The following is a 57,671-nucleotide window of genomic DNA, read 5'->3' as shown; positions in this document are numbered from 1 at the left end:
CCGACAGATGGGCCTGGGCCACCAGGGCCGCGACCAGGCCCGCCGTGGCCAGCAGGAGGAGGGCCGCCGTCCAGGGGCGGCGGGCCCAGGCGGCCACGGCCGCCAGGACGAGGACGGCGGCCATCTCGCAGCCGATGAAGTCGCCGTCCCGCCGGTGCAGGCGGCGGATCGCCTCCTGCCCGGCCGGGCCGTCGTACGACCGGGCCCAGCCCTCCATGCCGGAGTCGAAGAGCCGGGCGACGAGCGCCCCGGCGACGATCAGCAGCAGGAGGAGGCCCAGGGCCACATCGGCCCCGGTGCCGGTGCGCGCGGGCCGCCGCAGGCGCCCGGGGCGGGAGGGGGTCTCGTCCATCCGGCGATTCTGCCAAGCCGCCCGGCCGGATTCCTGAGTACCCGTACTCATCTCCGGGCGCGGGCGGGATCATGGCCGGATCCGCCGGGCGGGGCTGCCGCGACGGGCATCGTTTCCCTACGCTCAACCGTCATGCGTATACCCGCCCCCGCACTGAGGCGCGTGCGCCTCATCGCCGTCATCGCCCTGTTCCTCGGCCTGCTGGGCTTCGGCCACCCGGCCTCCGCCGCCGAGCCCCCGCCGTCGTTCACCCTGAGCGTGGACCACCCCGTCGTGACTCCCGGCCAGGTCGGCACGCTGACCGTGACCTTCACCAATCACCAGTCCAGTGACGTGCAGTTCCTCTACGTGACGACCTACGCCTCCGAACAGACCTCACCGACCCCGGCCGGCTCGCGTCCGGAATTCGTCTCCTGCACCGGTGACGCCAGCGCGTGCGGGTTCGAGCAGACCCTGTCGTACTTCAACATGACCGCACCCGTCGTGCCCATCGCCCCTAACGAGAGCCGCAGCGTGCGGCTCGCCTACCGGTTCACCCCCGAGTCCGACTGCCACAGCCCCTCCGTCGTCGCCTTCGGCGTCCTCTACTTCTACTACGAGTACGCGCAGGGCACGCAGACCTACGAGGGCAGGCAGTGGATCGAGGCGGGCGGCAGCCCGACCATCGCCATGACCTGCCCGGCCGCCGCGTAGCACGGACGCGCCCCCGGGGCCGGACCCGAGTCGGGTCCGGCCCCGGGGGCGGGGACGGGGACGGGGTCAGGGCCGGATCGCGGACCAGGTCGCGGGCAGCGGGTCGAACCAGCCGATGACGCGGCCGCCGGGATCGTGAACCGACCGGGCGTTCGCGACGGGCGCGACGTACAGGTCGTCGACCCGGCGGGCCAGGGCGGCGATGGCGACCTGGAGCTGCATCCGGGCGAGGGCGGCGCCCGGGCAGTGGTGGGTTCCCATGCCGAAGCCGAGGTGGGCGTTCTCGCCGCGCCCGATGTCGAAGCTGTCCGGGTCGGTGAACGCGCGCTCGTCCCGGTTGGCCGCGCAGAGCGCTCCCACCGCGACCTCGCCGCGGCGGATCAGCGTGCCGCCGACCTCGACGTCCTCGGAGGCGTAGCGGGGGAAGGTCGAGGTGCTGTGGAACGGCGTGAAGCGGATCAGTTCCTCGACGGCGGAGGGTACGAGGTCCGGCCGGTGGCGCAGCCGCTCCAGCTCGGAGCGGTGGTGCATCAGCGCGCGTACGAAATTGGACAGCATCAGAACGGTGTTCTGGAGCCCGGGCAGGAGCAACCGCAGTGCGGCTATGACCAGTTGGCGGTCGGAGAGCCGCTCCTCGCCCTCGCCGCGGGCCCGGATCATGGCGCTCAGCAGGTCGTCGGCGCTCCGCCCGGCCGGGTCGCGGGCGGCGATCAGCTCCGCCAGCCGGCGGGCGAGGGCGCGCCGGTCCTCCTGGTCCGCCCCGGACGGGGGCGACGCGGTGGTGGCCGCTCCCAGCAGCCTGGCCCGCACCCCGGGGCGCTCCCCGGCGGGTATGTCGAGCAGTTCACAAAGGACTTCGGCGGCAAGGGGTTTGACGAATCCGGCCATCAGATCGGTGGTCGCCCGGGCCCCGGGTGGCCCGCCACGGTCGAGCCGGCCCAGCCCGTCCAGCAGCTCGTCGGCGATCTTCTCGGTCGCCCCGCGCAGCCGCTCGACCTGCCGGGGCTTGAGGCCGCCCCTGGTCACCCTGGTCACCTGCGCGGAGGTCGGCGCCGGCTCCCGCCCGGGTGCTGCCGCCGTGTTCGCGCCGGTGGCGGCGACCGGGCAGCGCGCGGCCGCGTCGGCGGCCGGACCGGCTCCGTCGGGCGGGGTGGCCGGGTCGGCCGGCGGGGTCAGCCCGAAGCGGCTGTCGGTCAGGATCCGGCGGACGTCGGCGTACCGGGAGCAGAGCCACGCCGAACCGAGGTCCCTGACCTCGACCCGGCCGAGCCCCTCGGTGTCCCGCAGGCCGGCGTAGCGGTGATCGAGGTCGAGGAGGTGGGGCTCCCCGAAGGGGTAGCGAAGCACCTCCGGTGCGGATTCGGGGTGAGTCACCGTTCGTTCCTTCCTGCGACGCGACGGGCTCGGGCGGCCTGCGTGAGGCGTGCGTGAGGTGTGCGGACCGCGGGCGTTCAGGAGCGCGGCGCGACCTGCCAGCCGAAGCCGTCGTCGTCGCCCGAGGCCCCGCGGCTCCCGGCGGCCGGGGCGACGGCGGTCGCCACGAGGCGGGCGGGCGACCGCCGCATGTCCGAACCGGCCTTGGTGCCAGCGAAGTTGCTCATGGTCCTGCCTCCGGGGGGTGCGGCGTGGGTGTCGGAAACCTGTATACAGGGGCTTTCCGGGCTGGTCAGCAGATTGCACCGGCCTCGGGCCGACATGGCAGGGACAGTCCGCCCGGGCGCCGGGAGGCCGGTTCGGGCCAGGCCTTCGGGGGTGCAGGAAGTGACCACTACCGCCCGCTCCGACCCGGGCCACAGCATGGGACCAGTCAGCAGCCCGCTGACGACCACCAGCCGAAGGAGACTGCGATGTCCGCGTTCGAGGAGCTTGAGGAACTGGTCAACACGATGGCTGCCGCCGAGCCGGCCGAGGTCGACGAGGACGGCCTCGGCGACGTGGCGTGGAAGGTCTCGTACTCGACCTTCTACAACAACTAGCAGTGCCGGCAGGGGCACTCGCCGCACCGCGCCGGAGGACCTCCTCCGGCCGGGCGACGGGTGCCCCTGCCTCGTCCGCCGCACCGTACCCCTACCGTCCGTGCGCGATGTGCGCCTGCGGATCCGCCCGGCGGGTCCCCGTCGATCCGAGGAGCTCGACCATGAACTTCGTCATTCCGGACGAGAAGGTCCAGCAGGGCGTCAAGGTCCTGCTGGACGACTACGTCCTCGTCAACAGCACCGACACCTTCGTCATCACCTACACCCCGGACAGCCGCGACCCGGCGGCCTGGCTGGCGCTCGCGCTCCGGCACCGGGGCTTCACGGCGCCGATCGTCCCGATGCGCAAGCTGGAGGACCCGGAGTTCGCCGGGCGCCTGGAGGCGGTGCTCCCCGACCCGGAGACGCTGCCGGGCCGTCTGGTGATCCTCACCCTGGAGCGCGACACCATGTCGCACTTCAACGTCTTCGAGAACGCGCTGCGGAGGTTCGGCGGCGACCGCACGATGATCCTGCGGATCATCAGCGCCTCCACCGCGTTCTTCACCAAGTCCCTCAACCTGGCGCCGGCGCAGCTGACCCGGTTCAACGCGACGCTGCTGGAGCGGGTGAAGCCGGCCCGCAAGGTGCGGGTCACCAGCCGGGGCGGCACCGACCTGACGATCGAGCTGGACGCGGACAAGTACCACTGGATCAGCAACCGGGGCGTCTGGCGGCCCGGCGGCTTCACCATCCTGCCGGCCGGCGAGGTCGCGACGTACCCGGTCACGGTCGACGGCGTGCTGGTCGCGGACGGCGCGTTCAACGCCAACATCATCACCCCGCTGAACGCCAGCCTGGCGGCCAACCCGGTCCGGGTGGAGATCGAGAACGGCCAGGCCGTCTCCCTCACCTGCGCCGACCCGGAGCTCGACGCGATGTTCCAGCTCTGCCTGAACAGCCCCTACGGCCGCAACGTCGGGGAGTTCGGCCTGGGCACCAACCGGGGCATCGACGAGTTCATCACCGCCAATTCGCACATCAACGAGCGGCGTTGCGGTGTCCACCTGGGCTTCGGCCAGCACAACCAGCGGGTCAGCAAGGTCCCGTACATCGCGGACGTCCACCTCGACCTGATCACCGCCGGCGCGCTGGTCTGGGTCGACGACGACCCGGAGCCGATCGACCTGGAGACCTTCACCGCGACCGACGCGGAGCACCCGGCGGACGCCCTGGACGAGGACATCACCGGCGACTGCTGCGGCCTGGGCTACGGCCAGCTCGAAGGCCTGGCCGCGTGCGTCGTCCCCGGCAGCCCGGTGCGGGTCCAGCGATGACGGCGGCGAACGGCACCGCCACGGTCGCCCCCGCGCCCGCCGCCGGAGCGTGCGCCGAGGTCTCCGCCCAGGTCTCCGCCGAGGTCTCCGCCGAGGACTTCGCCCGGCGCGGCTACGTGATCCTGCGCGGGGTCCTGGACGCCCCGGAGGTCGAGCGCGCCCGGGCCCTGTGCTCCGGCTACCTCACGGGCACCGGCTCGCAGGAGATGCTCACCAGCGACTTCCTCGCCGACGACTTCCTGGCCGGCATCGTGCTGCGCGAGCGCGTGGTGCGCGCCGCCAAGGAACTGCTGGGCGAGGACCACCCCGTGCTGTACCCGAACTGCACGGCGCGCAAGAACGTGTACGTCCCCTGGCACGTCGACGCGACCTTCGTCGGACCGACCGCCTCGTACGTCTGGGAGCCCGGGTTCGCCCACGTCCAGTGCGGGCTGTACCTCCAGGACAACGACCCGGTCGGCGGCGGCGGCATCGACGTGGTGCGCGCCTCGCACCTGATGTCCTTCGACGGATACGGCACCACCGAACCGGAGTTCGACATCCCGGCGCGGACGGTGGGCGAGTCGGATCTCCGCGAACGCGTCGATACCCGAGCGGGCGACGTCGTGATGTGGAACGCTCGTCTGATGCACACCAGCACCACCGTCCTGCGGGACCCGGGCCGGGAGAAGTTCGGGGTCTTCTTCAGCTACGCCCGGCCCCATGTGCGCGACAACCACCGCTTCCTGAGCCAGATCGCCGTGGACTCGATGCGGACGATGAACGGCGTCTCCCGGCTGATCCCCCGGCTGGCCGAGATCGCCCGGATGCGCTATCCGGAGAGCTTCCCGGCCTGGTTCGCCCAGGGAGCCTCCGACGCGGGCGTCCGCATCCCCACGCTCTGAGAGGACCGGCGTGAAAGGACGAGCGACGTGACGACGACGGCACTGGCCGGCGGGGGTGAGCAGACCGCGGACCCGCCGGTCTTCCCCGACCGGCCGTTCCGGGCCCTGTGGGCCGCGACCGGTCTCTCCCAGGTCGGTTCGGCGGTCAGCAACGTCACCATCCCGATGTGCGCGGCGGTCACGCTGGGCGCCTCGGCCCTGGAGATGACGTCGCTGGCGGTGGTCGAGGTGCTGCCGTCGCTGCTGATCAGGCTCCCGGCGGCGGCGTGGTCCGACGGGCTGCGCCGTCCGCGCGCGCCGATGATGGCGGCCTGCAACCTGGTGCAGGCCGCCATCATGGGGTCCGTACCGCTGCTCTGGTGGCTCGGGGTGCTGCACATCGTGCTGCTGCTGGCGCTGACCGCGGTGGCCTCGGCGGCGCTCGGGGTGTACTCCGCGCTGTCCAGTCCGCTGCTGGTGCAGATCGTCCCGAAGGCGAACCTGGTGGAGGCCAACGGGAAGATCTCGGCGACCCGCAGCGTCGCGGACATCAGCGGGCCCGCGCTCGGCGGCGCCCTGCTCGCCCGGGTCGCGGCGCCGTACGTGGTGCTGGTCGACGCGCTCTCCTTCCTGGCCTCCGCGGCCCTGCTCACCCGGGTCCGGCCCGCGAGCGCCGACGCCGGGCCGGCCGACGCGGTGGCCGGTGGGCCCGCGGGCGCAGCCGGTCCCACCGGAACCGCCGAAGGCGCCGTGCCGGCCGAGCCCGTGAAGACCGCGGAGACCGCGAGGACGTCCACGACCTGGAAGCAGCGGCTCGGCGCCGCCGCCAACGTCCGCCTCGCCCTCGCGATGGGCCGGCAGTCCGGGGTCCGGGCGGTGGTCACGGTGTCCTTCGTCAACGGGGTCACCCAGCCGGTGCTCGTGCTCTTCCTCGTGCACGCGGTGCACATGGGGCCGTCGCTGATCGGCTCGCTGCTGGCACTCGGCGCGGTCGGCGGGGTGACCGGCGGCATGCTCGTCGGCCGCGCGCAGAAGCGGTTCGGGTCGGGCCGCACGCTCGCCCTGGGCACCGCCGTCAGCCTGCTCTCGCTGGCCCTGCTGCCGTTCGCCGCCTCCGGGCCGAGCGCGATGGCCGGGCTGGTGCTGCTGGAACTCGCGGGCAGCTTCGGGGGGACGCTGCTGATCGCCAGTGTCTTCGGCAGCCTGCAGGCCGCGGCGCCGAAGGACCGGATCGCCCAGGTGATGGCGATGGCCTTCGTCCTGCTGCAGGCCGCCAGCCTGATCGGGGTGCCGGTCGGCGGCGCCCTGGCCGTCGCCTTCGGGACGCGGTGGGCGATGATCGCCGCGTTCGCGGTGATGGCCGCCGCACTGGGCCCCCAACTCGTCCGCTGGGCCCTGACCCGGTGGGCCCCGGATCCGCCCATCATCCTCTGACGGTCCTTCGGGAGCCGGCCCCCGCCCGGGGGCCGGCTCCGGGGGCCGGGCCCTGAACTCCGGCCCCCGGTACCGGTCCGGCCGCCCACCCACCCACCGCGGTTCCGGTTCCTCGGAGCCGCGGTGACCGCGCGGCGGCACCGGCCCGGGACCGGCTCGCAACGACGTACGTGAAGGGGTCGGCGTGAGAACGCGACGCGTGAGGTCTGACCAGCCGGCCGGAAGGGGTCCGGGGCGCGACGGCGCCCGAGCCCCCCGGACCGGACCGCACGCCCCGGCCGGGAGCGGGTCCACCCATGTACTTGACCAAGACCACGGTTGACACCCCGGGCGCCGCGCCGCAGTCCGCGCGCGAGCTGCACCGGCACCTGCTGTGCAGCAGGGCCGGCACCGACTGCCTCCAGCACGCGCGGATCGACGTCCATGAGGGCTTCGTGGTGTTCAACCTCTATGTGCAGGCCCGCGACCTGCTGGACGCGGCGCGGGTGGCCGAGCAGCTCTGCTGCCGGACCATGGCCGGCGCCGGAACCTGCCCGAGCTGGGCCGTCCGCTCCACCGAGGTGGGGCCCTGAGGCCGCCGGGGACCGCGTTACTCCAGGTCGTCCGGGGTGATCCAGGCCCGCGAGACGGCCTGGGCGCCGGCCTGGAACCTGCTGCGCGCACCGAGCCTGGTGTGCAGGTCCGAGGCGACCCGGCGGGCCGTGCGGACCGAGACACCCAGCTGCCGGGCGATCGCCTCGTCGGTCAGCCCCGCGGCCAGCAGCCTGAGCACCTGGCGCTCCTGGCCGGAGAGCCCGACGTCGTCGCGCCGGCGCGCGGCGCCGAGCACGGTCGCGGACCGCCAGACCGAGTTGAACAGCGCGGTGAGGGCCGTGATGATCCCGACGCTGGAGATCACGACCGCCGCGGTGCCCTGCTCGTCGGCCGTGTCGAGCGGCACCACGGCCACCCGCCGGTCGACGATGAGCATCCGCAGGGGCAGCGACGCGGTGGTGCGCACCTCGCTGCCGAGCCCGCTGAGCCACTGGGCGTACTCCAGCGTCGGCCGGTGGTTGCGGACACTGTCCTGGTAGACCGTGCGCAACCGCACCCCGCGGTCGATCGCCTCGGCGTCCAGCGCCCGGCTGGCGTTGATGTTCTCCTCCGACTGGGCGCCGCCCGGCATGAAGGAGCTGGCCTCCCACTCGCAGCCGCGCGCGAGTTCGCTCAGCCGGTCCCGGATCGCCTCGATGCCGGACAGCCGCTCGATGCCCGGCTCCGTCTCGGCCGGGCGGCTCTCCGCGCGCTCGGCCAGCAGGGTGGACAGCGCGGCCGTCCCCTCCTCGATCTGCTGGTGCCGGCGGGCCATCTCGGCCTGCTGACGGGCCACCAGCGCCGAGAGTCCGATCTCCGGCCGGACGGCTCTTGGCCCGGGCCGGCCCGGGAACACCTGGAGCAGCGAGATGCCGGTGAGCTCGTCGAGCGCGACCCGGATCTGGGCGTGGTCCACGTCGAGCCGGCGGGCGAGGACGTCGAGGCTCTCGTCCGGGTGCTGGAGCATCGCGAGGTACACGGACTCGGCGAGGCTGCTCAGCCCAAGCCCTTCGAACATTGACCACTCCCTCCAGGGCTCGTCCGACCGTCCCGCCGGGACGCGGGTCGACCGTCCCGGCGAGGCGCGAATTCCGGACATGCCCTGACTCGGTCCGGCGGCTGACGTCGGCGCACAACCCCTGCTCTCGACGTGCACGCACTGAGTCCGGCAATTGACTTTCACAGACTGGCACTTGACGTGGCCACCCACAAGTGAGCCTGCGAGGGCAGGCCGACGGCGGCGGCGCCGGCGGCCGGTGCGCCCCCCGCCGCGCCCGCCCCGGGGCGGCCCGGCCCGGCGGCCCGTCCGGCATCGTCGCGGGTCAGCGGCGCTCCGGGGCCGGTCCTCGGCCGGGCCCGGGCCGGGCCGGTGGCGGGGCCGAACGCCCGGTGGCAGGTTCCGGCCGGGCCGCGGCGCACCGGCACGGGCCCCGGCGCACTCACCCCGGTAGCAGCGCACGGCCACGCGCCCGGCGCCCTTTCGCACCACCGTCGGCCGCCATTCCCGGCCGGCGGTGGTCACCACCGCGTTTCCGGTCTCCGCGCGGATTCCGGCCTCCGCGCGGGTGCGGGCCCCGCGTGCTTCCGGCCCCGCGCGCTTCGGTCCCCCGCCCGACCGCCGGCCGGTACGGCTACCGGGGCGCGGCGCCGCGCCGGGCCACCAGGTGGAACAGCCGGGCGAACCCGCGGTAGGGATCGCGCAGTCCGGCCTGCCACTCCAGCTCGCAGAGGTCCACGAACTCCTCCGGTGACGGCTCGTCACGGCGGTGGTCGGAGAAGACCCGCACGCCGAACCACTCCACCGTCGGAGCGCCGAGCCCGGCCAGCCGCCGGCCGAGGTCCTGCGGGGTGTCCGGCCGGGTCGGCAGGTACTGCCCGCCCCGCTCGCCGGACTCCAGCAGGGTCGCCAGCGCGCCCCGCCAGTCGCCCTGGAGCCCGTCGCGCATCGCCTGGGAGTCGCGGTTCACGGTGAGCAGCGAGAGCAGGCCGCCGGGCGCGGCCAGCCGGACCAGCGCGTCCAGCATCGGGCCCGGGTCGGTGAGGTAGAGCAGGACGCTGTGGCAGCAGACCAGGTCGAAGCCCGTCCCGACCAGGTCGGGCGCCGCTTCGCCCAGCCCCTGGACCAGGGTCACCCGCCGGCCGACCTCGGGGGGCTCCGCGGCGACCAGGTCGGCGGCGGCCCGCAGCAGGGTCTCGTCGTTGTCCACCACGGTCACCTCGTGCCCGGCCCGCGCCAGGAGGACCGCCTGCCGGCCGAAGCCGCCGCCGATGTCGACCACCCGGCAGGGGCGCTGCGGCAGGTGCCGGGCCAGCGCGCGGGTGACCAGGTCGAACCGGACCTCGCCGCGGATGCTCCGGGCGTGGTCGAGGTAGGCGTCGGCCCGCGCCTGCGCGGAGTCCGTCCAGAGGTTCCGCTCCGGCCAGGCGGCGGGTTTCGTCATCGGGGGTCGGTCCCTTCCTGGATGCCGTCGTGGTGCGGGCGCCGCGGGACCTCGGCCGGCCGGTCCCGGAGAGGCGCCGCGCAGCCAGTGTGCTGCTCCCGACGGGCCGTTGTCCCGGGCCGGCCGGTGGCCGAAACCTGCACCGGCATGAACCGGCCCGTTCCGCCCGGTCCGGCCGCTTCCGCCCGGCCGGAAACCGCCCCGGGCGCCGGTTCCGGGCGGCAGCAACCGACCACTTGCGCGCCGGGCGCCGGACCCCGACCGCGCCCCGCGGGCCCCGACCGCGCCCCCGCCGGCCCCGGCCGCCCTCAGGACTGCCGCGCCGCCAGCGCGCAGAGCTCGGACCGGTTCGGCAGCCCGGTCTTGGCGATCAGGCTGGCGACGTGCTTCTCGACGGTGCGCGGCGAGATGTAGAGCCGGGCGGCGATGTCCTTGTTGCTGAGCCGGTCGGCCAGCAGCTGGAAGATCTCGTACTCACGGACCGTCATGCCCTTGAGCCGCAGCTGCGCCGGGATCCGGTTGCTGCCGGTGCGGTGCTGGCGGACGGGCGCGCCGATGGCCCGGAGCAGCGTCCGGCAGGCGCCGACGACGGCGGTGGCGGAGGTCTCCCGGAAGTGGTGCTCGGCCTCCCGGAGCCATCCCTCCGGGTCGCCCCAGCCCAGGGCGTGCGCCTCCTCGGCGATCAGCCGCTGTCCGAGGTGGCGGGCGGTGGGGTAGGGCGCACCGACCTCCTGGGCGAGCTGGGCGGCCCGGCCGGCCGCCTCGGGATCGCCCTCGCGGCCGAGCAGCACGGCGTCGGCGAGCAGGACGAAGTGCCGGTTCCACCGCATCCGGCCGGCCGAGCTGGCGGCCACCCGGTCGAGGCGGCCGCGGTCGAGGCGGCCGTCCAGCAGGTCGAGCAGCAGGCCGAGGCCGTGCCGGCCGCCGAGGTGGAAGGTGCTCGGGTTCTCGGCCTCCAGGGCCTGGAGGCCGGCCATGTCCCGGGCGGCCCGGTCCCGGTCCTCCTCCAGGAGGGCGCAGAACACCCGGGCCAGTCCGAGGGCGAGCGGCTCCTCGGGCGAGCCGCTGCCGCCCCAGCGGCCGAACTCGGTGAGCGACTCCTCCATGGCGGTCCGGTCGCCCTGATGGGCCGCCAGGACGGAGCGGGTCATCAGCAGGTAGCGGGCGACCGGGGTCAGCCGCAGCCGGGCCGCCATGGTCAGCGCCTCGTCGCCCAGCACCCGGGCCTCGGCGAACCGGCCGCAGAGCACGTCGTGCAGGGCGAGGATGCCGTCGAGGGTGTAGACGACGGTGACGGCGCCCAGGCGGCGGGCCTCGGTCCGGGCCTCGTCCAGGGTGGCGGTGCCGCCGTCGGCCAGCCAGCGGCTGCCGCCGAGCCGGGTGAGCGCGTACATCCGCTGGAGCGGCAGGCTGTGCCGCTCGGCGGTGTTCATGGCCCGTTCCAGGTAGGTGACCGCCTCGGCCGGGTCGCGCTCGCGGGCGACGACGCCCAGCAGCTCCCAGGCCTGGCAGGCGACCAGCGGCTGGTCGTGCTTCTCGGCGGTGTCGATCGCGGCGCGGGCCAGCCGTTCGGCCCGCTGGGTGCGGTCCTGGCCGGGGGTGTCGAGGCACAGGTAGGCCTCCACCACGTCGGTCAGCGCGGTGTGCGCCTCGTCCGGGTCCGGTCCGAGCAGGGCGCGGGCCCGCTCGATCTGGTTGTTGCCGTCGGCCCAGCGGCCCGCCATGTAGGCCACCTGTGCCAGCCGGGTGTGCAGGGCCGCCAGCCGGGGCGCGCCCAGACCGGCGCCGACCAGCTCCCGCAGGCTGCTCGCGAGGCTGAGCGCGCGGGTCAGCTCGCCGGTCTCGGCGAGGGCGGGCAGCAGGGCCTCCAGGGCCTCGGCGCGGGCGGCCGAGTCGGTGCCCCCGGCCAGCAGGGTCTCGGCCCGGTCGAGCAGGGTGACCGCGGAGCCGACCGTGCCGTTGGCGAGGGCGCGGCGGCCGGCCTCGGTGAACAGCCGGCCGGCCCGGACGGGGTCGCCGGCGTCGGCGCGCAGGGTCGCGGCCAGCGGGCACCAGTCGCCCTGGAGGTCGGGGTGGAGGGCCTCGATCGCGTCGGCGGCCTGGTGGGACAGGGCGGCCCGGGCGGTCGGGGTGAGCTGGGCGAGCAGTGCCTCGGCGGTCAGCGGGTGCTGGAAGGCGTACCAGTCGGGGGCGGGCTCGTCGGCCGCGACCAGCCGGGCGGTGACACCGGCGTGCAGGTGGCTGAGCAGGCTGCGGTCGTCGGCGCCGGTCATCAGCTGGAGCACCGACAGGGGGAAGCGCCGGCCGAGCACGGCGGCGGCGGAGAGCAGGGTCTGCCCCTGCGGGCCGAGTTCGTCGATGCGGTGGATGGCGCCTTCGAGGAGCGCCCTCGGCACGTTGCGGCGCAGGTTCCCGGCCACCCGCCAGGCGGTGTTCTCGCGGACCAGCGCGCCACCGGTGACGGCGCCCTGGAGGAGTTCCTCGACCAGGAACGGGATGCCGGCGCTGTCCTCCCGGATCTGCGTCAGCACTTCGGCGGGCACCAGGCCCGGCTCGGTGTCCAGGCAGGAGGCGATCAGGCGGTTCACCTCGTCGTCGTCCAGCGGCGCCAGCCGGAAGACCGTTCCGCTGCGGCGGCGCCCGGCCGACTCGGCGAGCAGGAGTGCCTCGCCCGGTTCCGACCGGACGGTCGCCACCAGCATGACCGGCTGCTGTTCGAGGTTGTCGACGAGGTACTCGACGACGGCCAGCGTCTCGGTGTCGGCGTCGTGCAGGTCCTCCAGGACCAGCAGGCAGCCCTGGTCGCGGCCCGCGGAGGCGAGCAGCCGCAGGACGGCCTCGGCGAGCACCACGGTCGATCCCTGGTCCGGGGTGCCGGTGCTCCAGTCCGGGATGAGCCGGCCGAGCACCGGGCGGTAGGGGCCGAGGCTCGCTTCGTCCGGCGTCTCCCCGCCGCGTGAGAGCGGCATCAGCGCCTCGGTGAGCGGCCGGAGCGGCACCATCGGTCCGATGGTGCTGCTCCGGCCCCGCAGGACGCGGACTCCTGCGTCGACCGCCTCGCCGATCAGCTCGGCGACCAGTCGCGACTTACCGATTCCGCCCTCGCCGACCAGGAATGTGGTACAGCCGCGCGAGCGGCGGAGATCCCGCAGTGATTCGCCGAGTCCGGCGACTTCGGCATCACGGCCGATGAGATGGGCTGCCCGCACACGCATAGCCCCGGATAGTAGTCGCTCTCCCCGCGGAGCGTCGTGTTCATGTTCGGATCGGCCCTACGTGAGTGCAGGTCAGAACGGCACCGAGACAGTGGTGGTGATGGAGCCGAGGCCCACGACCACGCCGCTGCCGAGGCTCATTCCGGCCAGGGCCCGGGTCCGGGCGCAGGCCCCGTTCCGGCGGACCAGGCGGATCTCGCCGGCCGGGTCCGGGGTGGTCGCGGCCTGGTCCGTGGCCTCGCTGCGGACAGCACCGTTGTACAGGGAGCGGGACATGGGGCTTTCCTTTCCATTCGGGAAGCGGTGCGTGGTGATAAGTGGCGCTGTTCTCTGCTGTTTTGTTTTCGTTTCAGGTGGTCTTGTGCTATTCGGTCCTGTTTGTTTCTCTTCGGTTCTCTTCGGTTCTCTTCAGATGGTCGAAGGGGCCGGTGGTGGGGGGCCGGGGGCCGCGTCCAGCAGCAGGACGGAGGGCACGGTGTCGGCGAAGCCCAGCCGGAGCAGCGCGTAGCCGATCCCGGAGAGCCCGGTGAGCAGCCCCGGCGTCGGCACCTGTCCGGGGGTCCCGCAGCGGGGTCCCCAGTCGTGGAGCTGTCCGAGGACCGTTCCGGCCCGGCCGGTCAGGCTGTTGCGCGCGCCGCGGTGGCCGCGCTCGGCGAGCGCCGCCAGCGCCTCCGCGGTGCCCAGCTCTCCGTGGCAGAGGCTGAGGTCCGCCACCGGCGGCTGTCCGGTGAGCCGGTGCACGGCGTCCCGCAGCGGGCTGTCGGGCTGCTCGGCGCACAGGCCCGCGTCGGCCGCCGCCAGCACGGTGCCGGCCGTCCCGGAGCACCAGCCGCCGGTGAGCCGGTCCGCCGCCAGGGCGGTGGTCAGCCGGGCCCGGCCGGCGGCGGCGAACCGCGCGCCGCGCGGGCCGCCGGTGAACCGGGCGTGCCGGGTGAGCGCCCAGCCGATCCCGGCCTCCCCGAAGGCGAAGCCGACCCGGTCCGGCGCCGCGGCGCCGAGCGGACCGGGCGGCGGCAGGCCGAGCAGCCGCTCGGCGATCCGGTCCGCGAGCTCGGCGGCCCGCTCCAGCCCGCGCTCGCGGTGCACCGCGTGCAGGGCCGCGAGCGCCCCGGCCAGGCCCGCCGAGACGCCGGGCCGGGCCTCCTCGTCGAGCGCCGCCACGGCCAGCGCGTCCAGGGCGGCCGGCAGGCAGTCGGCGAGGCCCTCGTCGACCAGGCCGGCCAGCCGGGCGAGCGAGTAGCAGAGGCCGCCCAGGCCCTCGAAGCCGCCCGGGCCCACCGCCAGGCTCAGCTCCGGGTCGGCGGCGGCAGCGGCGACGAGGTCGGGCAGCGGGGCGACCGCCGCCCGGGCCAGACCGGTGTGGCGGGCGGAGCCGGTCAGCGCGCCGAGCTGGGCCAGGAACAGCGCCACCCCGCAGTAGCCCTGGGCCAGCCCGGCGCCCATCGGCAGCACCGTCCAGTGCTCGTCGACGGCCTCCAGGCCGATCCAGTTGACCCGCCCGTGGCCGCTCACGGAGCGGCCGGCGATCTCGTCGGCGATCCCGGAGGCGGCGGCGAGCAGCGCGGACGGCTCCGGGACGGCGGCGGGCGAGGGGCGGGTGCGCCCACCCGTCCGGTGCCGGGGGCCGGTGGCGTCCGGCCCGACGGAGGCCAGCGTGGCCGAAATGATCCATTCCTGGTCGTGGCGGTCGACGGTGTTCATGCCGTCGAGCTTCGCCCACGCGGTGGCGAGGCCGGAGGTGTCCAGGACGCCGGGCACCGGGCTCCCGTCCGAGGCGAACACCGCGGGCTCGCCGGGCCGGTGGAAGAAGACCGGGACGTCGCCGTCCCACAGGTCGGCGATCTCGTGCTCGATCAGGGCCTGCCGGGCCGGGTCGCCCTGCGATTCGGCCCAGAGCACCGCGAACAGGGCGTCGCGGTCGAGCCCGTCGCCCAGCAGCTGCGGGTGGGTCGCCTCGGCCAGCAGGGTGGCGTAGAGCATCGTCGGGCGGATCACGAGCCGGCCGACGGCCGACGCCCCGGTGGCCAGCAGCCCGGCCGGGTCGGCGAGTTCGGCCCGGTGCCGGACGACGGCGTCGTACCCGGCGCGGAACCCGGCCAGCGTCGCGGAGAGCCGGTCCGCGCTGCCGGCTCCCGGCACGACGCCGTACGGCCGGTTCTTGGCACCGGTGAACGGCGCCCCGCGGCGCACCAGGCGCATCTCGTCGGTGCCGGTCTCCTCCCAGACCATCCGGGTGTTGGGGAACTCCCCGCCCGGCGCGGCGCCGAGGGCGGAGACGTCGACCGCGCCCAGCTCACCGACCAGCAGCTGGGGCAGCAGGCAGGTGCGGTGCACCGAGGCGGCGTGCGCCGCGGCCGCCGGGTCCGGCAGGGTGGTGCTCCCCTCGCCGAGGACGGGGTGCAGCAGCGTCTCCACGTCGACGAGCACCGGCTGGTCGCCGTGCGCGAGGAGGTTCTCGCAGTGCAGGTCCACCCCTTCGAGGGTGTAGGCGAGGGCGAGCAGGGCGCCCTGGCGGCGGTGGAACCGGTCGATCTCGACCAGTGAGCGGCAGGGCCGGTGCTCGATGAACTCCAGCCAGCCGTAGCCGTCCCCGCCGACCCAGCGCGGGGTGCGCGGCGCCAGGCCCGGCACCTTGGCGTCCAGCCAGTCCGTCATGGCGTCCAGGAGCGCGTGCTGGCCGATCGGCCGGGGCTTGTAGACCGCGGTGGCGCCGGCGGCGAACCGCAGCACCGCCACCGACCGGCCCTGCTGGTGGAGGTCCCCGCGGCCCAGCTCGACGGCGGCCAGCGGGCCCTGGTCCCGGCCGTCGAACAGCCCCGCGGTCAGCGCCGGCCGGTCGGCGGCGAGCCGGGTCAGCAGCTCCGCGCCGGAGCGGGCGGTGTGACGGGACGTCCGGGCCATCAGCCGGGCGAGCACCGGGTAGCGGGTGAACAGCCGGGCCAGTCCGGCCCGGGTGCCGGTGCGGGCCGCGAAGTCGGCGAACCGGTCCGCGCCGGTGGCGCCGGCCAGGCCGCCCGCGTCCCGGGCGGCGGCGAGCTCCACGACCAGTGTCCGGGCCGCCTCGCCGGCGAGGCGCTCGGCCAGCCAGCGCGAGTACGCCGGGGCGAACACCGCCAGGTCGGCCGGCTCGGCGCCGCCCGCCAGCGCCCGCGCGGTCAGCTCGGCGGTGGCGGCCGCCACCAGCGGGCGCAGCAGCGGTGCGAACACCGTCGCCCCCTCGCCCGCTTCGAGCGGCACGCCCCCGGGGTGCTCCGGCGCCCCGGCGACGGCCCGCTCCGCGAAGACCGCCCACGACGGCTTGGCCAGCCGGCCGGCCAGGCGCTCCGGCGCCTCGGCGGCGAGTGCCGCGGCCAGCCCCGGGTCGACGCCCAGCCGGGCCAGCCTGGCGGCCTCGCAGGCCTGCTCGACCGCCGAGCGGGTGCGTGCCCCGGCCGTCGGGCCCGCCGCCGGCGCCACCGGCGGGTGCGGGGCCGACAGCCGTTCGCGCAGCGTCGCGGCCGGCGCCCACCAGGAGGGCGCCGGCCCTGAGGCCCGGGAAGCGGTGTCGGTTGTGGTCACGTCCGCAACCCTTCCAGCGGCACGACCCTCCGTACAGGGGAGCACCACCCGTAGATTTCGCCGCGGACTACCCAGACGCCGTACCCGGCGTGCCCCAGCTTTGCGCGCCCGGGTGGTCGGAGGGGTCGCGGGGGCGGGCGCCGGGTCGGTCCGGGGGGCCGCCCGCCGCACCCGGTCGCGGCGGGCGGCGCCGGGGGCGGCCGGGGGCGGGGGTGCGCGGTCGCACGGGCGCGCCGCCCCCGGTGGGCGGCAGCGGGCCGCCCCCAACCCTTCGGGCCCGCCGCCCCGTACCGGACGGACCGGGACGATTCGCCGGCGGATCCGGACGGGGCGCCCGGCGCCGTCCGCGCGACGGGGGCCGTCCGGACCGGCCCCGGCGCCCCCCGCGGCGGGGAATGCGGGTGATCGCGCCCCATGCGGCACGGCGCACCGGAAGCGAAGACTCCTCGCCGAGAGGTTCACCCCGCTGACCGAGGAGTGCACATGGGCAACCCCCTGCCGCTTTGTGTCGTGGCCCTGGACCCGGTGCTGGAAGCCGGCGCCGTCAGCGCGCTGTCCGGCAACCCGGACATCGCCCTGGTCCAGCCCGAGGAGAAGGCCGACGTCGCCGTCGTCCTGGTCGACCGGGTGGACCGTCAGGAGCTCGACCTGGTGACCGCGACGCGCACCGGACCGCACCGGCCCGCCGTCGTCGTGATCGCCGCCGACCTGTCCCCGGCCGAGGCCGCGGACGCCATCAACGCCGGGGCCCGCGGCCTGCTGCGCCGGCGCGAGGTCAACGCCGACCGGCTGGCGCGGACGGTGCTCACCGTGGCCGGCGGCGACTGCACGGTGCCGCCCGACCTGATCGACGGGCTCCTCGACCACGGCACCGACCTCGACCCGCACCCCGGCGCCCGCGGCCACGGCCCCGGCTGGGGCCTGGACGAACGGGAGCGCGCCGTCCTGCGGCTGGTGGCCGACGGCCACGAGACCGACGAGATCGCCCGGGCGCTCTGCTACTCCGCACGGACCGTCACCACCGTGGTCCGCGACATCACCCAGCGGTTCCGGCTGCGCAACCGCGCCCACGCGGTGGCCTACGCCCTGCGGGCGGGTCTGCTGTGAGCGCCCTCGCCCTCGCCACCAGGCCAGAGACCGAGCGGCGGCCCGCCACCGCCCTGCGCGTCCACCTCGGCCCGGCGGGCGGGCCGGCCCGCGAGAAGGTGGCCGCCAACCTGCGCCGGGCCGGCATCGAACTCGCGGCCGGCCACTCCGGGGCCACCGTCCGGGTGGCCGCCGGGCCGACGCCCGGCGCCGCGCTGGACGGCTGGCCGGAGCCCGACGGCCGCCCGCTGCTGCTGGTCGCCGACACCTTCACGGCCGACGGGGTCCGGCGGGCCGTCCGCGCCGGCGCGGTGGCCATGCTGCAGTCCGCCGAGGCCACCCCGGAACGCCTGCTCACCGCCGTCCGCTGCGCCCGGCACGGCGAGGGCCGGATGCCCTACGGCGTCCTGGTCGGCCTGCTCGGCCCGGCGGAGGACGGCGCGCCCGCCCCGCGCCGGCCCGCCCCCGACTCCCCGCTGACGGCCCGGCAGACCGCCGTGCTCGGCCTGGTCGCCGAGGGTCACGGGAACGCGGCCATCGCCCGCGAACTCTCCTGCTCCGAGCACACCGTGAAGAACGTCATCTACGACCTGATGGCCCGGCTCCAGGTCCGCAACCGGGCCCACGCGGTGGCCCACGCCGTCCGCACCGGGCTGATCTGACCCGGCGGCGCCCCGGCCCGCCGCGGCCGGATCCGCCGAACAGAGACATTGACGCAGCAAAAGCGGCGCCCCGCGCTGCCGCTCCTTCCCTACTCCCCCGCCGCACCCGACCGGCAAGCTCCGGTTGTGCCCCGACCACCCGGGGCGCGCGACGTTCTGACTACCCCTTGGAGGTGAGCCGGTGGACCGCGGTGACGTCCGGACGACATCGTTCTCGCAGCAACGGCTGTGGTTCCTCGACCAGCTGCGGCCCGGTACGGCGGATCATCTGCTGCCGCTGGCCCTGCGCCTGCGCGGCGGCGTCGACGCCGCCGCCCTCGCCGCCGCCCTGACCGCCGTGGTCGCCCGGCACGAGGTGCTGCGCACCCGGTACGCGGCCGCCGACGGCGAGCCGGTGGCCCGGGTGGCGCCCGCCGTCGAGGTCCCGCTGGAGACCGTCGAGGCGCCCGCCCCCGGCGAAGCCGGCATCACCGCCGTCCTCGACCTGGTGCTGCACCGGCCGATCGAGCTGACCACCGCGCCGCCGCTGCGGGCCACCCTGGCCCGGCTCGCGGCCGACGACCACCTGCTGGTCGTCGTGGTGCACCACATCGCCTTCGACTTCTCCTCCTGGAACGTCTTCACCCGCGAGCTGGCGGCCGCCTACCGCGCGGCGACCACCGGCGTCCCCGACGGCCTGCCGGACCTCCCGCTCCAGTACGCCGACTTCGCGGCCCACCAGCACGAGCGCACCACCGGACCCCGGCTCGCCCGGCAGCTCGGCTACTGGGGCTCCCGGCTGGCCGGGCTGCCGCCCCTGGAGCTGCCCACCGACCGCGCCCGGCCCGCCGAGTGGGACGGCGCCGCCGCGGTGGCCCGGTTCACCCTCCCCGCCGAGCTGGTGGCACGCGCCGACCAGCTGGCCCGGTCCCGGCGCGCCACCCGGTTCATGGTGCTGCTGGCCGCCTTCCAGGCCCAGCTGGGCCGGTACAGCGGGCAGAGCGACTTCGCCGTCGGCACCCCGGTCGCCGGCCGGGGCCAGGCCGCCGCCCGGGACCTCATCGGCCCGTTCGTCAACACCGTGGTGCTGCGCGCCGACCTGTCGGGCCGGCCGAGCTTCGGCGAGCTGGTGGACCGGGTCCGCCGCGGCTCCCTCGCCGACCTCTCGCACGCCGAGACGCCGTTCGAACGCGTCGTCACCGAGCTGGCCCCGGACCGCGACCTCAGCCGCAACCCGCTCTTCCAGGTCTCCTTCCTGACCCTCGACTCCCAGGCCGAACCGCCCGCGCTGCCCGGCCTGGACGTCGAGCTGGTGCCCACCCCCGTCGCCGGGACGCCGTTCGACCTGGCGCTGGACCTGCTCGGCCGCCCCGACGGCAGCCTGGGCCTGCGCCTGCAGTACGCCACCGCGCTGTTCGCCCCCGAGACGGCGGCCCGCCTCACGGAGGACTACGTCGGGCTGCTGCGCGAGGTGCTCGCCGCCCCGGACGAACCGCTGGCCCTCGCCACCGCCCGGCTGGCGCCGCTGCCCTCCGGCGAGCGCCGCCGCCGGCTCGCGCTCGGCCTCGGCGCCGCCCGCGAGGTGCCCTCCCCCACCGTCACCGACCTCTTCGAACGGCAGGCCCGCAGCACCCCGGACGCCATCGCCGTCCGCTCCACGGACGGCGAGCTGAGCTACGCCGGACTCGACGCCCGGGCCGACCGCCTGGCGCACCGGCTGCGCGGCCTCGGCGTCGCCCGCGGCGTCCGGGTCGGCGTCCTGCTGGAGCGCGGCACCGGCCTGCTCACCGCGCTGCTCGCCGTCCTCAAGGCGGACGGCGTCTACGTCCCGCTCGACCCGATGCACCCGGTGAAGCGGATCGGCTACCTGGTCGAGGACACCGGGGCGGCCGTGGTGGTCACCACCGGCGCGCTGGCCGGCCGGGTGGCGGACACCGCCGCGACCACCCTGCTGCTCGACGGCGACGGCCCGCAGACCGGCCCGGTGACCCGGCCGGACCGGCTCGACCGGACCACCGGCCAGGACGACCTCGCCTACGTCTTCCACACGTCCGGCTCGACCGGCATGCCCAAGGGCGTGCAGATCCCGCACCGGGCGCTGACCAACTTCCTCCGGTCGATGGCCGCCCGGCTGGAGCTGCCGCCGCACGCCACCGTCCTCGGACTGACCACCGCCTCCTTCGACCCCTCGATGCTGGAGCTCTGCCTGCCGCTGCTCACCGGCGCCCGGCTGGTGCTCGCCGACACCGAGCAGGCCCGCGACCCCGAGCGGCTGATCCGCCTGATCGGCGAGGCCCGCCCGCACGTCGTCCAGGCCACCCCCTCGATGCTGCGGATGCTGACCGACACCGGCTGGCTGCCCGCTCCCGGCCTCACCGTGCTCTCCGGCGGCGAGAAGCTGCACACCGAGCTGGCGGCGACGCTCGCCGCCGGCGGCGCCCCGGTGTGGGACCTCTACGGGCCGACCGAGGCCACCATCTGGACCAGCGTGGCCCGCCACGGCGCCGACGGACAGGTGCTGACCTGGGCCGCGGTGGACAACACCAGCGTCCGGGTGCTCGACGACCGGCTGGAGCCGGTGGCCGAGGGCGGCACCGGGCAGGTCTGCATCGGCGGCGACGGCCTCGCCTGGGGCTACCGCGGGCGGCCCGGCCAGACCGCCGGCGCCTTCCTCCCCGACCCGCACGCCACCGTCCCCGGCGGCCGGCTCTACACCACCGGCGACCTCGGCCGGCTGCGCCCGGACGGCTCGCTGGAGATCCTCGGCCGCAGCGACCACCAGGTGAAGATCCGCGGCCACCGGATCGAACCGGGCGAGATCGAGGCCGCGCTGCTCGCCCTGGACGGCGTGCGCTCCGCCGTCGTCCACCCGACCCCGGACGGCTCCGGCGGCCGCCAGCTCACCGCCTACCTGGTCGCGGAGGACGCCGAACGGCCGCCCACCGGCGAGGAGCTGCGCGCCGCCCTGCTCGACTCGCTGCCGCACCACCTCGTCCCGGCCGCGTTCGTGCTGCTGGACGCCATCCCGACCGCGGTCAGCGGCAAGGTCGACCGGCACGCGCTGCCGGTGCCGGAGCCCCGCACGGCCGCCGCCGCCTCCGCCGCCCCGCGCACCCCGCGGGAGCGGGCCGTCGCCGCGGTCTGGGAGGAGGTCCTCGGCAGCACCGGGATCGGCGCCCACGACGACTTCTTCCGGCTCGGCGGGCACTCGCTGCTCGCCACCCGGGTGGCCGTACGGCTGCGCGCCGCCCTCGGGGTGGACGTGCCGGTGCGGGCGCTCTTCGACCACCCCACCGTCGCCGCCCTCGCCGCGGCCCTGGACGGCTACCCGCGGACGGCCGCGGACGGCCCGCTGCCCCGGCTGACCGCCCGCCCGCGCGGGGACCGCGCGACCGCGGGCCGCTGACCCCTCCTTGCCCTCCTCGCCCCAAGGAACCCCCATGACCACCGCCACCACCACCGACACCTCCGTCTTCGAGAAGCTCGAATCCGAGGTGCGGTCGTACTGCCGCACCTTCCCCGTGGTGTTCGAGCGCGCCAAGGGCGCGCTGCTGCACACCGACGACGGCCGGGCCTTCATCGACTTCTTCTGCGGCGCCGGCAGCCTCAACTACGGGCACAACGACGACGCGGTCAAGCAGCGCGTCCTGGACTACCTCGCCGCCGACGGCGTGATGCACGGCCTGGACATGCACACCGTCGCGAAGCGCGAGTTCCTCACCCGCTTCAACGAGATCGTCCTGCGGCCGCGCGGGCTCGACTTCAAGGTGCAGTTCACCGGCCCGACCGGCACCGACGCGGTGGAGGCGGCCCTCAAGCTGGCCCGCCGGGCCACCGGCCGCACCGGGCTGACCGCCTTCACCGGCGCCTACCACGGCATGTCGCGCGGCTCGCTGGAGGTCACCGGCAGCCGCCGCGCCCGCCGGGCCGGCGCGGTGACCGGCGGCGACGTCACCTTCGTGCCCTTCGAGGACGGCCCGCTCGGCCCGTTCGACTCGATCGACCTGATCGAGCGGCTCTGGGCCGACCCGTCCTCGGGCACCGAGCCGCCGGCGGCGGTGGTCGTCGAGCCGGTGCAGATGGAGGGCGGCGTCTACCCGGCGAGCCGGGAGTGGCTGCGCCGCCTGCGCGGCGTCACCGAGCAGTACGGCGTGCTGCTGATCCTCGACGAGATCCAGTCCGGCTGCGGCCGCACCGGCACCTTCTTCGGCTTCGAGGACGCCGGGATCGTGCCGGACATCGTCACCGTCTCCAAGTCGCTCAGCGGCTACGGGCTGCCGCTCTCGCTCACGCTGTTCCGCCGCGAGCTGGACCTGTGGCAGCCCGGCGAGCACACCGGCACCTTCCGCGGCAACCAGCTGGCCTTCGTCGCGGCCACCGCCGCCTGCGAGTTCTGGCAGCAGGACGCCTTCCTGACCGGACTGGAGCGGAACTCGGCCCGGCTCGACCGGTTCCGGACGGAGCTCGCCGCGCTGGACCCGGAGCTGGTGCTGCGCGGCCGGGGCATGGTGCTCGGCATCGACACCGCCCCGGCGGGCGGCGCCGACCGCGCCGAGCGCGTCCAGCGGTACGCCTTCGACCACGGCCTGATCATCGAGCGCTGCGGCCGGCACGACGAGGTCCTCAAGGTGATGCCCCCGCTGACCATCGCGCCCGAGCTGCTGGACGAGGGCCTCGGCGTCCTGCACGACGCCCTGCGCGCCAACTGACGGTCCGCCACCCGAGTCACCGCGTCACCCGAGGAGGAACCCCCGATGCCCCGACCGCCCCGCCGCCACCTGGTCTCCCTGGACGACCTCTCCGACCGCGAGCTGCGCTGGATCGCGTACCGCGGCGCCCAGTACGCCGCCGGCGAGTGCGAGAGCGCCCGGCCGCTCTCCGACGCCGTCGTCGGCGTGCTGTTCCGCAAGACCTCCACCCGCACCCGCACGGCGTTCTCCGCCGGCGCGCTGCGGCTCGGCGCCCGGCTGATCACCTACGGTCCCGACGACCTCCAGGAGAACACCGGCGAGACCACCGAGGACACCGCCGAGGTGCTCTCCCGGATGCTCGACGTGCTGGTGGCGCGCACCGCCGGCAGCACCGAGGAACTCCGCGCCTACGCCGCCCAGCAGCGGATGTCCGTCGTCAACGCGATGAGCGCCGCCGAGCACCCCACCCAGGCGCTCACCGACCTCACCACCATCCTCGGCCACTTCGGGCGGATCGAGGGACTGCGGGTGCTCTACGCCGGGGAGGGCAACAACACCGCCTCGGCGCTCGCCCTCGCGCTCGCCCGCTTCCCCGGCGCCGAGCTGCACCTGCGGACCCCGGCCGGCTACGGGCTCGACCCGGCCTACCTCGACCGCGCCCGCACCCTCGCCAAGGAGGCCGGCGCCCTGGTCGAGGAGCGGCACGACATGGCCGGCCTGCCGGAGGCCGACGTCGTCTACACCACGCGCTGGCAGACCACCGGCACGGCCAAGGCCGACCCCGACTGGCGGCGCGACTTCGAGCCGTTCCGGGTCGACTCCTCCGTGCTCGCGGCCTGCCCCGGCGCCGTCTTCATGCACGACCTGCCGGCGCACCGCGGCGACGAGGTGACCGGCGACGTGCTGGACGGCCCCGCGAGCATCGCGTTCCAGCAGGCCGAGAACAAGTACCACAGCGCCCGCGCGGTCCTGGAGTGGTGCCTCGGCGGCATCCCGGCCGAACAGGCCTGACGGCCGGTCGGCCACCGGCGGACGACCCGGCGCACGTTTCCCAGGGAGGTAGCTCAGCAATGTCCGACACCATACGAATGCCCGGCGGTGGGTGGCGCCTGTGGCCGCACTTCGCACTCCGCGGGCCGGGCTTCCCCGCCGCCGGGGTGCTCCGGCTGGCGCCGGAGGGCCTGGCCACGGCCGCCGACAAGTTCACCCCCGGCGAGGTACCGGCGAAGGCCGACTGGGAGGCCTTCGAGGAGGCCTTCACCGCGGCCGCCGTGCAGACCGCGCGGGACCTCCAGGAGATCGCCGCCTCGGGACCGTTCCGGGCCGCGGTGGCCTGGCAGAACCGGGCGGTGCTGGGCACCGGCATCAAGTCGTTCCTCGACTGGACGCCGTCCGCCGAGGGCCGCACCAGCATGCCGCGCCAGCGCGAGGAACTGGTCGCCCACTACTGGCAGCGGTTCTGCGTCAAGAACGACACCATCGGCTTCTTCGGCCCGGTCGGCTGGGGCACCTTCGACACCGACCGGCGCGGCGTCGAGGTCCACCCCGGCACCGGCCTGGTCGCCGACTCCCAGGTGTACTTCTCCAGTTGGTCGATGGACGCGCTGGCCAAGGCGATCGACCGGGACCCCCGGGTCCGCGACTGGACGCCGCCGCGCCCGGTGCCGTTCGTCCGGGCCGCCGAGGGCACCGTGCTGGTGCCCGGCCGCCCGCCGCTGCCGGTCTCCGAGGCCGCGCTCGCCGTCTTCCGGCTCTGCGACGGCCGCCGGACCCCGGCCGGGATCGCCGAACTGGCCGGCCGGGAGCTCGGCCGGCCGCTGCCCGCCGCGGAGGTCACCGCCGCGCTGGAGTGGCTGGTCGCCCGTCGGCTGGTGCTGTGGAAGCTCGACGTCCCGGCCGGCACCTACCCGGAGCGGGAACTGCGGGCCATGCTCGACCGCATCGGCGACGCCGAGGTGCGCGAACCCGCGCTGGCCCGGCTGGCGGTCCTCGAAGAGGGCCGCGACCGGGTGCAGCGGGCCGGCACCGACCCCGAGGAGCTGACCGCCGCCCTCGCCGCGCTGGAGGGCGCCTTCGCCGAGATCACGGAGGTCGCGGCGGTCCGCGAGAAGGGCGCCCGGACGGCGCCCAACCGCGCCCTGGTCTACTCCGACACCCGCCGCTCCGCCACCGCCACCGTGGGCACCGCCGTCCTGGAACAGCTCGCCCCGCTGGAGCTGTGCATGACCGCCGCCCGCTGGATGACCAACCGGTACGCGGAGGCGGTCGGCGAGCGCATCCGCACCGCCTACCGCGCCCTGCGCGAGCGCGGCGGCGGTCCGGTCGACCTCGGCTCGCTCTGGTTCGCCTGCCTGCCCGCCCCGCACCCGGAGTCGATCGCCGACATCGACCGGATCCAGGCCGACCTGCGCGAGCGCTGGCGGCGGATCATCGACGCGCCGGCCGGCGCCCGGCGGGTCCACCTCACCGCGGCGGACATCGCCGAGCAGGTCCACGAGGCGTTCCCGGAGGGCGGCCGGGGCTGGTCGCTCAGCCGGTACATCAGCCCCGACCTGATGATCATCGCCGAGGACCTCGACGCCGTCGGGCGCGGCGAGTTCGAGCTCGTGATCGGCGAGCTGCACGTCGCGATGAACACCCTCGGGCAGTCCCTCTTCGTCCACCAGCACCCGGACCGCGAGCAGCTGATCGACGAGACCAGCCGCGACTTCCCCGGCCCGCGCCTGCTCCCGATGCTGCCCAAGGAGCTGCCGCTCAAGTGGTCCGCCCGCAGCCGGCAGGCGCTCGGACGGCCGCAGGACCACTACGTCGCCCTCACCGACCACACCTCCGACCCGCACCGCCCGCGCACCGTGCGCTCCGGCGACGTCCTGGTGGAGGAGCGCGACGACCGGCTGGCCGCCGTGCTGCCCGACGGCTCCGAGTTCGAACTGCTCGACGTCTTCTGCCACGCGCTCACCAACCGCGTGATGGACCGCTTCACCCTGCGCTCGGACGGCGACCACTCGCCGCGGATCACCATCGACTCCACCGTGGTCGCCCGGGAGACCTGGCGCTTCGCCGGAGCCGCCCTGGACTTCGCGGACGAGAAGACCGAGGCCCGGCGGTTCGTCCGGGCCCGGCAGTGGCGGGACGCCCACGAGCTGCCCCGCTTCGTCTTCGTGGTCTCCCCCACCGAGCCCCGGCCGTTCTTCGTCGACTTCGACAGCCCGGTCTACGTCACCATCCTCGCCAAGGCCGCCCGCCGGCTCGCCCGCAAGGACCCGGACGCCCGCCTGACCGTCAGCGAGATGCTCCCCACGCCCGAACAGGCCTGGCTCACCGACGACCAGGGGCAGCGCTACACCTCCGAACTGCGCCTCGTCGCCGTCGACCGGACCACCGGGACGGAGGAGCCGGCATGAGCACCCCCGCCGGGGCCACCTTCGTCGACGCCATCCGGGCGCACGCCGACCGCGCACCGCAGGCCCCCGCCCTGCTGACCCCCGGCGGACCGGTCGGCTACGGCGAACTCGCCGAGCGGATCGACCGGCTGGCCGCCCACCTGGCCGCCCACGGCCTCGGGCCGGAACGGGTCTGCGCGGTGGCGCTGCCGCCCGGCGCCGACGCCGTGGTGGCGATCGCCGCGGTCGTCCGCACCGGCGGGGCGTTCCTCGCCCTGGACACCGAACTGCCCGACGAGCGGCTCGCCGCGCTCGCCGCCGGCGGCTCGGCGGCGCACCTGCTCACCACCGCGGCCCTGGCCGACCGGCTCGGCCCGCTCGTCGGCGCGCCCGCCCTGCTGCTCGACCGGCTGGCCGCCGACCCGCCGGCCGCCCCCGCGTTCCCCGCCCCGCACCCGCGTTCGCTCGCGTACGTCAGCCACACCTCCGGCTCGACCGGAGCGCCCAACCCGGTGCTGATCGAGCACCACGGCCTCGACACCTATCTGCGTGCCGTCGCCCGCGACAACCACCTCGGCCCCGGCACCGTCACCCTCCAACTCGCCCCGCCCGGCTACGACGCCTCGATCCGGGACACCTTCGCCCCGCTGACCGCCGGCGGCTGCGTCGTCCTCGTCGACCGCTCGCGCCTGCTGCGCGCCGAGGCCTTCGCCGATACCGTCGCCGAGTACGGCGTCGACACCGTCCTCAGCACCACCCCGTCCTTCCTGACCTTCCTCTCCCAGCATCCGCGCGCCGCCGAACGGCTGCGCTCCCTGCGCCTGCTCTGCTCCAGCGGCGAGTCGCTGCGCCCGTTCCTCGCCGCCGGCGGCCGCGCCCTGGTCGGCGGCCGGCTGGTCAACCAGTACGGGCCCACCGAGTGCACCATGACCTCCACCCGCTACGAGGTGCCGGCCGACCCGGACACCGCCACCGACACCGTCGGCACCCCGATCGAGGGCACCGTCGTACGGCTGCTCGACCCGCAGGGCCGCGAAGTCCCGGGCGGCCAGGTCGGCGAGGTGCACATCGGCGGCGCCGGGGTGGCCCGCGGCTACGGCGGACTGCCCGGCCTGACGGCCGACCGCTTCCCGCCCGACCCGCACGGCCCGCCCGGCACCCGGCTGTACCGGACCGGCGACCTCGCCCGGCGCGGCCCCGACGGCACCCTCGACTACCTCGGCCGCGCGGACCGCCAGCTCAAGATCCGCGGCCACCGGGTCGACCCGGCCGAGATCGAGGGCGCCCTGCTCACCCACCCCGACGTCACCGGCGCCGTGGTGACCGCCGAGACCGACGACCGGGGCCGGACCTGGCTCGACGCCCACGTCACCGGCCCGCTCGCCGCCACCCCCGACGCCCGGCTGCGCGCCCACCTCGCGCTCACCCTGCCGCCGCACATGATGCCCCGGCGCTTCACCCGGCTGGAGCGGCTGCCCGTCACGCACAGCGGCAAGACCGACCGCCGCGCCCTGCGCGCGCCCGTGCCGGAGGCCGTCGCGTGACGGCCGCCGACACCCGCCCGCTGACCGGTCTCGCCACCGACACCGGCCTGCCCGGGCCGGCCGACGTCCTGGCCGCCGCCGAGCGGATCGCCCCGCACGTGCGGCACACCCCGCTGCTGCGCCACGACACCCTGCCCGGCCTGCTCGTCAAGGCCGAACACCTGCAGCACAGCGGGTCGTTCAAGCTGCGGGGCGCGGCCAACGCGATGCTCGCGCTCGGCGCCGACGAGGTGGTGGCCGGCTCCTCCGGCAACCACGGCATCGCGGTGGCCACCCTGGGCCGGATGCTCGGCGTCCGGGTCACCGTGGTGATGGCCGCCGGCGCCGCCGAGGCCAAGGAGCGGGCGATCCGGGCGCTCGGCGGCCGGGTCCTGCGGGTGCCCGGCGGGGTCGCCGAACGCGACCGCCACGCCAGGGACCTCGCCGCCCGCACCGGCGCCGCGCTGGTGCCCTCCTCCGACCACGGACTCGTGATCGCCGGTCAGGGCACCGTCGGCCTGGAGGTGTTCCGGGACGCCCCCGACCTCGACGCGGTCTTCGTCCCGGTCGGCGGCGGCGGCCTGCTGGCCGGCGTCCTGCTGGCGGCCGCCCGGCTGCCGAGGCCGGTGCGCGTCATCGGCGTGGAGCCCGAACGGGCCCGCCGCTACGCCCGCTCGATGGCCGCCGGCGAACCGGTCGAGCTGCCGCCCAGCGACACCGTCGCGGACGGGCTGCGCGGCCAGCGGCCCGGTGAGCTGACCTTCCCGATCGTCCGGCGGCGGGTCGACGACCTGATCGGCGTCGACGACGCGGCGGTGCTGCGCGCCATGGACCTGCTGCACCGCGCCGGCATCGCCGCCGAACCCAGCGGCGCCGCCGCGCTGGCCGGCGCGCTGGGCTCCGGCGCCCTGCGGCCCGGCGCGGCGGGCCGCACCGCGGTCGTCGTCTCCGGCGGCAACTCCGCCACCGTGCTGGCCGCCGCCGCGGCGCGCTGAGCGCCCTGCGCCCCCTCTTCGTTCCCCGTACACCCCACCCCCTTCGGAAGGACCCACCATGACCACCATCGACACCGCCGAACTCGCCGGGCGGATCGCCGGCTTCTACCGCGAGACGCTCGGCGACGACAGCCTGGACACCGACAGCGACTTCTTCGAGGCCGGCGGCGACTCGCTCGCCGCCTTCCAGATCGTCGACCGCCTCCAGGAGCTGGTCGGCGCCGAGATCGCCGTCGCCCTGGTCTTCACCTACCCGTCCCCCGCGGAGCTCGCGGAGGTCGTCGTCGACGACCTGTCCCTCGCTCCCGCCTCGGCCTAGGGGGCACCGGCATGCACGAGGAATCCGTCTCCCTGAGCGGCCGGTGGCGGCTGTGGGACCAGGTCGCGGTGCGCGGCCCGGGGTTCCCGGCCGATGGGGTGCTCCGGCTGGCGCCGGAGGGCCTGGCGGCGGCCGCGGACAAGTTCGGGGCCCGGGACAAGCTCTCCGGGGCCGCCTGGCAGGCCTTCGAGGAGGAGTTCACGCAGTCCGCCGCCCGGGCGGCGGAGGACGCGCAGGGGATCGCCGCCTCCGGGCCGTTCCGCGCGGCGGTCGCCTGGCAGAACCGCGGGGTGCTGGACTCGGCGATCCGGCCGTTCCTCAACTGGTCCCCCGCGACCGAGGGCCGGACCTTCAAGCAGCGCCAGCGCGAGGAGCTGGTCGCCCACTACTGGCAGCGGTTCTGCGTCAAGAACGACACCATCGGCTTCTTCGGCCCGGTCGGCTGGGGCGCCTTCGACCCCGACCGGCCCGGCATCACCATGGACCCGGGCACCGGGCTGATCGCCTCCTCGGAGGTCTTCTGGTCCAGCTGGTCGATGGACGCGCTGGCCCGCGAGATCGGCGCCGACCCGGCGGTACGCGTCTGGACGGCGCCCCGCCGGGTGCCCTTCGTCCGGCTGGAGGAGGACGCGGTACGCGTCCCCGGCCGCCCGCCGCGCCCGGTGGAGCCGGAGACGCTGCGGGTGCTGCGGCTCTGCGACGGCACCCGCACCGCCCACGCCATCCAGCAGGAGACCGGCCCGGGGACCGACGTCCCCGCGCTCCTCGACGAGCTGGTCCGGCGGCGCTGGATCACCTGGCAGCTCGACCTCCCCGCCGACATCCGGCCGGACCGCCGGCTCCGGACCGCCCTGGAGCGGATCGGCGAACCCGCCGTGCGCGCCGAGGCGCTCGCCCGGCTCGACGAGCTGGAGCGCGCCGGCGAGGCCGTCCGGGCCGCGGCCGACGACCCCGAGCGCCTGGTGGCCGCCCTCACCGAGGTCGAGCAGACCTTCCAGCGGGTGACCGACGCGGCCGCCAAGCGCGAGAAGAGCGGCACCACGGCGCCCGGTCGCGCGGTGGTCTACCAGGACTGCCGGCGTGCGGCCCACGTGACGCTCGGCAGCCGGGTGCTGGAGGCGCTCGCCCCGCTCGAACTGCTGATGGACGGCGCCGCCTGGCTCGCCGCCGCGCTGGCCGCCCGGGTGTCGGAGCGGGTCGCCGCGGTGTACGGGAAGCTGCGCGCCGAGACCGACGCCGACCGCCCGGTGGACCTCGCCACCTTCTGGTTCGCCTGCATGCCCGTGCTGCACGGCGCGGCGGGGGCCGACGCCGCCGAGCTGCAGGCCGAGTTCGAACGCCGCTGGCAGCGGATCCTGCCGTCCACGGAGGGCGTGCGCCGGGTCAACGTCGCGGGCGCCGACCTCGCCGACCGGGTGGCGGAGGCCTTCGGGCCGGCCACCGCCGCGGGCTGGACCGCCGCCCGGTACATCAGCCCGGACATGATGATCGCGGCGGAGGACACCGCGGCGATCGACCGCGGCGAGTTCGAACTCGCCCTCGGCGAGCTGCACCTGGCCTCGAACACGCTCGGCAACGAGCTGTTCGTCAACCAGCACCCGGACCGCCGGGAGCTGTTCGACCGGACCGACCGCGACCACCCGTCGCCGCGGCTGATGCCGCTGCTGCCGAAGGAGCACAAGGCCCGGCTCTCCGCCCGGATCCGGCACGCGCTGGTCCGCCCGCAGGACTACCAGGTCGCCCTGCTCGACAACACGGCCGACCCGCACCGCGACCGGACGGCGCCGAGCGCCGACGCCGTGGTGGAGCAGCGGGACGGCCGGCTGACCGTGGTGCTGCCGGACGGCGCCGTGTTCCCGGCCGTCGAGGTCTTCTCGCACGTGCTGACCACCCTGGTGATGGACCGCTTCCGGCTGCTGCCGGAGGCCGACCACTCCCCCCGGATCACCATCGACAAGATGGTGGTGGCCCGGGAGACCTGGCGGTTCATCGGCTCCACGCTGGACTTCGCGGACGAGAAGACCGAGCCGCGCCGGTTCGTCCGGGCCCGGCACTGGCAGGACGCGAACGAGCTGCCCCGCTTCGTCTTCGTGGTCTCCCCCACCGAACCGCGGCCGTTCTTCGTCGACTTCGACAGCCCGGTCTACGTCAACATCCTCGCCAAGGCCGCCCGCCGGCTGGCCCGCAAGGACCCGGACGCCCGGCTCACCGTCACCGAGATGTTCCCCACGCCGGAGCAGGCCTGGCTCACCGACGACCAGGGCCGCCGCTACACCTCCGAACTGCGGCTGGTCGCCGTGACCGACTGACCCACCCGCACCGCTGCGACACCGACCCGGGCCGGGCTCCTGAGGAGCCCGGCCCGGGTCGTCGGCGCGTCCGTCCGGCGCGGGGCGCCGCGCGCGGCCGTCCCACGCGGGCTGTCGGGATCCGGGGCGGGGCCGGGGGCGGGCCGCCGGCGGCGGGGTGTACCCGGCCCGGCGTCCGAGGGCCGGCTCCCGGAGCGCCGGGGACGGGGCTCCCGGGACGGGGCGCCGGGGACGCGACCTCACCCCGGTGGAGCGACCGCGGCGGCGCGGCCCGCCCCGCCCCGCGCCGACGGGTGGAGGCCGTCCGGGCCCGGCCCGGGCACGGCGAAACCGCGAGGGCGGGGGCGCTGTGTGCGCCCCCGCCCTCGCGGTGGTTCCCTCCCCCGGGGTCAGCCGGTGCTCGCTCCGCCGTCGGCGAGGATCGCGGTGATCGTCTCGGCCAGGCGGCCGAGGTGGGGCGGCTTCATGACGCCGAAGTGGTCGCCGGGGATCCGGTGCAGGGCGACGTCGCCGGTGAGCTCCTGCCAGCGGGTCAGGTACTCGCCGAAGTCCTGCCCGGAGGCCACCTCGTGCTCGCCGTCGGCGAGTTCGTCGCTGGCGATCAGGTTCAGCCGCCCGGCGTAGGGGCGGTGACGGTAGGTCAGGCACATCTCCATGACCTCCCGCCACATCCGGGCGGAGGGCAGCCAGACCTCGCCGGCCCCGTGTTCCGGCAGCACGATCCCGACCTCGGGGTCGACGTCGTCCACCAGGTGTTCGAGCAGCGCCAGGGTCTCCCCGCGGAGCGCCGAGGTGTCCTGCCCGGCCGGGGCGGCGGCCAGTTCGGTCAGCTTCGCCACGCAGCTCTCGATCAGCCGGTACTCCTTCCACAGCTCGGGCCGCTCGTGGTTGTCCAGCCCCGGGTCGAGCAGGACGAAGGTGACCTCCTCGCCCTCGGCGGTGAGCCGGTGGGCCAGCTCGCTGGCGATGCCGCTGCCTCCGCACCAGCCGAACAGCCGGTACGGGCCCTGCGGGGCGGCGGCCCGCAGTTCGGCCAGGTAGCGCTCGGCCATCTGCTCGGTCGAGGGGACGGGCTGCCCGTTCTCGGCCTGGAGACCGGGCCAGGCGAAGGCCGCGACCGGCTGGTCCGGGTCGAGGTACGGCACCAGCGGGCGGTACCAGTGGGCGCTGCCTCCGCCGGGGTGCACGCAGAACAGGGGCGGCCTGCTGCCTTCCCGGCGGAGCCAGACCAGCGCCTCCACCGGCTCGCCGGCCGCCGCCGCGTCGACGGCCGCCGCCAGCCCGGCGACGGTCGGGTCCGCCACGAACGAGCGCACGGTCAGGTCGATGCCGTGCCGCTCGCGCAGCAGGGCGGTGATCCGCAGGATGGCCAGCGAGTGGCCGCCGAGTAGGTAGAAGTCGTCGTCCACCCCGACGTGTTCGAGGCCGAGCACCTCGGTCCAGACCTCGGCGACGGCCCGCTCGGTGGCGGTGCGCGGCGCCGCGGAGCCGGCGGTCGGCGCGGGCCCGGAGGGCTCCGGGAGCGCGGCGCGGTCGATCTTCCCGTGGGCGGTGAGCGGGAGTGCGGGCAGTTCCACCCAGGCGCCGGGGACGAGGTAGTCGGGCACCCGCCGCCGGAGCTGCTCGCGCAGCACGGCGACGTCCAGCGGGCCGGTCCCGGGTTCCGGGACGACGTAGCCGACCAGGCGCTTCTGGCCGTCCGGTCCGGGGTGCACGGCCGCCGCGGCCGCCCGGACCGGCGCGAGGCCGCCGATCATGGCCTCCACCTCGGCGAGTTCCACCCGGTGGCCGCGGATCTTCACCTGGTTGTCGCGGCGGCCGACGAAGGACAGCGTCCCGTCGGGGTCGCGGCGGACGATGTCCCCGGTCCGGTAGAAGCGGGCGCCGGGGAGGTCGCCGGACGGGTCCGGCACGAAGCGGTCCGCGGTGAGGTCGGGGCGGCCGAGGTAGCCGCGGGCGAGCCCGGGGCCGCCGACCAGCAGTTCACCGGCCACGCCGAACGGCACCGGGTCGAGGTGGTCGTCGACCACCAGGACGCGGGTGTCGGTGATCGGCACGCCGATCGGCACCCCGCGGTCGGCGTCGGCCCCGGTCACCCCGCGCAGCGCCGTGCTGAAGGTGGTGCACTCGGTGGGTCCGTAGCCGTTGGTGAGCGCGACGCCGTGGCCGAGGGCGGTGCGCACGTGCGCGGGCGAGAGGGCGTCGCCGCCGGCGAGCACCTGCCGCACCCCGGCCAGCGCGGCCGGCTCGGTCTCCACCATGTGCTGGAACAGGCCGGCGGTGAGCCAGAGCAGCGTCACCCGGTGCCGGCGGAGCACCTCGGCCAGTTCGGCGGCGGTGGTCGCCCCGGGCGGGCAGACCGCCAGGCGGGCACCGTTGCCCAGCGCCCCCCAGACCTCCAGGGTGGAGGCGTCGAAGGCGAGCGGCGCGTGCAGCAGCAGCACCTGGCCGGGGTCGAGGTCGGCGTAGTTGGGGTCGTGCACCAGCCGGACCACGGCCCGGTGGGTGACCTGGACGCCCTTGGGCCGGCCGGTGGAGCCGGAGGTGTAGGTGACGTAGGCCAGGTTGTCGGGGTGGGTGCCCGCCTCGACCGGGGTCTCCGGCAGGACGGCGAGGCCGGTCCAGGCCGCGTCCAGCGGGACGCAGCGCAGGTCGGCGATCCGCGCGAGGCGGTCGGTGTCCTCCGGCCGGCAGATCACCACGTCGGCGCGGACGTCGTCCAGCACGAAGCCGATCCGGGCGTCCGGGTAGGCGGGGTCGAGCGGGACGTAGTAGCCGCCGGCCTTGAGCACGCCGAGCATGGCCAGCACCGCCTCGACGCCGCGGTCCAGGCAGATCGCGACCGGCGTCTCCGGGCCGACGCCCAGCCCGCGCAGCAGGTGGGCCAGCTGGTTGCTGCCGGTGTCCACCTCCCGGTAGGTGAGGCTCCGTTCGGCGTCCTCCAGGGCGATCGCGTCCGGGTCGGAGCGCTCCGCGACCAGCTCGGGCACGCAGACCTCGGGCAGCGGGCGGGTGGCGGGGGCGGTCGCGCCCGGCCGGTCCAGGCCGGGGGCCCGGAAGGCCTGCGGGTCGGCGTCGGCGTCCTCGGCCATCGCGGTGAGCACGGCGATGAAGGTCTCCCCGATCGCCGCCAGCCGTTCCCGGCCGACCCAGCCGGGGCGGCAGGTCATCCGCAGCTCGCCGGGGAAGGTCCAGACGTCGAAGGTGAACTCGTTCGGGCTGTGGTCGGTGACGGTGCCGATGTCCGACCGGTGCTCGTCGAGCACGTGGAAGTCCAGGTAGGCGAAGACCACCTCGACCAGTGGCTCGCCGCCGCCCCACTCGCGCTGCATCGCGGGCAGCGGGTAGCGGCGGTGCGGCCACAGGGCCAGCTCCTCGGCGAACACCGAGCGCACCAGCTCGCGCCAGCTCGGCGCCCGCAGGTCCACGGCGAACGGCACCGTGTTGAGGTACATGCCGCGGACCCGGTCGCCGCCCGGCAGTTCGGGCCGGCCGTTGGTCACCGCCCCGGCGAGGAACCGGCGCTGGCCGCTGAGCAGGCCGAGCACCTTCAGGTGGGCGGTGTAGAGGACGGTCTTGAGCGAGCTCTGGGTGTCGGCGGCGAGCCGGCGCAGCTTCGGCTCCAGCGCCGCCCAGGGCAGCCGCACCTCGGTGGCGGGCAGGTGCGCCTCGGCCGGGGCGGTGTCGGCGGGCAGCCGCAGCCGGTCGTGGCCGGTGATCCGGCCGCGCCAGAACTCCCGGTCCGCCGGGGAGGCCAGGGCGCGCTTCTCCAGCTGGATGAAGTCGGCGTAGCGGACCTCCGGCGGCGCCGCGGCCGGGGCGCCGGTGCCGGCGGCCAGCTCCCGGTAGGCGGCGCGCAGTTCGCCGATGACGGAGTGGTGGCTCCAGCCGTCCAGGATGGCGTGGCACTCGACGTGGGTCAGCAGCCACTCCCGGTCGCCGACCAGGTGGGCGTGGTAGCGCAGCAGCGGGGCGCGCCCGACGTCGAACGGGGTGCGCTGGGCCTCGGCGCGGAAGCGCCGGACGGCGGCCTGCTGCTCCTCGGCCGGCAGGTGGCGCAGGTCGTCCACGCCGATCTCCAGGTGCAGGTCGTCCGCCGCGTGCACCAGCTGGAGCGGTTCGGAGTACCCGGAGAGGTCGAAGGAGGTGCGCAGGATCTCGTGCCGCTCGATCAGCAGCCGGACCGCGCCGTTCAGCGCCTCGGCGGAGAACGGGCCGTCGTCGACGATCTGGAAGGTGCTGGCGTTCTGGTAGGTGTTGCGCTCGGGGTCGGCCAGCATCTCGTAGACCATGCCGACCTGGACCTGGCCCATCGGGTAGGCGTCGGCCAGGCCCTCGGGGAGGCGCTCGCGGTCGGCCGGGTCGAGCAGCTCGAACCGGCCCACCAGGGCGGTCTCGGCCGCGCCGGCGGCCGGCCGGTCGGCCGCCAGCGGGGCCAGCTCGGCGACGGTCTGGCGGGCGAACACGTCCTGGACGGAGAGGGCGAGCCCCTGGTCGCGCAGCGCGCCGACGGCCCGGATGGCGCGCATCGAGTCGCCGCCGAGCTGGAAGAAGCCGTCGTGCACGCCGACCTTGTCGACGCCGAGGGCGGCGGCGAAGGCGTCCGCGAGGGTCTGTTCGAGGGCGCTGCGCGGGGCGACGAACGCGCCGACCAGCTCGGAGCGGGTCCGGTCGGGTGCGGGCAGCGCCTTGCGGTCGGTCTTGCCGCTGGGGGTCAGCGGCAGCGTCTCCAGCGTCGTCCAGTGCACCGGGCGCATGTGCTCCGGCAGCCGTCCGCGCAGGTGCTCGCGGGCCGCCTCGACGTCGGCCCCGGCCGGGACCAGGTAGCCGACCAGTTGGTCGTCGTGGACGGCGACGGCCGCGGCGGCGACGCCGGGGGCCTGCGCCAGGACCGCCTCGATCTCGCCGAGTTCGACCCGCTGGCCGCGGATCTTCACCTGGTGGTCGAGCCGGCCGAGGTACTCGATCTCGCCGTTCGCCCGGTAGCGGGCGAGGTCGCCGGTGCGGTAGAGCCGGCCGCCGGGTTCGGTGGCGAAGGGGTCGGGCACGAAGCGGTCTGCGGTGAGCTCCGCCCGGTTCAGGTAGCCGCGGGCCAACTGGACCCCGCCGAGCAGGAGTTCGCCCGGCACGCCGATCGGCTGCGGGCGCAGCGCGGCGTCCACGATGTAGGTGCGGGTGTTGGAGATCGGGCGGCCGATGGTGACCGGCCGGCCCGGCTCGCAGCGGATCGCGGTGACGTCGACGGCGGCCTCGGTGGGCCCGTACAGGTTGTGCAGTTCGCAGCCGATCCGCTCGTGCACGGCGGTGACCAGCTCGGCGGGCAGTGCCTCGCCGCTGCACACCATGCGGCGCAGCGAGGGCAGCGGCGGCAGCGGCTCGGCGAGGAAGGCCCGCAGCATCGACGGTACGAAGTGCAGGGTGGTGATCCGCTCGGTGCCGATCAGTTCGGCGAGGTAGGCCGGATCGCGGTGGCCGCCGGGGCGGGCCAGGACCAGGGTCGCACCGGTGATCAGCGGCCAGAAGAACTCCCAGACCGAGACGTCGAAGCTGTACGGGGTCTTCTGCAGCACCCGGTCGTCGGCGTCGAGCCCGTAGGCCTCCTGCATCCAGTGCAGCCGGTTGACGATGGCCCGGTGCTCGACCAGCACGCCCTTGGGGCGGCCGGTCGAACCCGAGGTGTAGATCAGGTAGGCCGGGTGCTCGGGCGCCGCCGCGAAGACCGGGTCGTGGCCCCAGCCGCCGGGCAGTTCGGCGGTGATGTCCACCAGGTGCGGGGCGCCGCCGGTCACCAGCGGGGTGAGCCCCGGATCGGTGACCACGGCGAGGGCGCCGGAGTCGGCCAGCATGAAGGCGAGCCGGTCCGCCGGGTAGTCGGGGTCGAGCGGCAGGTACGCGCCGCCGGCCTTGAGCACCGCGAGCAGCGCGACCACCAGGTCGGCGCCGCGGTGCAGGCAGACACCGACCACCGACTCGGGGCCGACGCCGAGCCGGCGCAGGTGGTGGGCGAGCTGGTTGGCCCGGACGTCCAGCTCGCGGTAGCTGAGCTCGGCGCCCTCGAACCGCAGGGCGGTGGCGTTCGGGGTGCGGGCGACCTGCGCCTCGAACAGCAGCGGCAGGGTGCCGGTGGGGTAGCCGCGGCCGGTGGCGTTCCAGCTGAGCAGCTGGCGCTCGCGCTCCTCCCGGGGGAGGATCTCCAGCTCGTCCAGCGGGGTGTCGGGCGCCGCGACGGCGTGCTCCAGCAGCTGGGCGAACTGGGCGGCGAACCGCTCGGCCGTCGCCCGGTCGAACAGCGCGGAGGCGTAGTTGACGCCGCCCGCGAGCGAGCCGTCCGGCTGGGCGGCCAGGCCGACGGTGAGGTCGAACTTGGCGGTGCTCTCGCCGACCGGCAGCCGCTCGACGGTCAGGCCGCCCATGGCCGCGGGCGTGGAGGCGCCGGCGGCGTCCTGCCACAGCAGCATGGAGGAGAACAGCGGTGTGCGGGCGGGGTCGCGCTCGGGCGCCAGCTCCTCGACCAGGCGCTCGAACGGCACCTCCTGGTGGCCGTACGCGTCCAGGGCGGTCTCCCGGACCTGGGACAGCAGCTCGGCGAAGGTCCGCGGGCCGGCCAGGTCGACCCGGAGCACCAGGGTGTTGAGGAAGAGGCCGACGACGTCCTGCACCTCGGCGCGGTCGCGCCCGGCGACCGGGGAGCCGACGGCGACGTCGCGCTGCCCGCTCCAGCGGCCGAGCAGGACGGCGTGGGCGGCCAGCAGGGCCATGAAGGGGGTGGCGCCGTGGTCCCGGGCCAGCGCCGTCAGCCGTCCGGCGGTCGCGGCCGGGACGACCAGCGGCACCAGGGCGCCGGCCGCGTCGCGCACCGGCGGGCGGGGCCGGTCGGTGGGCAGCTCCAGCGGCGCCAGTGCGGCCAGCCGCTCGTTCCAGTGGTCGAGGCGGCGCCGGAGCGCCCCGTCGGAGAGCCGCTCGCGCTGCCAGACGGCGTAGTCGGCGTACTGGACCGGCAGGTCCGGGGTGCGGGCCGGGCGCCCGGCGACGGCGTCGTCGTAGCGCTCGGCGAGTTCGCCGACCAGGAGGTCCTCGGACCAGCCGTCGCAGGCGATGTGGTGGACGGTCAGCAGGACGACGTGCTCCCGCGGGGCGAGCCGGGCCAGGACGGCGGACAGCACCGGGCCCTCGGCGAGGTCCACCGGACGGCGGGCGCCGGTGGCGAGGTCGGCCAGCCGGGCGCCGGCGGCGGCCCGGTCCAGGGTGCTCAGGTCCTCCTCGGTGAGCGGCACGACGCTCGGCGCGTCGACCACCTGGACGGGTTCGCCGTCGACCACCGGGTACCTGGTCCGCAGGACTTCGTGGCGGTGCTGGATCCCGTCGAGCGCGGTCCGCAGCGCGGCCCGGTCGAGGGGGCCGGTCAGCCGCAGCGAGGCCGTCACCAGGTACTCGGTGCTGCCGGGCTGGAGCCGGTCGAGGATCCAGAGGCGGCGCTGGGCGAAGGAGAGCGGCAGCGGGCCGCCGCGCGGTGCCCGGGCGATGCCCTCGGCCGGGGCGGTGCCCGCCCGGCCGGCGAGGCGCCGGCGCAGCAGCTCCTGCCGCAGCCGGGTGCGGTCCGTGGTGTCGGTCATCGGTGCCCCTCCTCGGCGAGCAGGCCCGCCACTTCCTCGTCGGTGAGCGCGGTGATCTCGGCCTCGACGGCGTCGGTCACCGCCTCGGTGAGCCGGGCCACCGTGGTGGCCTCGAACAGCAGGCGCAGCGGCAGCTCGACGGCGAACGTCTCGCGGAGCCGGGCCAGGACCCGGGTGGCCAGCAGCGAGTGGCCGCCCAGGGCGAAGAAGTCGTCCTGGACGCCGATCCGCTCGACGCCCAGCACCTCGCCCCAGATCGCGGCGACCGCCTCCTCGGCGGGGTCGCGCGGGGCCAGGTGCTCGCGGGCCCCGCCGGCCAGCGCGGCGGAGGCGTCGGGCAGTGCCTTGCGGTCGACCTTCTTGCTGGCGGTCAGCGGGAGCGCGTCGAGCGGCACCCACAGCGCGGGGATCATGTACTCGGGGAGCAGCGCCCGCAGGTGGCCGCGGAGTTCGGCCACGTCGGGCATCGGGCTGCCGGGCCGGGCCACCAGGTAGGCGGCCAGCCGGCGTTCGCCGGGGGCGGTCTCCGGGGCGGTCACCACCGCCTCCTGGAGGGCGGGGTGGCGGGCCAGCGCCGCCTCGATCTCGCCGAGTTCGATGCGCAGGCCGCGGACCTTGACCTGCTGGTCGATCCGGCCGAGGAACTCGATGGTGCCGTCCGGCCGGTGGCGGGCGAGGTCGCCGGTCCGGTAGAGGCGCCCGCCCGGCTCGCCGCCGAAGGGGTCGGGCACGAAGCGCTCGGCGGTCAGCTCCGGGCGGCGGTGGTAGCCGCGGGCCAGCCGGACGCCGCCCAGGTACAGCTCGCCGGGGACGCCGACCGGGACGGGCCGCTGGTCGGCGTCGAGGATGTGCGCGCGGGTGCCGGGGACGGGCCGCCCGAGCGGCAGGGCCGAGGCCTCGTCGCCCTCCGCCGGCACCTCGGAGACGGGGTGCAGCAGGCAGGTGACGGTGGCCTCGGTCGGGCCGTAGTTGCACAGGAAGCGGGCGGGCAGGCCGGTCTGCGCCCAGCGCCGCGCGTCCAGGCCGGTGACCACGTCGCTGCCGACGTTCATCAGCTTGAGCCCGCTCAGCAGGTGCAGGTCGGGGGACTCCAGGACGGCCCGGTAGTAGGACGGCGTGATCTCGACGACGGTGACGCCGTGCTCGGCGAGCCGGACCGGCAGCTCGGCCGGGGTCCAGAACACCGGGTCGGCGACCACGATGGTGGCGCCCGCGACCAGGGTGGCCGCGATCTGGTCCATCGCCACGTCGAAGGTGAGGGCGGAGAGCAGGACCACCCGCTCGCCGGGGGCGATGCCGTACTGGTCGGCGATCACCCGGCAGTGGTGGGCGTAGGAGCGGTGCTCGATCATGACGCCCTTGGGGCGGCCGGTCGAGCCGGAGGTGTAGATGACGTAGGCGAGGTTCTCCGGCCGGATCAGGACCGGCTCGGCCTCGGTGGCGGCGCTGTCGGTTCCGGCGGCGGTCCCGTCGTCGGTGTGGGTCCCGTCGTCGGTCCCGTCGGCGAGCACCACCCGGTGGGAGCCGGTCACCCGGTCGGCGAAGGCCCCGGTGGTGACCACGAGTTCCGGGCCGGCGTCGGCGAGCATGAACTCCAGCCGCTCGGCCGGGTGCTGCGGGTCGAACGGCACGTACGAGCCGCCGGCCTTCAGCACCGCGAGCAGCACCACGACCGCCTCGACGCCGCGCTCCAGGAGGGAGCCGACGACCGTCTCCGAGGTGACCCCGAGGGCGCGCAGCCGGGCCGCGAACCGGTCGGCCCGCGCGTCGAGTTCGGCGTAGCTCAGCCGCTGGTCGCCGAAGACCACGGCGACCGCGTCCGGGGTGCGCCGGGCCTGCCGGGCGAAGAGCTCGGGCACGCAGAGCCCGTGCTCCTCGACCGGGTCGAGCTCGGCGGCCCGCCCGCCGGCCGGGTCGGCCCAGCGGGTGAGGACGGTGTGCCGCTCCTCGTCGGTGAGCATGCCGAGGTCGCCGATCCGGGCCCCGGGGGCGGCGGTGACGCTGCCGATCAGGGTCAGGTAGTGGCCGGCCATCCGTTCGACGGTCGCCCGGTCGAAGAGCGCGGTCGCGTACTCGAACCAGCAGTACATCCGGCCGCCGCGTTCCTTGACGGTCACGGTGAGGTCGAACTTGGCGATCTCCAGGCCGGCCCGGACCGGCTCCACGGCGGCCGCGCCGAGCCGGGCGGGGACGCCGGCCAGGTGCTGGTGCTCGAACATGACCTGGAACAGCGGGTTGCGGGAGAGGTCCCGCTCCGGGCGCAGCGCGTCGACCAGGTGCTCGAACGGCACGTCCTGGTGGGCGAAGGCGTCGAGGACCGAGCCGCGGACGTGGTCCAGCAGGTCCGGGAAGGCCGGGTTGCCGGCCAGGTCGTTGCGGATCACCAGGTTGTTGGTGAAGAACCCGACGAGGTCCTCGGTCTCCTGGCGGGTCCGCCCGGCGACGGGGGTGCCGACCGCGAGGTCGTCGAGGCCGGTGTAGCGGTGCAGCATCACCTGGAAGACGGCGAGCAGCACCATGAACGGGGTCGCGCCGTGCCGGCCGGCCAGCTCGGTGACGGCCCGGCCGACCTCCGGCGCCACCTCGACGACCACGTTGGCGCCGCGCGAGTCGCGGACGGCCGAGCGGAGCCGGTCGGTGGGCAGCTCGACCGGCGTCAGGCCGCCCAGGCGGTCGCGCCAGTAGGCGAGCTGGTGGTCCAGCCGGCCGGCGTCCTGCTGCTCGCGCTGCCAGACGGCGAAGTCCGCGTACTGGACCGGCTCGGGGGCCGCCAGGACCGGCGCGTCCTCGGTGAAGGACCGGTAGGCGAGGTCGAGTTCGCGCAGGTAGACGTTGGTCGACCAGGCGTCGAACGCGATGTGGTGCAGGGTCAGGACGAGCAGGTGGTCCTCGGGGGCGGTGCGGATCAGGGTCGCCCGCAGCGGGTGGCCCTGGGCCAGGTCGAACGGGGAGCGGGCCAGCTCGTCGACCAGGGCGCGGGCCCCTGCCTCGGCGTCCGGCCCGGCCGACAGGTCGGTCAGGGTGAAGTCGACCGGCCCGGCGGGGTCGACGACCTGGACGGGGTCGCCGCCCTCGGAGCGGTACCGGGTGCGCAGCACCTCGTGCCGGGCGGAGAGCGCGTCCAGCGCGCCGCGCAGCGCCGCGGTGTCGAGCGGGCCGGTCAGCCGCAGCGCCAGCGGGACGACGTACTCGTGGCTCCCGGGCTCCAGCTGGTCGAGGAACCACATCCGCTGCTGGCCGAAGGAGAGCGGCAGCGGGCGGTCCCGGCCGACGGGGCGGACGGCGTCCGCCGCGGTGCCGGGGCCGGTGCCCGAGGCGCCGTCGATCCGGGCGGCCAGCCCGGCGACGGTCGGCGCGTGGAACAGCTCGCCGACGGTCAGCTCGATGCCGAACGCGCGCCGCAGCCGCAGCACCAGCTTGATCGCGAGCAGCGAGTAGCCGCCGAGCAGGAAGAAGTCGTCGTGCGCGCCGACCCGTTCGACGTCCAGCACCTCGGCCATCAGTGCGGCGACGGTCCGCTCGGCGTCGGTGCGCGGGGCCTCCCAGGCCCGCGCGGCCGGGCGCTCCGGCTCGGCGGCGGGCAGCCGGCGGCGGTCCACCTTGCCGTTGGGCGTGAGCGGCAGCTCGTCGAGCTCGACCACGGCGGACGGCACCATGGCCTCCGGCAGCGCGGCGGCCAGCCGGGCGCGCAGCCCGTCCGGCTCGATCCGCGCCCCGGCGGCGGCCACCACGTAGGCGGTCAACCGGGTGTCGCCGGTGCCGGACCGGTGGGCGGCCACCACGGCGGCGGCCACCGAGGGGTCGGTCGCCAGCAGCGCCTCGATCTCGCCGGGCTCGATCCGCACGCCGCCGATCTTGACCTGGTCGTCGACGCGTCCGACGTACTCCAGCGCGCCGTCCGCGCGGCGGCGCACCAGGTCGCCGGTGCGGTAGCGGCGGGCGCCGGGCACGGCGGCGAACGGGTCCGGGACGAACCGGTCGGCGGTGAGGTCGCCGCGGCCGGCGTAGCCGCGGGCCAGACCGATGCCGCCGACGCAGAGTTCGCCGACGACGCCGACCGGCACCAGACGGTCCTCGGCGTCCACCACGTAGGTGCGCACATTGGGCAGCGGCAGGCCGATCGGCACCTGCTCGCCGGGCTCGGCCGGGTCGTAGGGCCAGGCGGTGGAGTCGATCGCGCACTCGGTGGGGCCGTAGGTGTTGACCACCTCGACGTCGACGATCCGGCGCAGCCGGGCGCAGAGTTCGGCGGGCAGCGGCTCGCCCGCCGAGCAGACCACGCGCAGCGCGTCGCAGTCGGCCAGGGCCGGTTCGTCGAGCAGCAGGCGCAGCATCGAGGGCACGCCCTGGAGCACGGTGACGCGGTGCTCGGCGACGGCGCGGGCCATCACCGCCGGGTCGCGGTGGGCGTCCCGCAGGCCGGTGACCACGGTGGCGCCGCAGACCAGCGGGGAGAGGAACTCCCAGACCGCGGCGTCGAAGCCGATGGTGGTCTTCTGCAGCACCCGGTCACCGGGGCCGAGGCCGTAGCGCTCCACGGACCAGAGCACCCGGTTGCGGATCGCGGCCTCCGGGACGACGACGCCCTTGGGCCTGCCGGTGGAGCCGGAGGTGTACATCACGTACGCGGCCTCGGCGCCGGTGACGCCGGCGGGTTCGAGGTCCGCCGACGGCGCCCCCGCCGGGTCCTCGCCGCCCTCGCCGCCCTCGCGGTCGAGGACGAGCGTGTTCGGGTGCGGCGGCAGCTGGCCGAGCAGGGACTCCTCGGTGACCAGCAGGCCCACCCCGGCGTCGGCGACCAGGTGGGCCAGCCGCTCGGCCGGCTGCTCCGGGGCCAGCGGCACGTAGACGCCGCCCGCGGTCAGCACCGCGAGCAGGGTGGCGACCAGGTCGGTGCCGCGGTGCAGGGCGACGCCGACGGGGCTCTCCCGGCCGACGCCGCGCGAGCGCAGCACCCCGGCGAGCCGCCGGACCCGGTCGGCGAGAGCGGCGTAGTCGGTCCGCCGCGCGCCGGACACCACGGCGACCGCGTCCGGGGTGGCCAGTGCCTGGGCGAAGAACAGTTCGGCCAGCGACCGCCGCGGGCGCCCGGTCTCGGTGCGGTTCCAGCGGGCGAGGTCGGCCAGCTCCGCGTCGGGGACGGTCTCCAGCGTGTGGGCGGGGGCCGCCGGGCGCTCGGCGATGCCCGCCAGCAGCCGCAGCAGGCTCGCCGCCATCCGCTCGATCCGGGCCCGGTCGAAGAGCGCGGTCGGGTAGATCAGCCGGGCCGCGAACGAGCCGTCGGGGAGCTCGGACAGGTGCAGCGAGAGGTCGAACGCGGAGTGCTCGGTGGCCGCCTCGACCTTGCTCACGTCGAGCCCGGGCAGCCGCAGCGGGCGGCGCTCGGCGTTGTGCAGCGCGAAGCCGACCTGGAACACCGGGTTGCGGGAGAGGTCGCGCTCGGGGGCGAGGTCGGCGACCACCCAGCCGAACGGGACGTCCTGGTGCTCGTAGGCGTCCAGGGTGGTCTCGCGGACCCGCGCCAGCAGGTCGAGGAAGGATCCCCGGCCGGACAGGTCGGTCCGCAGCACCAGCGTGTTGAGGAACATGCCGACCAGCGGCTCCAGGGCCACCTCGTCGCGGTCCGAGACCGAGACGCCGACGGCCACGTCGCGGGCGCCGGACCAGCGGGCGAGCAGCAGCTGGAACGCGGCCAGGTGCACCATGAACGGGGTCGCGCCGCCGTCCCGGCCGAGCGCGGCCAGCCGCTGCGCGAGCTCCGCCGGGACGGTGAACGGGACGCTGTCGCCGGCCGGGTCCCACTGCGCCGGGCGGCGGCGGTCGGTGGGCAGCTCCAGCGGTTCCAGGCCGGCCAGCCGCTCCCGCCAGTAGCCGCGCCGCCGCTCGGCCCGCTCGGGGGTGGCGGCCCAGGTGTCGCGCTGCCACTGCGCGAAGTCGGCGTACTGCACCGGGACGGGCTCCAGCGGCGACGGCCGCCCGGCCGCGAAGGCCTCGCAGAGCTCGTGCAGCTCGCGCGCCAGGATGCCCCAGGACCAGCCGTCGAAGGCGATGTGGTGGACGGTCACCAGCAGGACGGCCTCGTCCTCGGCGAACCGGGCCAGGGTCAGCCGCCAGGGCGCCCGGGCGCGCAGGTCGATCGGGGCGCGCAGCTCGGCGGCGTGCAGCTCGCGCACCCTGGCCTCGCGGCCGTCCGCCGGCACCCCGGTCAGGTCGAGCACGGCGAGCGGCACGGGGCCGGGCTCGTCGACGTACTGCACCCCGGTGCCGCCCTCGGTGCCGTAGCGCGAGCGCAGCACCTCGTGCCGCGCCGCGACCTCGGTGAACGCGGCCTCCAGCACCGGCAGGTCGAGCGGGCCGCGGATCCGGAACGCCTCGCACATCAGGTACTCGGTGGAGGCGCCGGAGCGCAGCTGGTCCAGGAACCACAGCTGCTCCTGGGCGTAGGAGAGCGGGAGTCCGCTGTCACCGGTGGGCATCGGACGCCTCCAGGAGCGAGTCGGGGCTGACGGCGGCCGAGTACGGCTCGGCCATGGCCACGGCGATCCGGCGCGGGCCGGTGAACGGCTCGCGGGCGTGCGCCGACAGCATGTTGTCCACCAGCAGGACGTCGTCCCGCTGCCAGTCGAAGCGGCGCCACTCGGCGCGGTAGCAGGCGCGCAGGTGCGCGATGACCTCGTCCGGCACCGGCCGGCCGTCGCCGTAATAGGTGTTGGTCGGCAGCTGGGAGTCGTCGTACATCTCGCGCAGCGCCGAGCTCACCTCCTCGCCGAGCGTGGTCACGTGGAAGAAGGTGAGGTGGTTGAACCAGACCGTCTCGCCGGTCACCGGGTGGCGGTGCACCGCCCGGCGGCGGGCGCGGGTGCGCAGGCCGTCGGCGGTCCACTCGGTGGCGACGCCGTTGCGGGCGCAGTAGGCGTCGACCTCGGCGCGGTCGGAGGTGTTGAAGGCCTGCTGCCACGGGACGCCGAAGCCGTCCGAGAAGTTGCGCACCACCATCCAGCCGCGGGCGGCGAACTCCTCGCGGACGGCGGGGTCGATCGCCTCGTACACCCGGCGGGTGTCGGCGAGCGGGGTGGCGCCGAGCGTCTCCGGCGGCTCGACGCAGTGGAAGAACAGGGTCATCGGCCAGTCGGCCTGGTAGGAGTTCTCGTTGTGGAGGAAGATCTCCTCGTTCGGCGGGTAGTCGGTCGAGGTGTACACCTGACCCTTGATGGTGCTGCGCGGCGAGGACCGCTCGGCGTAGGCCAGGGGCGAGCCGGACACCGCCCGCACCGCCGCCTCGAACCCGTCCACCCCGCCGACGCCGAACCCGCGCAGCAGGACCGCGCCGTGTTCGAGCAGCCGGCCGCGGACGAACGGTCGGGCGGCCGAGAGGTACTCGGCCAGGGGCATGCCGGGAGTGTCGGCCGGCACCGTCAGGGGGAGGACGGAGCCCGCGCCGTTCTCCCGGGGTCGGTCCGCCGGCGCGGGCCGTATGGAGGGGTTCGCAGTCATGCGCCTCAGCGTCGTCGCCCGACGGCCGCTCCCCGGAGAGAACAACCGGCAGTCACGGCGGCAGGCTTGGCGTCGCGGTGACTGCGCCTCCTTCTCTGCAGCCGGACCGGGCCGGTGCGGCAGGCTCGCTGGCGCCGCCACCGGTCACGTGAGGTGCGTGACGCGGCAGTTCACCCGAGGGAGGCCCGTCGTGGCCGAGGAAGACACCGACGACCGCACCTACCGCGTCGTCCTCAACGACGAGGAGCAGTACTCCGTCTGGCCCGCCGACCGGGACCTCCCGCTCGGCTGGTACGCGGAGGGCACCGAGGGCACCAGGGCCGACTGCCTGACCCACATCGGCACGGTCTGGACCGACATGCGGCCGCTCAGTCTGCGCCGCCAGATGGAGCGGGCGGCCGGCTAGCGGCCGGTCCGGCCCCGCGAGGTGTGTGACAGATGACCAGCCCCGACACGCAGGCTCCGGCGGACGAGCAGACCCGTCCGCCGGACCCGCCCGATCCACCCGCTCCGGCGGACGCGGCCGATCCACCCGGCCCGGCGGACGCGGCCGGGACGGAAGCCGTGGTCCCGCTGCACCGCAACCGCGACTTCCTGCTGCTGTGGGGCGGCTCGGCCGTCTCCCTGCTCGGCTCGACCGCGACCACCATCGCCTACCCGCTGCTGGTCCTCGCCCTCACCGGCTCGCCGTTCGACGCCGGGCTCGCCGGCTTCGTCGCGCTGCTGCCCGCCCTGCTGCTCCAGCTGCCGGCCGGCGCCCTGGTGGACCGCTGGCCGCGCCGGCGGCTGATGATCTGGTGCGACGCGCTGCGCGCGCTCGGCGCGGCGGTCATCGCCGGCGCGGCGGCGCTCGACCTGCTCAGCCTCCCGCTGGTGCTGGTGGTGGGGTTCACCGAGGGCGCGCTCACCGTCTTCCACGGCCTCGCCGCGCACGCGGCCGTCCCCAACGTCGTGGCACCGGGCCAGCTTTCGCTGGCGCTGTCCCGCAACGAGGCGCGCGGGCGGGGCGCCGTGATGCTCGGCACGCCGCTCGGCGGCATCCTGTTCGGGCTCGGCCGGGCCGTGCCGTTCGTCGCCGACGCGCTGACCTACCTGGTCTCGCTGACCGGCCTGCTGTTCATCCGCAAGGAGTTCGAGGCCGAGCGGTCCGCCGGCACCGGCACCATGCGCGAGCAGGTCCGGGAGGGCCTGGGGTGGCTCTGGAAGCACCCCTTCCTGCGCACCACCACCCTGCTGGTGGCCGGCAGCAACCTGATGTTCCGGGCGCTGTTCCTGGTCGCCATCGTGCTGGCCACCGACGTCGGCGCGTCCTCGGCCGGGGTCGGCCTGATGGTCGGGGTCGCCGGCGCCGGCGGGCTCGCCGGCTCGCTGGCCGCCCCCTGGTTCGCCCGCCGCCTGGGCCTCAGCGCCCTGGTGATCGCGGCGAACTGGGCCTGGGCCGTGCTGATGGTGGTGATCGCCGTCAGCCGCGACCCGTTCACGCTCGCCGCCGCCTACGCGGCGATGTGGTTCGTCGGGCCGCTGTGGAACGTGGCGCTCGGCAGCTACCAGCTGGGCATCACCCCCGACCGGCTGCGCGGCCGGGTGCTCGCGGCGATGAGCACGCTGTCCAACGGGGCCCTGCCGATCGGCTCGCTGCTCGGCGGCCTGCTGCTCGACTCGGCCGGCGCGCGGACCGCCGCGGTGGCCCTGGCGGGCTGGATGGTGCTGCTCGCCGTCGCCGCCTCGGTCGCCCGCACGGTGCGCACCGTGCCCGGCCCGGCGAACCCGTGACCCGGCGGCGCCACCCCCGCCGCCGTACCGCTCCGCCGGCGGCCGCCGCCCCGGCCGCTCCCCCGGTCCCCGCGCTCCCCCGCGGCCACACCCCCGGCCCCGGCGGCGACGGCCGGACCACCCCTCGATCCAGTGCTGACAGGAGGAACTAGCGTGTTCCGCACCATGCTCGGGCCGCGCCCCGATCCGACGGGGCGAGGCCATCATGCCGGCACCTGACGACCGGCCGGCCGGCGTCCTCGGCACGATCGGCGGCACCCCGCTGGTCGAACTCGCCAAGCTCGCCCCGGGCCGACACTTCACCACCTACGCCAAGCTGGAGGCGTTCAACCCCGGCGGCAGCATGAAGGACCGCTCGGCGCTGGAGATGCTCCGCGAACGGATCCGCACCGGCGCGCTGGTGCCCGGCCGCTCCGTGGTCGTCGAATCCAGCTCCGGCAACCTCGGGATCGGACTCGCCCAGGTCTGCTCCTACTACGGGCTCCGGTTCATCTGCGTGGTGGACCCGCGCACCAACCGCCAGAACATCGCCATCATGCGGGCGCTCGGCGCCGAGGTGGAGGTGGTCCAGGAGACCGACCCGGTGACCGGCGAGTACCTGCCGGTCCGGATCCGCCGGATCAGCGAGCTGACCGCCCGCATCCCCGGCGCCTACTGGCCCAACCAGTACGCCAACCCGCTGAACCCCCAGGCGCACCGGCGGACGATGCGCGAGATCCTGGACGCCGTCCCCGGCGGGATCGACTACCTGTTCTGCGCGACGAGTTCCTGCGGCACCCTGCGCGGCTGCGCGGAGCAGGTCCGCGAACTGCGCCTGCCGGTGACCGTGGTCGCGGTGGACGCCAGGGGCAGCGCCATCTTCGGCGGCGTCCCGACCTCCCGGCTGATCCCCGGCCACGGCGCAGCCGTCCGGCCCGCGCTCTACCGCGACGGCCTCGCCGACGAGGTCGTCCACGTGACCGACCTCGAATGCGTGGTCGGCTGCCGCCGGCTCGCCGGCCGCGAGGCCATCCTGGCCGGCGGCTCGTCCGGCGCGCTGGTGGCGGCGATCGACCTGATGGCCGACCGCATCCCCGCCGGCTCGCGCTGCGCGGTCGTCCTGCCCGACCGCGGCGAGCGGTACCTCGACACGATCTACAACGACGAATGGGTCGCCCGCCACTTCGGCGACGTGTCCCACCTGTGGAAGGAGAAGGAGTACGCGATGAAGGTGGCACCATGCTGATCCTCGGAGCAGGGGAGGTCCGGCAGGTCCTCGACGGTGCCGAGAGCGAGGTCGTCGCGGCCGTCCGCCGCGCCTACGTCCTGCACGACCGGGGCCGCACGGCCCTGCCGCACTCGGTGTTCCTCCGCTTTCCCGACGACCCGCGCAACCGGATCATCGGACTGCCCGCCTACCTCGGCGAGGACGTCCCGGTGGCGGGCATCAAGTGGATCTCCTCCTTCCCCGGCAACACCGCCGCCGGTCGGGAGCGCGCCTCCGCCGCGGTGATCCTCAACTCCATGGCCACCGGGCACCCGGAGGCCCTGCTGGAGGGCTCGCTGATCTCGGCCCGGCGGACGGCGGCCAGCGCCGCCCTCGCCGCGTCCGTCCTCACCTCGGAGACCCCCGAGACCGGAGCCACCCTGATCGGCTGCGGCGTGATCGGCTTCGAGATCCTGAACTACCTCCGGGCCGTCCTGCCGGACCTCGGCACCGTCACCGTGTTCGACCTCGACCGGTCCCGCGCGGAGGCCTTCGCCGCCCGCTGCGAGGCCCGCTGGCCCGGGCTCAAGACGGCCGTCGCCGAGACGGCCGAGGACGCGATGGCCGCCCACCGGCTGGTCTGCCTGGCCACCACCGCCGGGACCCCGCACCTGACCACCGAGGCCTGCCGGCCGGGCACCCTGGTGCTGCACGTGTCCCTGCGCGACCTGACCGCCGAGAGCATCCTGGGCGCGGTCAACGTGGTCGACGACGCCGACCACGTCTGCCGGGAGCGGACGTCCCTGCACCTGGCCGAGGAGCTGGTCGGCAACCGGGACTTCATCTCCACCTCGCTCGGCGCCGTGCTCCGCGCCGACGAGCCCTACCGGCGCACCGAGGACGGCGTCACCGTCTTCTCGCCGTTCGGGCTCGGCGCGCTCGACCTCGCCCTGGCGGGCCTGGTCCACCGGCAGGCGCGCGAGCGCGGGCTGGGCACCCGGGTGGCGGGATTCCTGCCGGAGGGCGCCGGAGCCGCCGCCGGGTGACGCCACCGGCGCCGCCGGGGCCCCGGGACCGCCGCTCGGCCGGCGGCGGCCCGGGGCCCGGCGGTGGGGCGGGGCCCGGCGGTGGGGCGGGGGCCCGGGGGCGGGGCGGGGCCCGGCGGTGGGGCGGGGGCCCGGGGGCGGGGCGGGGCCCGGCGGTGGGACGCGCCGCGGGACACCCGGGGGGTGCGCCCCACCGACCGGAAACCGGGTCGTCGCAGGTCAGAGCCGTGGGCCGGTACGATGATCCCTCACCTATCGGGGGGTCAGATGAGCCAGCCGGACGTTCCGGCCCTGGGACCGCTGCTGCGCGCGCACCGCCACGCCGCCGGGCTGACCCTGGAGGAACTGGCGGAGGGTTCGGGCGTCAGCGCCCGCGCCATCGGCGACATGGAGCGCGGCCACAGCCGCGGCCCCCAGGCCCGCACCGTCCAGGCCCTCGCCACCGCCCTGGGGCTCGCCCCGGCCGCCAGCGGGACGCTGCTGGGCGCGGCCCGCGCCGGCCGGCGACGGCACCCGGCCGCCGAGGCCACCGGGCTCTGCGACCTGCCGCCCGCGGTACCCGACTTCACCGGCCGCGAGACCGAGACCGACTGGCTCGCCCGGACCGCCGGCGCCCCGGCCGCTCCACCCGTCTCGATCGTCTCCGGCGCGCCCGGACTGGGCAAGACCGCACTCGTCGTGCACGCCGGGGCGCGGCTGGCCGACCGGTTCGCCGACGGCTGCTTCTTCGTCGACCTGCGCGGCCTGGACGCCGAACCGGTCACCCCGCACGACGCCCTGGGCCGCCTGCTGCGGGCGCTGGGCGTCCGCGAACGCGACCTGCCGGGCGAGACCGACGAGCGCCGCGGGCTCTACCGCCGGCTGATGCGGGAGCGGGAGGCCCTCGTCGTCCTGGACAACGCCGCCCACGAGGCCCAGGTCCGCGCGCTGCTGCCCGGCCCGGGCGCGGGCCGGCTCTGGGTGACCAGCCGCCGCACGCTCGCCGGGATCGAACACGCCCGGCGGCTCCTCCTGGCGCCGCTGCCCGTCGGCGCCGCCACCGCGCTGCTCGGCGCGATCCTCGCCCAGGCCGAGGACGAGCCGGCGGGCGGGTCCGCCCCGGCAGCGCTGGCGCGGATCGCGGAGCTGTGCGGGCACCTCCCGCTGGCGCTGCGCATCGCCGGGAACCGGCTGCTCAGCCGGCCCGCCTGGAGCGCGGACGGCCTCGCCGAACGGCTCGGGGACGAGGACCTCCGGCTGCGCCGCCTGACCGCCGGGGACCTGCGCATCCGCTCGGCGTTCCGGCTCTCCTACGAGCAGCTGGCCGAGCCGGTGCGGCGCCTCTTCCGCCGGCTCGCGCTCGTCCCGGGAGCGGACTTCGACACCGGCGCCGGCGCCGCCCTCACCGGTCTGCGGCCGGACGCGGTCGAGGAGATGCTCGACGAACTCCTCGACCTCGGCCTGCTCGGGCACACCGCCGGCGACCGGCTGCTCTTCCACGACCTGCTGCGGCTGTACGCGCGCGAGCGGCTCCACGAGGAGGAGACCCCGCGGGACGTCGCCGCCGCCGAGGCGGCGCTGTACCGCTGGCTGCTCGACGCGGCGGCGGAGGCCGGGCAGTGGTTCCAGCCCGGACCGCCGCCGGCCGGCCGCGCGGCGGCACCCGTCGGCTTCGGCTCGGCGCGGGCCGCGCAGGCCTGGCTGGAGGCCGAGAGCGCCAACTGGCTGACCGCCCTGCGCGCCGCGGCCGCGGCCGGCCGGCACACCGACGTCGTCCGGACCGCGGAGTCCATGCACTGGTTCTCCGACCGCTGGACCAACTGGGGCCACTGGCCCACCGTCTTCGGACTGTCCCGCACGGCGGCGCACGCCCTGGGCGACGACGTCCTCGCGGCCACCCACGCCAACTACCTGGCCTGGGCGGTGCACTACTGCTCGCACCAGCCCCGCGAATCGTCCGCCATCGCGGAACAGGCGGCCGAACTCGCCCGCCGCGGCGGGGACGTCACCCAGGAGGCGTGGGCGCACTTCTACGCGGCGGCGGCCGCCAACCGGCTGGGCGAGCCCGCCGACGCCGTCCCCCGGGCCCGGCGGTCGGCCGAACTCTTCGCGACGGCGGGCGACCGCGAGGGCCGCCCCCAGGCCCTGCTGGCCCTGGCCTCGGCCCAGGCCGGCACCGGCGGCCACGCGGACGCGGTGGCCACCACCGACACCATCCTCGCCCTGCTCGCCGACCCGGCCACCGCACCCGCCGCGCACATCGGCGACTTCACCCGGACCAACGCCCTGTCCCAGCGGGGCGGCGCCCTGCTCGCCCTCGGCCGCGCCCAGGAGGCCGAGCGCACCTACGCCGAAGCCCGCACCGTGGGCGCCCGCGTCGCCGTCCCCCTCCTCCAGGCCATCGCCGCCCTCGGCCAGGCCCAGGCCCTGGCCACCCTCGGCCACCACGACCGCGCCCTCACCGCCGCCCGCGAAGCCAGAACCTTCGCCGAATCCGCCGCCGACCCCACCCGCCTCACCGAAGCCACCCGACTGGAAGCCACCCTGACGGCGCTGAAGGAGTGACCCTGGCGCGGCGCCGACGGAGCCGGACTCGTTCCTGCCCGAGCGTCTCGGGGCGACCCCCAGGTGTCCGGCACGGCGGAGCTGCCCTCTGCTACCGGCTCGGGGCCTCGTGCGCGGTCCGCAGTGGTCGATCGGAACGCCACCCGGCGAACGAGCCGTCGCGGGAACGTACGCCCTCAAGGTCGCCTTCGAACAGCACTGCGGCCTCCGGCCTGCGTGCCGGAGGATCGGCCAGATAGCTGTTGCCGTGATCCCAGGTCCGAAGCTCGCCCGGGAGCGCTTCGTACCAGGCCAGGCCACGGACATCGCAGTTCCTGCACAGGAGCCCCCGCACACACCGCGCTCGGCCTCCAGCGGACCGGCCGGATCATCACCAGCGCCGCGCTGCTGCTGGTGGTCGTGGTCTGCGGGTTCCTGACCTCCTCCGTCGCGTTGCTGCAGATGATCGGGTTCGGCCTGGTCATCGCCGTCCTGGTGGACGCGACGCTGGTCCGGGCCGTGCTCGTACCGGCGAGCATGAAGCTGCTGGGCCACTGGGCCTGGTGGGCGCCACGACCGCTGCGGAACCTCCGGCCTCGCCTCGGCCTCGCCCACCGGGAAGGGGCGCCGGGGAGCCGCTCACTCCGCCACCCCTCCGGACGCGTTGATCCCGTCCGGCCCCCGGTCGACCGGGCTCAGCCCGGGAGAGCCGGGTGGGTGGCGGGGTCGTGGGCGGTGGACTGCCAGGCGCGGGGGGTGAGGCCGTAGGTGGTGCGGAAGACGCGGCTGAAGTGGCTGGTGCTGACGAAGCCCCAGCGGCCGGCGACGGCGGCCACGGTGGCGGGGCGGGCCGACGGGCGGGCCAGGTCGCGGCGGCACATCTCCAGGCGGCGCCGCTGGATCCAACGGCCCACGGTGACGCCCTCGTACTGGAAGAGCTTGTGCAGGTAGCGCACCGAGAAGTGGTGGGCGGCCGCGATCCCCTCCGGGGAGAGCCCGGGGTCGGGGAGCCGGCGCAGGATGTACTCCTTCGTCCGGGCGATCGTGGCCAGGACCTCCTCGGGCACCGGTCCGGCCGCCCGCCGGCGGTGCTCGTGGGCGAGGACGGTGAGCAGGTCCAGTGCCGTACCGGCGAGCCGGGCGGCCACCTGCGGCTCCGGTGCGACCCCGGGGCGGGCCAGCCGGTCCAGGTAGGCGGCCACCAGCGCGGCCGTCCCGGTGTCCGAGTGGAAGGCCGTGCCGGACAGCTCCCGCAGGTCCTCCTCGGCCACTCCGGCCGCTGCCCGGGGCCAGTGGAAGGCCGTGCCGGAGAAGGCCTCCGACACCTCCAGGACGACCGGGCGGCCGGTCCGGGCGACGGCGAACTCGCCCGGCCGCAGGGGCACCCCGTGACCGTCCAGGAGCAGCGCGGCCGTGCCGTGCCGCGGCAGCACCAGGGTGATGTGGTCGCCGCGGCCGCACAGCACCACGCTGCGGCCGTGCGCGGCCGGCCACGGACCGGCGACGATCGAGGAGACCCGCAGCGGGCCGAGCCGGTGGCCGGCGATGCTCGCGGCGAAGGGGATGTGGCCGGACGGGGCGTGGCCGGACGGGACGAGGACGGGGACGGGGGCGAGGACGGGCATCGGTACTCCTGCGACGGCCGCCGGGGTGGTCCCGGGCGGCCGGGTGCTGGCACGGGGTGAGGGAAGGGCGCGGGCGACGCGGCCCGCCCTCCCATCCCAGCCGGTCGGACAGCGGGTGACCAGGAAGAACAGCAGGAGGAACTGCGCGGTCGCCGGTGCCGCACGAGCCCCCGTCCTGCCCCGCACCGGCACCGGCTGCCAGCGGCGGCCGGCCTACCAGGAGTGGCGGTGCAGGGCGAGGTGGAGGGTGTCCACGGCCTGGATGAGGGCGGAGCGGGCCGAATCGGTGCGGCAGTGCGAGTCGAGCAGGACGAAGCCGTGCACCACGCCCTGGTAGCGGGTGGCCACCACCGGTACCCCGGCCCGGCGCAGCCGGGCCGCGTAGGCCTCGCCCTCGTCCCGCAGCACGTCGGCCTCGGCGGTGATCACCAGCGCCGGTGGGAGCCCGGCGAGTTCCTCCAGTCCGGCGCGCAGCGGGGCCGCCAGGGGCTGCGCCCGGCCGGCCGGGTCGGGCAGGTAGGCGTCCCAGAACCGGCGCATGTCCGCCCGGTGGAGGAAGTACCCGTCGGCGAAGGCACGGTAGGAGGGGGTGTCGAAGTCCGCGTCGGTCACCGGGCAGATCAGCACCTGGTGGAGCAGCTCGGGGCCGCCGCGCCGGCGCAGGAGCAGGGTGAGCGCCGCGACCAGGTTGGCGCCCGCGGAGTCGCCGGCGGCGGCGATCCGGCTCCCGTCCAGCCCGATCTCGTGGCCGTGCGCGGCGATCCAGCGGGCGACGGCGTAGCACTGCTCGACGGCGACCGGGAACCGCTCGGCGGGCGGGCGCCCGTAGTCGACGAGGACCACGGCGGCGTCCGCGCCCACGGCGAACTCCCGCAGCAGGTGGCGGTAGCTGTCGGCGTCGCCCAGCACCCAGCCGAGGCCGTGCAGGAAGAGGACCACCGGGGTCGGCCGGGCGGCGTCGACCGGGCGGATCACCTGGATCCGGACGTGACCGGCCGGTGTCGGCAGCGCAAGCCGGGTGGCGACGGTGTCCCGGTGGCCGTCCGACGGGTGGGGCCCGGCCAGGAAGGCGAGGTCGAGGGGCTCCGGCGCGCTCCCGCCGGGCGGCGCCGCCGTCCGAACGCGGCGGGCGTGGGCGCGGGCGGCCAGGAAGTCCTGGAGGCCGTCGTCCAGGATCGGGCCCGGGGCCTCGGGGGTGGTGCTCTCGGACACTGGTGTGCTGCTCCTGGCGTAGCGGCCGGGTCGGACCGGCTTCCGCGGGTGGGCGTGGCCCCGCCCGGGTGGTCGTGGGCTCGCCCGGCGCCGCGGCGTGCGGCGTGCCGGCGCCGCGGGTCCGGGCACGGCGGCGAGCCGGGGGTACTGCCACCGTGCCCGGAGAGCGTGCCGGCCGGGGCCCGGGGCGCCCGGCCGGCACGTCGTCACCTTAGGGACCGGCCGGGCCCGGGACCGTACCCGGAGCGCATCGGAAGCCGCCGCTCCGTGCACGGCGGTCGGGCGGTCCCGCGCGCCGCCGCGTGCACGGCGGTCGGCCGGTCCCGCGCGCCGCTCCGTGCACGGCGGTCAGCCGGCCGTGCGCGCCTCTTCCGTACATCGCGCCCGCCACTCGCGCGGGGACGTCCCGTACGCGGCCCGGAAGGCCCGGCTGAAGTGCGCGGGGTTGACGAACCCCCAGCGCTGGGCGACCGCCGAGACGGTCGGCGCGCTGCGGCTGCGCCGGCCGAGCTCCCGGGCGCACTCCTCCAGCCGGCGCCGCTGGATCAGCCGGCCCACCGTCACGCCTTCGTTCTCGAAGAGCCGGTGCAGGTAGCGCACCGAGATGCGGTGGGCGTCGGCGATGCCCTGCGGGGTCAGCCCCGGATCGCCGAGGTGGCGGTCGATGTGGGCGCGGACCAGCCGGACGAGGTGGCCGCCGGCCTCGTCGGGGCCGGCGGCCGGGCGCCCCGCCAGCTCGCCGACCAGGGTGAGGAACAGGTCGGCGACACTGCCCGCCAGGAGGTCCCCGACGGCGGACGGGTAGCTGGGCGCGGCGTCGGCGAGGGTGTCGAGGAAGGGCAGCAGGACCGCGCCGAGGCTCTCCCGCGAGGTGACGGCCCGCCCGGTCACCCGGCGGATGTCGGCCTCCGGCACACCGAGCAGCCGGTGCGGCAGGTGGAACACGTGGGAGCGGAAGCGCTGCGGGTAGTCGACCGAGTAGGGGCGCGCGGTGTCGTACAGCACGAGGTCGCCGGGCGCGACCTCGGCCCGGCGACCGTCCTGGGTCAGCACGGCGTGGCCGGACACCTGGACGCCCACCGCCACCTGCGCCTCCGCCCCGGCCGAGCGCGCGATCAGGCCCGGCGTCCGGGACAGCCGGGTGGCGTCCGCCTCCAGCGTGGACACCCGCAGGCTGCCCAGCCGGTGCGACTCCAGCCGGCCGTCGAACGGGCCGTCGGCGAGCGGCACCACCTCCACCGGCGCCAGCGCGGACGAGACCGCCCGGCCCCAGTGCCCCGCCTTCTCCCCGTCCGGCACCGCGGCGGTTGTGACCCGCAGGTTCACCTGGCTGCCCCTCTCTGTCGGCGTTCACGGCCGAAGCCCCGCACGTCCAGCCTGCGGCAGGGAGCGGATGAGTGCCTAGGTCGTCTGACTGTCGTTCTGACGAGCCGGGGCGGCCGGGCGCGCTGGGGCACGGCTCCCCCGGGTCGGCGACCCTCCCGGCGGGGTCGGCCGTCCGTTCCGTCCGCGCCGGGGCGCGGCACCCGGCGGGCCTGGGTCGTCGGGCGGCGACCCGTCGCCGGGCAGGGTCAAGGCTAACCGGCCGTCAGCCGTGCTCGCGCCCGCCCGGCAACGCCCGCACGCCCCGGACCTGCGCCGATGCGCAGGTCCGGGGCGTGCGGGGGCCGCGGGGGTGGTGGGTGGCCGCCGGGGCGGGCCACCCCACCGGATCAGGCGTCGGATCAGGCGTCGGATCAGACACCCCATGTCGTTAGAGGTCAAGCGGCATGGAGTTGGGCGTGGTGCGCCCAGGCGGTCGCTTCGCTGTAGTGGGTACGGGTTTTGAGGC

36 protein-coding genes (1 of these 36 running past the window's edge) are annotated in these 57,671 nt (G+C 75.9%); 22 read left to right on the top strand and 14 right to left on the bottom strand.

The genetic code is table 11. The annotated features are described in order from the left end of the window. Positions 1 to 352 carry the 5' portion of a DUF6234 family protein gene (locus ACZ34W_RS08005; RefSeq protein ID WP_465602547.1) on the bottom strand. Its footprint begins 5 nt before the window's first position, so only the first 352 of its 357 coding nucleotides appear in the window; it begins with the start codon at positions 350 to 352; its stop codon lies off the left edge, out of view. 132 nt (positions 353 to 484) lie between these two features. On the opposite strand from ACZ34W_RS08005, the gene ACZ34W_RS08000 reads away from it, so the two are divergent. Next, on the top strand, positions 485 to 1,045 hold the full coding sequence (locus tag ACZ34W_RS08000; RefSeq protein ID WP_465602545.1) for a hypothetical protein: 561 nt from the start codon (positions 485 to 487) through the stop codon (positions 1,043 to 1,045). Positions 1,046 to 1,111: 66 nt separating this feature from the next. Here ACZ34W_RS08000 and ACZ34W_RS07995 read toward each other — a convergent pair whose 3' ends face one another. After that, complete coding sequence (locus ACZ34W_RS07995) at positions 1,112 to 2,419, bottom strand: cytochrome P450 (RefSeq protein ID WP_329486294.1); 1,308 nt, start codon at positions 2,417 to 2,419, stop codon at positions 1,112 to 1,114. Positions 2,420 to 2,496: 77 nt separating this feature from the next. Then, complete coding sequence (locus ACZ34W_RS07990) at positions 2,497 to 2,646, bottom strand: hypothetical protein (RefSeq protein ID WP_465602543.1); 150 nt, start codon at positions 2,644 to 2,646, stop codon at positions 2,497 to 2,499. A 246-nt stretch (positions 2,647 to 2,892) separates the two neighbouring features. Between ACZ34W_RS07990 and ACZ34W_RS07985 the strand changes: the two genes are divergently transcribed. From ACZ34W_RS07985 to ACZ34W_RS07965, 5 genes are all read left to right on the top strand, one after another. Then, on the top strand, positions 2,893 to 3,021 hold the full coding sequence (locus ACZ34W_RS07985; protein ID WP_329486296.1) for a hypothetical protein: 129 nt from the start codon (positions 2,893 to 2,895) through the stop codon (positions 3,019 to 3,021). Positions 3,022 to 3,182: 161 nt separating this feature from the next. Next, entirely contained in the window at positions 3,183 to 4,337 is a 1,155-nt protein-coding gene (locus tag ACZ34W_RS07980; protein WP_329486297.1) for a 2,5-dihydroxypyridine 5,6-dioxygenase NicX family protein, read from the top strand. Then, complete coding sequence (locus tag ACZ34W_RS07975) at positions 4,334 to 5,221, top strand: phytanoyl-CoA dioxygenase family protein (protein WP_465602541.1); 888 nt, start codon at positions 4,334 to 4,336, stop codon at positions 5,219 to 5,221. The genes ACZ34W_RS07980 and ACZ34W_RS07975 overlap by 4 nt, the downstream gene beginning before the upstream one ends. Positions 5,222 to 5,248: 27 nt before the next feature. Continuing rightward, complete coding sequence (locus ACZ34W_RS07970) at positions 5,249 to 6,634, top strand: MFS transporter (protein ID WP_465602539.1); 1,386 nt, start codon at positions 5,249 to 5,251, stop codon at positions 6,632 to 6,634. A gap of 296 nt (positions 6,635 to 6,930) precedes the next feature. Further along, positions 6,931 to 7,206, top strand: coding sequence for a hypothetical protein (locus ACZ34W_RS07965; protein ID WP_329486300.1), 276 nt, complete (start codon positions 6,931 to 6,933; stop codon positions 7,204 to 7,206). Between the two features lie 17 nt (positions 7,207 to 7,223). Here ACZ34W_RS07965 and ACZ34W_RS07960 read toward each other — a convergent pair whose 3' ends face one another. From ACZ34W_RS07960 to ACZ34W_RS07940, 5 genes are all read right to left on the bottom strand, one after another. Continuing rightward, entirely contained in the window at positions 7,224 to 8,225 is a 1,002-nt protein-coding gene (locus ACZ34W_RS07960; protein WP_329486301.1) for a LuxR C-terminal-related transcriptional regulator, read from the bottom strand. 613 nt (positions 8,226 to 8,838) lie between these two features. Then, the gene (locus tag ACZ34W_RS07955; protein WP_329486302.1) at positions 8,839 to 9,648 is read right to left on the bottom strand and encodes a methyltransferase; all 810 of its coding nucleotides are present in this window, start codon (positions 9,646 to 9,648) and stop codon (positions 8,839 to 8,841) included. 308 nt (positions 9,649 to 9,956) lie between these two features. Beyond that, positions 9,957 to 12,863 carry a helix-turn-helix transcriptional regulator gene (locus ACZ34W_RS07950; protein ID WP_465602536.1) on the bottom strand — a complete coding sequence of 969 codons (2,907 nt, stop codon included), beginning with the start codon at positions 12,861 to 12,863 and terminating at the stop codon, positions 9,957 to 9,959. 72 nt (positions 12,864 to 12,935) lie between these two features. Further along, positions 12,936 to 13,139 (bottom strand): hypothetical protein, encoded by a 204-nt coding sequence (locus ACZ34W_RS07945; protein ID WP_465602534.1) that lies wholly within the window; start codon positions 13,137 to 13,139, stop codon positions 12,936 to 12,938. A 132-nt stretch (positions 13,140 to 13,271) separates the two neighbouring features. Beyond that, a complete protein-coding gene (locus ACZ34W_RS07940; protein ID WP_465602532.1) occupies positions 13,272 to 16,421 on the bottom strand; it encodes a type 2 lanthipeptide synthetase LanM family protein in 3,150 nt (1,049 codons plus the stop codon). 483 nt (positions 16,422 to 16,904) lie between these two features. Here ACZ34W_RS07940 and ACZ34W_RS07935 point away from each other — a divergent pair, with 483 nt between their 5' ends. The 10 genes from ACZ34W_RS07935 (at position 16,905) to ACZ34W_RS07890 (ending at position 31,368) form a co-directional block, all read left to right on the top strand. Then, positions 16,905 to 17,528, top strand: a complete 624-nt coding sequence (locus tag ACZ34W_RS07935; protein WP_329486306.1) for a helix-turn-helix transcriptional regulator — start codon at positions 16,905 to 16,907, stop codon at positions 17,526 to 17,528. Further along, a complete protein-coding gene (locus tag ACZ34W_RS07930) occupies positions 17,525 to 18,169 on the top strand; it encodes a response regulator transcription factor (RefSeq protein WP_329486308.1) in 645 nt (214 codons plus the stop codon). The genes ACZ34W_RS07935 and ACZ34W_RS07930 overlap by 4 nt, the downstream gene beginning before the upstream one ends. Positions 18,170 to 18,350: 181 nt before the next feature. Further along, positions 18,351 to 21,554, top strand: coding sequence for an amino acid adenylation domain-containing protein (locus ACZ34W_RS07925; RefSeq protein ID WP_465602529.1), 3,204 nt, complete (start codon positions 18,351 to 18,353; stop codon positions 21,552 to 21,554). A 34-nt stretch (positions 21,555 to 21,588) separates the two neighbouring features. Then, on the top strand, positions 21,589 to 22,857 hold the full coding sequence (gene ectB, locus ACZ34W_RS07920; RefSeq protein WP_396486568.1) for a diaminobutyrate--2-oxoglutarate transaminase: 1,269 nt from the start codon (positions 21,589 to 21,591) through the stop codon (positions 22,855 to 22,857). 45 nt (positions 22,858 to 22,902) lie between these two features. Then, positions 22,903 to 23,850 (top strand): ornithine carbamoyltransferase, encoded by a 948-nt coding sequence (locus ACZ34W_RS07915; protein WP_465602527.1) that lies wholly within the window; start codon positions 22,903 to 22,905, stop codon positions 23,848 to 23,850. Positions 23,851 to 23,909: 59 nt separating this feature from the next. Continuing rightward, complete coding sequence (locus tag ACZ34W_RS07910; RefSeq protein ID WP_465602525.1) at positions 23,910 to 26,243, top strand: lantibiotic dehydratase; 2,334 nt, start codon at positions 23,910 to 23,912, stop codon at positions 26,241 to 26,243. Next, positions 26,240 to 27,766: an amino acid adenylation domain-containing protein gene (locus ACZ34W_RS07905; RefSeq protein WP_465602523.1), complete on the top strand. Its 1,527-nt coding sequence runs from the start codon at positions 26,240 to 26,242 to the stop codon at positions 27,764 to 27,766. The genes ACZ34W_RS07910 and ACZ34W_RS07905 overlap by 4 nt, the downstream gene beginning before the upstream one ends. Continuing rightward, entirely contained in the window at positions 27,763 to 28,740 is a 978-nt protein-coding gene (locus ACZ34W_RS07900) for a threonine ammonia-lyase (RefSeq protein ID WP_465602521.1), read from the top strand. Before ACZ34W_RS07905 ends, ACZ34W_RS07900 begins: the two co-directional genes overlap by 4 nt. Positions 28,741 to 28,798: 58 nt before the next feature. Further along, positions 28,799 to 29,059 carry a phosphopantetheine-binding protein gene (locus ACZ34W_RS07895; RefSeq protein ID WP_465602519.1) on the top strand — a complete coding sequence of 87 codons (261 nt, stop codon included), beginning with the start codon at positions 28,799 to 28,801 and terminating at the stop codon, positions 29,057 to 29,059. A gap of 11 nt (positions 29,060 to 29,070) precedes the next feature. After that, entirely contained in the window at positions 29,071 to 31,368 is a 2,298-nt protein-coding gene (locus tag ACZ34W_RS07890; RefSeq protein WP_465602517.1) for a lantibiotic dehydratase, read from the top strand. A gap of 389 nt (positions 31,369 to 31,757) precedes the next feature. On the opposite strand, the gene ACZ34W_RS07885 is transcribed toward ACZ34W_RS07890, so the two are convergent. Genes ACZ34W_RS07885 through ACZ34W_RS07875 form a run of 3 tightly spaced genes read right to left on the bottom strand, consistent with a single transcriptional unit; the run spans position 31,758 to position 46,373 of the window. Next, entirely contained in the window at positions 31,758 to 38,981 is a 7,224-nt protein-coding gene (locus tag ACZ34W_RS07885; RefSeq protein ID WP_465602515.1) for an amino acid adenylation domain-containing protein, read from the bottom strand. Beyond that, the gene (locus ACZ34W_RS07880) at positions 38,978 to 45,457 is read right to left on the bottom strand and encodes an amino acid adenylation domain-containing protein (protein WP_465602513.1); all 6,480 of its coding nucleotides are present in this window, start codon (positions 45,455 to 45,457) and stop codon (positions 38,978 to 38,980) included. The genes ACZ34W_RS07885 and ACZ34W_RS07880 overlap by 4 nt, the downstream gene beginning before the upstream one ends. Continuing rightward, positions 45,444 to 46,373, bottom strand: a complete 930-nt coding sequence (locus tag ACZ34W_RS07875) for a TauD/TfdA family dioxygenase (RefSeq protein WP_442906766.1) — start codon at positions 46,371 to 46,373, stop codon at positions 45,444 to 45,446. The genes ACZ34W_RS07880 and ACZ34W_RS07875 overlap by 14 nt, the downstream gene beginning before the upstream one ends. 292 nt (positions 46,374 to 46,665) lie before the next feature. On the opposite strand from ACZ34W_RS07875, the gene ACZ34W_RS07870 reads away from it, so the two are divergent. The 6 genes from ACZ34W_RS07870 to ACZ34W_RS07845 all read left to right on the top strand — a co-directional run bounded on the left by ACZ34W_RS07870 (position 46,666) and on the right by ACZ34W_RS07845 (position 53,771). After that, complete coding sequence (locus ACZ34W_RS07870) at positions 46,666 to 46,881, top strand: MbtH family protein (RefSeq protein ID WP_329486323.1); 216 nt, start codon at positions 46,666 to 46,668, stop codon at positions 46,879 to 46,881. A gap of 32 nt (positions 46,882 to 46,913) precedes the next feature. Continuing rightward, positions 46,914 to 48,248: an MFS transporter gene (locus tag ACZ34W_RS07865; RefSeq protein WP_465602510.1), complete on the top strand. Its 1,335-nt coding sequence runs from the start codon at positions 46,914 to 46,916 to the stop codon at positions 48,246 to 48,248. 205 nt (positions 48,249 to 48,453) lie between these two features. Continuing rightward, complete coding sequence (gene sbnA, locus ACZ34W_RS07860; RefSeq protein ID WP_329486327.1) at positions 48,454 to 49,473, top strand: 2,3-diaminopropionate biosynthesis protein SbnA; 1,020 nt, start codon at positions 48,454 to 48,456, stop codon at positions 49,471 to 49,473. Further along, positions 49,467 to 50,480 carry a 2,3-diaminopropionate biosynthesis protein SbnB gene (gene sbnB, locus ACZ34W_RS07855; RefSeq protein ID WP_329486328.1) on the top strand — a complete coding sequence of 338 codons (1,014 nt, stop codon included), beginning with the start codon at positions 49,467 to 49,469 and terminating at the stop codon, positions 50,478 to 50,480. Before sbnA ends, sbnB begins: the two co-directional genes overlap by 7 nt. A 267-nt stretch (positions 50,481 to 50,747) precedes the next feature. Further along, entirely contained in the window at positions 50,748 to 53,024 is a 2,277-nt protein-coding gene (locus tag ACZ34W_RS07850) for an ATP-binding protein (RefSeq protein ID WP_465602507.1), read from the top strand. A gap of 63 nt (positions 53,025 to 53,087) precedes the next feature. After that, on the top strand, positions 53,088 to 53,771 hold the full coding sequence (locus ACZ34W_RS07845; protein WP_465602505.1) for an MMPL family transporter: 684 nt from the start codon (positions 53,088 to 53,090) through the stop codon (positions 53,769 to 53,771). Here the strand turns inward: ACZ34W_RS07845 and ACZ34W_RS07840 are convergent. The 3 genes from ACZ34W_RS07840 to ACZ34W_RS07830 form a co-directional block, all read right to left on the bottom strand. After that, on the bottom strand, positions 53,699 to 54,628 hold the full coding sequence (locus ACZ34W_RS07840) for a helix-turn-helix domain-containing protein (RefSeq protein WP_465602503.1): 930 nt from the start codon (positions 54,626 to 54,628) through the stop codon (positions 53,699 to 53,701). The genes ACZ34W_RS07845 and ACZ34W_RS07840 overlap by 73 nt on opposite strands. A gap of 213 nt (positions 54,629 to 54,841) precedes the next feature. Then, positions 54,842 to 55,840 (bottom strand): alpha/beta hydrolase, encoded by a 999-nt coding sequence (locus ACZ34W_RS07835; RefSeq protein ID WP_465602501.1) that lies wholly within the window; start codon positions 55,838 to 55,840, stop codon positions 54,842 to 54,844. 348 nt (positions 55,841 to 56,188) lie between these two features. After that, positions 56,189 to 57,166, bottom strand: coding sequence for an AraC-like ligand-binding domain-containing protein (locus ACZ34W_RS07830; RefSeq protein WP_465602499.1), 978 nt, complete (start codon positions 57,164 to 57,166; stop codon positions 56,189 to 56,191). Positions 57,167 to 57,671 lie beyond the last annotated feature (505 nt).

The organism is Kitasatospora sp. NPDC022856 (assembly GCF_055561235.1).
The sequence above is the reverse complement of the archived record's forward strand: the minus strand, read 5'-3'. Positions and strand labels throughout refer to the sequence as shown.

What these genes read in the sequence shown, in the direction of transcription:
- ACZ34W_RS07950 (WP_465602536.1), bottom strand. Translation starts at nt 12,863, where the DNA reads ATGCGTGTGCGGGCAGCCCATCTCATCGGCCGTGATGCCGAAGTCGCC.
- ACZ34W_RS08000 (WP_465602545.1), top strand. Translation starts at nt 485, where the DNA reads ATGCGTATACCCGCCCCCGCACTGAGGCGCGTGCGCCTCATCGCCGTC.
- ACZ34W_RS07980 (WP_329486297.1), top strand. Translation starts at nt 3,183, where the DNA reads ATGAACTTCGTCATTCCGGACGAGAAGGTCCAGCAGGGCGTCAAGGTC.
- sbnB (WP_329486328.1), top strand. Translation starts at nt 49,467, where the DNA reads ATGCTGATCCTCGGAGCAGGGGAGGTCCGGCAGGTCCTCGACGGTGCC.
- ACZ34W_RS07885 (WP_465602515.1), bottom strand. Translation starts at nt 38,981, where the DNA reads ATGACCGACACCACGGACCGCACCCGGCTGCGGCAGGAGCTGCTGCGC.
- ACZ34W_RS07905 (WP_465602523.1), top strand. Translation starts at nt 26,240, where the DNA reads ATGAGCACCCCCGCCGGGGCCACCTTCGTCGACGCCATCCGGGCGCAC.
- ACZ34W_RS07985 (WP_329486296.1), top strand. Translation starts at nt 2,893, where the DNA reads ATGTCCGCGTTCGAGGAGCTTGAGGAACTGGTCAACACGATGGCTGCC.
- ACZ34W_RS07910 (WP_465602525.1), top strand. Translation starts at nt 23,910, where the DNA reads ATGTCCGACACCATACGAATGCCCGGCGGTGGGTGGCGCCTGTGGCCG.
- ACZ34W_RS07865 (WP_465602510.1), top strand. Translation starts at nt 46,914, where the DNA reads ATGACCAGCCCCGACACGCAGGCTCCGGCGGACGAGCAGACCCGTCCG.
- ACZ34W_RS07915 (WP_465602527.1), top strand. Translation starts at nt 22,903, where the DNA reads ATGCCCCGACCGCCCCGCCGCCACCTGGTCTCCCTGGACGACCTCTCC.
- ACZ34W_RS07955 (WP_329486302.1), bottom strand. Translation starts at nt 9,648, where the DNA reads ATGACGAAACCCGCCGCCTGGCCGGAGCGGAACCTCTGGACGGACTCC.
- ACZ34W_RS07935 (WP_329486306.1), top strand. Translation starts at nt 16,905, where the DNA reads ATGGGCAACCCCCTGCCGCTTTGTGTCGTGGCCCTGGACCCGGTGCTG.
- ACZ34W_RS07895 (WP_465602519.1), top strand. Translation starts at nt 28,799, where the DNA reads ATGACCACCATCGACACCGCCGAACTCGCCGGGCGGATCGCCGGCTTC.
- ectB (WP_396486568.1), top strand. Translation starts at nt 21,589, where the DNA reads ATGACCACCGCCACCACCACCGACACCTCCGTCTTCGAGAAGCTCGAA.
- ACZ34W_RS07880 (WP_465602513.1), bottom strand. Translation starts at nt 45,457, where the DNA reads ATGCCCACCGGTGACAGCGGACTCCCGCTCTCCTACGCCCAGGAGCAG.
- ACZ34W_RS07850 (WP_465602507.1), top strand. Translation starts at nt 50,748, where the DNA reads ATGAGCCAGCCGGACGTTCCGGCCCTGGGACCGCTGCTGCGCGCGCAC.
- ACZ34W_RS07975 (WP_465602541.1), top strand. Translation starts at nt 4,334, where the DNA reads ATGACGGCGGCGAACGGCACCGCCACGGTCGCCCCCGCGCCCGCCGCC.
- ACZ34W_RS07945 (WP_465602534.1), bottom strand. Translation starts at nt 13,139, where the DNA reads ATGTCCCGCTCCCTGTACAACGGTGCTGTCCGCAGCGAGGCCACGGAC.
- ACZ34W_RS07890 (WP_465602517.1), top strand. Translation starts at nt 29,071, where the DNA reads ATGCACGAGGAATCCGTCTCCCTGAGCGGCCGGTGGCGGCTGTGGGAC.
- ACZ34W_RS07840 (WP_465602503.1), bottom strand. Translation starts at nt 54,628, where the DNA reads ATGCCCGTCCTCGCCCCCGTCCCCGTCCTCGTCCCGTCCGGCCACGCC.
- sbnA (WP_329486327.1), top strand. Translation starts at nt 48,454, where the DNA reads ATGCCGGCACCTGACGACCGGCCGGCCGGCGTCCTCGGCACGATCGGC.
- ACZ34W_RS07960 (WP_329486301.1), bottom strand. Translation starts at nt 8,225, where the DNA reads ATGTTCGAAGGGCTTGGGCTGAGCAGCCTCGCCGAGTCCGTGTACCTC.
- ACZ34W_RS07990 (WP_465602543.1), bottom strand. Translation starts at nt 2,646, where the DNA reads ATGAGCAACTTCGCTGGCACCAAGGCCGGTTCGGACATGCGGCGGTCG.
- ACZ34W_RS07875 (WP_442906766.1), bottom strand. Translation starts at nt 46,373, where the DNA reads ATGCCCCTGGCCGAGTACCTCTCGGCCGCCCGACCGTTCGTCCGCGGC.
- ACZ34W_RS07965 (WP_329486300.1), top strand. Translation starts at nt 6,931, where the DNA reads ATGTACTTGACCAAGACCACGGTTGACACCCCGGGCGCCGCGCCGCAG.